Source organism: Saliterribacillus persicus, assembly GCF_003337485.1.
GTDB lineage: Bacteria > Bacillota > Bacilli > Bacillales > Amphibacillaceae > Saliterribacillus > Saliterribacillus persicus.
Map to the genome: position 1 here is coordinate 1 of NZ_QPJJ01000022.1, position 45,079 is coordinate 45,079.

At 34.3% G+C, this 45,079-nt stretch carries 45 protein-coding genes; 11 read left to right on the forward strand and 34 right to left on the reverse strand.

Features of this window, described 5'->3' with window-relative positions; translation table 11 throughout:
* Positions 1-112: 112 nt before the first annotated feature.
* From DFR57_RS17110 to mutY, 4 genes are all read right to left on the reverse strand, one after another.
* Positions 113-1,888 carry an ABC transporter ATP-binding protein gene (locus tag DFR57_RS17110; protein ID WP_114354439.1) on the reverse strand — a complete coding sequence of 592 codons (1,776 nt, stop codon included), beginning with the start codon at positions 1,886-1,888 and terminating at the stop codon, positions 113-115.
* A 39-nt stretch (positions 1,889-1,927) separates the two neighbouring features.
* The gene (gene ntdP, locus DFR57_RS17115; protein ID WP_114354440.1) at positions 1,928-2,458 is read right to left on the reverse strand and encodes a nucleoside tri-diphosphate phosphatase; all 531 of its coding nucleotides are present in this window, start codon (positions 2,456-2,458) and stop codon (positions 1,928-1,930) included.
* 329 nt (positions 2,459-2,787) lie between these two features.
* Positions 2,788-2,982, reverse strand: coding sequence for a gamma-type small acid-soluble spore protein (locus tag DFR57_RS17120; protein ID WP_114354441.1), 195 nt, complete (start codon positions 2,980-2,982; stop codon positions 2,788-2,790).
* Between the two features lie 149 nt (positions 2,983-3,131).
* On the reverse strand, positions 3,132-4,220 hold the full coding sequence (gene mutY, locus DFR57_RS17125) for an A/G-specific adenine glycosylase (RefSeq protein ID WP_114354442.1): 1,089 nt from the start codon (positions 4,218-4,220) through the stop codon (positions 3,132-3,134).
* Between the two features lie 61 nt (positions 4,221-4,281).
* On the opposite strand from mutY, the gene DFR57_RS17130 reads away from it, so the two are divergent.
* A complete protein-coding gene (locus DFR57_RS17130) occupies positions 4,282-5,271 on the forward strand; it encodes a metal-dependent hydrolase (RefSeq protein ID WP_114354443.1) in 990 nt (329 codons plus the stop codon).
* Positions 5,272-5,357: 86 nt separating this feature from the next.
* Here DFR57_RS17130 and DFR57_RS17135 read toward each other — a convergent pair whose 3' ends face one another.
* Entirely contained in the window at positions 5,358-5,627 is a 270-nt protein-coding gene (locus DFR57_RS17135; protein WP_114354444.1) for a YfhJ family protein, read from the reverse strand.
* Between the two features lie 90 nt (positions 5,628-5,717).
* Positions 5,718-6,053, reverse strand: coding sequence for a YfhH family protein (locus tag DFR57_RS17140; protein ID WP_114354481.1), 336 nt, complete (start codon positions 6,051-6,053; stop codon positions 5,718-5,720).
* A gap of 179 nt (positions 6,054-6,232) precedes the next feature.
* Here DFR57_RS17140 and DFR57_RS17145 point away from each other — a divergent pair, with 179 nt between their 5' ends.
* Positions 6,233-7,033: an HAD family hydrolase gene (locus DFR57_RS17145; RefSeq protein ID WP_114354445.1), complete on the forward strand. Its 801-nt coding sequence runs from the start codon at positions 6,233-6,235 to the stop codon at positions 7,031-7,033.
* Position 7,034: 1 nt separating this feature from the next.
* On the opposite strand, the gene recX is transcribed toward DFR57_RS17145, so the two are convergent.
* Positions 7,035-7,850 (reverse strand): recombination regulator RecX, encoded by an 816-nt coding sequence (gene recX / locus DFR57_RS17150; RefSeq protein WP_114354446.1) that lies wholly within the window; start codon positions 7,848-7,850, stop codon positions 7,035-7,037.
* A gap of 80 nt (positions 7,851-7,930) precedes the next feature.
* On the opposite strand from recX, the gene DFR57_RS17155 reads away from it, so the two are divergent.
* Together DFR57_RS17155 and DFR57_RS17160 are read left to right on the forward strand one after the other, a co-directional pair.
* Positions 7,931-8,833 carry a TIGR01777 family oxidoreductase gene (locus tag DFR57_RS17155; protein ID WP_114354447.1) on the forward strand — a complete coding sequence of 301 codons (903 nt, stop codon included), beginning with the start codon at positions 7,931-7,933 and terminating at the stop codon, positions 8,831-8,833.
* A gap of 446 nt (positions 8,834-9,279) precedes the next feature.
* Positions 9,280-9,837 carry a GNAT family N-acetyltransferase gene (locus DFR57_RS17160; protein WP_114354448.1) on the forward strand — a complete coding sequence of 186 codons (558 nt, stop codon included), beginning with the start codon at positions 9,280-9,282 and terminating at the stop codon, positions 9,835-9,837.
* Between the two features lie 290 nt (positions 9,838-10,127).
* Here DFR57_RS17160 and DFR57_RS17165 read toward each other — a convergent pair whose 3' ends face one another.
* Positions 10,128-10,319, reverse strand: coding sequence for a YwbE family protein (locus DFR57_RS17165; protein ID WP_114354449.1), 192 nt, complete (start codon positions 10,317-10,319; stop codon positions 10,128-10,130).
* Between the two features lie 163 nt (positions 10,320-10,482).
* On the opposite strand from DFR57_RS17165, the gene DFR57_RS17170 reads away from it, so the two are divergent.
* The gene (locus tag DFR57_RS17170; protein WP_114354450.1) at positions 10,483-10,848 is read left to right on the forward strand and encodes a CidA/LrgA family protein; all 366 of its coding nucleotides are present in this window, start codon (positions 10,483-10,485) and stop codon (positions 10,846-10,848) included.
* On the forward strand, positions 10,841-11,527 hold the full coding sequence (locus tag DFR57_RS17175) for an LrgB family protein (RefSeq protein ID WP_114354451.1): 687 nt from the start codon (positions 10,841-10,843) through the stop codon (positions 11,525-11,527). The genes DFR57_RS17170 and DFR57_RS17175 overlap by 8 nt, the downstream gene beginning before the upstream one ends.
* Before the next feature lie 13 nt (positions 11,528-11,540).
* Here the strand turns inward: DFR57_RS17175 and DFR57_RS17180 are convergent, their stop codons facing one another.
* Positions 11,541-11,981 carry a PH domain-containing protein gene (locus DFR57_RS17180; RefSeq protein WP_114354452.1) on the reverse strand — a complete coding sequence of 147 codons (441 nt, stop codon included), beginning with the start codon at positions 11,979-11,981 and terminating at the stop codon, positions 11,541-11,543.
* Positions 11,982-12,154: 173 nt separating this feature from the next.
* Here DFR57_RS17180 and DFR57_RS17185 point away from each other — a divergent pair, with 173 nt between their 5' ends.
* The gene (locus DFR57_RS17185) at positions 12,155-13,168 is read left to right on the forward strand and encodes a potassium channel family protein (RefSeq protein ID WP_114354453.1); all 1,014 of its coding nucleotides are present in this window, start codon (positions 12,155-12,157) and stop codon (positions 13,166-13,168) included.
* Positions 13,169-13,200: 32 nt separating this feature from the next.
* Here DFR57_RS17185 and DFR57_RS17190 read toward each other — a convergent pair whose 3' ends face one another.
* The 3 genes from DFR57_RS17190 to DFR57_RS17200 all read right to left on the reverse strand — a co-directional run bounded on the left by DFR57_RS17190 (position 13,201) and on the right by DFR57_RS17200 (position 14,949).
* Entirely contained in the window at positions 13,201-13,683 is a 483-nt protein-coding gene (locus DFR57_RS17190) for a GNAT family N-acetyltransferase (RefSeq protein WP_114354454.1), read from the reverse strand.
* Between the two features lie 4 nt (positions 13,684-13,687).
* Positions 13,688-14,044 (reverse strand): nuclear transport factor 2 family protein, encoded by a 357-nt coding sequence (locus tag DFR57_RS17195; protein WP_114354455.1) that lies wholly within the window; start codon positions 14,042-14,044, stop codon positions 13,688-13,690.
* A 251-nt stretch (positions 14,045-14,295) separates the two neighbouring features.
* Positions 14,296-14,949: a helix-turn-helix transcriptional regulator gene (locus tag DFR57_RS17200; protein WP_114354456.1), complete on the reverse strand. Its 654-nt coding sequence runs from the start codon at positions 14,947-14,949 to the stop codon at positions 14,296-14,298.
* Between the two features lie 175 nt (positions 14,950-15,124).
* Between DFR57_RS17200 and DFR57_RS17205 the strand changes: the two genes are divergently transcribed.
* Complete coding sequence (locus tag DFR57_RS17205) at positions 15,125-15,370, forward strand: YuzB family protein (RefSeq protein WP_114354482.1); 246 nt, start codon at positions 15,125-15,127, stop codon at positions 15,368-15,370.
* 237 nt (positions 15,371-15,607) lie between these two features.
* Here DFR57_RS17205 and DFR57_RS17210 read toward each other — a convergent pair whose 3' ends face one another.
* The 7 genes from DFR57_RS17210 to DFR57_RS17240 all read right to left on the reverse strand — a co-directional run bounded on the left by DFR57_RS17210 (position 15,608) and on the right by DFR57_RS17240 (position 22,697).
* Positions 15,608-17,185, reverse strand: coding sequence for a glycosyltransferase family 2 protein (locus DFR57_RS17210; protein ID WP_170133026.1), 1,578 nt, complete (start codon positions 17,183-17,185; stop codon positions 15,608-15,610).
* Positions 17,178-17,984: a glycosyltransferase family 2 protein gene (locus tag DFR57_RS17215; RefSeq protein ID WP_114354458.1), complete on the reverse strand. Its 807-nt coding sequence runs from the start codon at positions 17,982-17,984 to the stop codon at positions 17,178-17,180. Before DFR57_RS17215 ends, DFR57_RS17210 begins: the two co-directional genes overlap by 8 nt.
* Positions 17,985-17,998: 14 nt before the next feature.
* Positions 17,999-18,955 (reverse strand): glycosyltransferase family 2 protein, encoded by a 957-nt coding sequence (locus tag DFR57_RS17220; RefSeq protein WP_245937513.1) that lies wholly within the window; start codon positions 18,953-18,955, stop codon positions 17,999-18,001.
* Between the two features lie 617 nt (positions 18,956-19,572).
* Positions 19,573-20,478 carry an NAD-dependent epimerase/dehydratase family protein gene (locus tag DFR57_RS17225; RefSeq protein ID WP_114354460.1) on the reverse strand — a complete coding sequence of 302 codons (906 nt, stop codon included), beginning with the start codon at positions 20,476-20,478 and terminating at the stop codon, positions 19,573-19,575.
* 1 nt (position 20,479) lies between these two features.
* Positions 20,480-20,950 (reverse strand): hypothetical protein, encoded by a 471-nt coding sequence (locus DFR57_RS17230; RefSeq protein WP_114354461.1) that lies wholly within the window; start codon positions 20,948-20,950, stop codon positions 20,480-20,482.
* Complete coding sequence (locus DFR57_RS17235) at positions 20,943-22,178, reverse strand: glycosyltransferase family 4 protein (RefSeq protein WP_114354462.1); 1,236 nt, start codon at positions 22,176-22,178, stop codon at positions 20,943-20,945. Before DFR57_RS17235 ends, DFR57_RS17230 begins: the two co-directional genes overlap by 8 nt.
* A gap of 165 nt (positions 22,179-22,343) precedes the next feature.
* Positions 22,344-22,697, reverse strand: coding sequence for a DUF4183 domain-containing protein (locus DFR57_RS17240; protein ID WP_170133027.1), 354 nt, complete (start codon positions 22,695-22,697; stop codon positions 22,344-22,346).
* 177 nt (positions 22,698-22,874) lie between these two features.
* Between DFR57_RS17240 and DFR57_RS17245 the strand changes: the two genes are divergently transcribed.
* Positions 22,875-23,240 (forward strand): DUF4183 domain-containing protein, encoded by a 366-nt coding sequence (locus DFR57_RS17245; RefSeq protein WP_114354464.1) that lies wholly within the window; start codon positions 22,875-22,877, stop codon positions 23,238-23,240.
* Between the two features lie 60 nt (positions 23,241-23,300).
* Here the strand turns inward: DFR57_RS17245 and DFR57_RS17250 are convergent, their stop codons facing one another.
* From DFR57_RS17250 to DFR57_RS17285, 8 genes are all read right to left on the reverse strand, one after another.
* Complete coding sequence (locus tag DFR57_RS17250; protein WP_245937514.1) at positions 23,301-25,028, reverse strand: methyl-accepting chemotaxis protein; 1,728 nt, start codon at positions 25,026-25,028, stop codon at positions 23,301-23,303.
* Between the two features lie 185 nt (positions 25,029-25,213).
* The gene (locus DFR57_RS17255; RefSeq protein WP_114354466.1) at positions 25,214-26,185 is read right to left on the reverse strand and encodes an NAD-dependent epimerase/dehydratase family protein; all 972 of its coding nucleotides are present in this window, start codon (positions 26,183-26,185) and stop codon (positions 25,214-25,216) included.
* Entirely contained in the window at positions 26,182-27,432 is a 1,251-nt protein-coding gene (locus DFR57_RS17260) for a nucleotide sugar dehydrogenase (RefSeq protein ID WP_114354467.1), read from the reverse strand. Before DFR57_RS17260 ends, DFR57_RS17255 begins: the two co-directional genes overlap by 4 nt.
* 122 nt (positions 27,433-27,554) lie before the next feature.
* Positions 27,555-28,673, reverse strand: a complete 1,119-nt coding sequence (gene ald / locus DFR57_RS17265) for an alanine dehydrogenase (RefSeq protein ID WP_114354468.1) — start codon at positions 28,671-28,673, stop codon at positions 27,555-27,557.
* A 351-nt stretch (positions 28,674-29,024) separates the two neighbouring features.
* Positions 29,025-29,849 carry an ABC transporter permease gene (locus DFR57_RS17270; protein WP_114354469.1) on the reverse strand — a complete coding sequence of 275 codons (825 nt, stop codon included), beginning with the start codon at positions 29,847-29,849 and terminating at the stop codon, positions 29,025-29,027.
* Positions 29,839-30,831 (reverse strand): ATP-binding cassette domain-containing protein, encoded by a 993-nt coding sequence (locus DFR57_RS17275; protein WP_114354470.1) that lies wholly within the window; start codon positions 30,829-30,831, stop codon positions 29,839-29,841. Before DFR57_RS17275 ends, DFR57_RS17270 begins: the two co-directional genes overlap by 11 nt.
* A 199-nt stretch (positions 30,832-31,030) precedes the next feature.
* Positions 31,031-32,008, reverse strand: coding sequence for a hypothetical protein (locus tag DFR57_RS17280; protein ID WP_114354471.1), 978 nt, complete (start codon positions 32,006-32,008; stop codon positions 31,031-31,033).
* Positions 32,009-32,591: 583 nt separating this feature from the next.
* Positions 32,592-33,158: an NADPH-dependent FMN reductase gene (locus DFR57_RS17285; protein WP_114354472.1), complete on the reverse strand. Its 567-nt coding sequence runs from the start codon at positions 33,156-33,158 to the stop codon at positions 32,592-32,594.
* Positions 33,159-33,330: 172 nt separating this feature from the next.
* On the opposite strand from DFR57_RS17285, the gene DFR57_RS17290 reads away from it, so the two are divergent.
* Positions 33,331-33,957, forward strand: a complete 627-nt coding sequence (locus tag DFR57_RS17290; protein ID WP_114354473.1) for a TetR/AcrR family transcriptional regulator — start codon at positions 33,331-33,333, stop codon at positions 33,955-33,957.
* Positions 33,958-34,543: 586 nt separating this feature from the next.
* On the opposite strand, the gene DFR57_RS17295 is transcribed toward DFR57_RS17290, so the two are convergent.
* The 6 genes from DFR57_RS17295 to DFR57_RS17320 form a co-directional block, all read right to left on the reverse strand.
* Positions 34,544-36,367, reverse strand: coding sequence for an AAA family ATPase (locus tag DFR57_RS17295; protein ID WP_170133028.1), 1,824 nt, complete (start codon positions 36,365-36,367; stop codon positions 34,544-34,546).
* Between the two features lie 108 nt (positions 36,368-36,475).
* Positions 36,476-38,884, reverse strand: coding sequence for a S8 family peptidase (locus DFR57_RS17300; protein WP_114354475.1), 2,409 nt, complete (start codon positions 38,882-38,884; stop codon positions 36,476-36,478).
* Positions 38,885-38,901: 17 nt separating this feature from the next.
* A complete protein-coding gene (locus DFR57_RS17305; RefSeq protein WP_114354476.1) occupies positions 38,902-39,903 on the reverse strand; it encodes an AAA family ATPase in 1,002 nt (333 codons plus the stop codon).
* Between the two features lie 569 nt (positions 39,904-40,472).
* Entirely contained in the window at positions 40,473-41,312 is an 840-nt protein-coding gene (locus DFR57_RS17310) for a hypothetical protein (protein WP_114354477.1), read from the reverse strand.
* Positions 41,313-42,106: 794 nt separating this feature from the next.
* Complete coding sequence (locus tag DFR57_RS18510) at positions 42,107-42,340, reverse strand: UvrD-helicase domain-containing protein (RefSeq protein ID WP_245937515.1); 234 nt, start codon at positions 42,338-42,340, stop codon at positions 42,107-42,109.
* A 661-nt stretch (positions 42,341-43,001) separates the two neighbouring features.
* Complete coding sequence (locus DFR57_RS17320) at positions 43,002-43,352, reverse strand: helix-turn-helix domain-containing protein (RefSeq protein ID WP_114354478.1); 351 nt, start codon at positions 43,350-43,352, stop codon at positions 43,002-43,004.
* A 160-nt stretch (positions 43,353-43,512) separates the two neighbouring features.
* Between DFR57_RS17320 and DFR57_RS17325 the strand changes: the two genes are divergently transcribed.
* Positions 43,513-44,016 carry a hypothetical protein gene (locus tag DFR57_RS17325; protein ID WP_114354479.1) on the forward strand — a complete coding sequence of 168 codons (504 nt, stop codon included), beginning with the start codon at positions 43,513-43,515 and terminating at the stop codon, positions 44,014-44,016.
* 54 nt (positions 44,017-44,070) lie between these two features.
* Here DFR57_RS17325 and DFR57_RS17330 read toward each other — a convergent pair whose 3' ends face one another.
* Positions 44,071-44,907: a hypothetical protein gene (locus DFR57_RS17330; protein ID WP_114354480.1), complete on the reverse strand. Its 837-nt coding sequence runs from the start codon at positions 44,905-44,907 to the stop codon at positions 44,071-44,073.
* Between the last annotated feature and the right edge of the window lie 172 nt (positions 44,908-45,079).

Below are 45,079 nucleotides of genomic sequence, written 5' to 3' on the forward strand. Positions count from 1 at the left end.
AATCTAAAAAAGATGACTCCTGTACAATACAGGAATCACCTTTCCAGTGTAGCATAGTCTTTTTTTAAAAAGTCCTTTACAAAGGGTACACTTTATAAGGCAGGAGCTTTTTTTATAATAGCGATTTATCCGTATTCATATCTGCGGTTAATTCCTGCACTTGGTACAGGCGGTAATAACCACCTTTTTTAGCCATTAATGCTTGATGTGTACCTTCTTCCACAACGATACCATTTTCTATTAAAATAATGCGGTCTGCATGCGTAATGGTCGAAAGTCGATGCGCAACAATAAATGTTGTTCGCTCTGAAGCTAATTTTTCTAGTGCATCCTGTATTAAGCTTTCACTTTCTAAGTCTAATGCTGAAGTAGCCTCATCTAGTATTAATAGTGGTGGATTCTTTAAGAATATTCGTGCAATTGCAACGCGTTGCTTTTGACCACCCGATAGCTTCACACCCCGTTCGCCGACTAGGGTATCATAGCCCTTAGAAAGCTCAGAAATAAATCCATGAGCATTTGCAGCTTTTGCTGCTTGGATCACTTCTTCATCTGTAGCATCAGGATTTCCCATTCGAATATTGGCAGCGATAGATTCACTGAATAAAATATTGTCCTGTAAAACCATGCCTATTTTGTCACGTAACGACCTTGCTTTAACATCTCGGATATCCACTCCATCTATTAGGATGCTTCCATCTGTCACGTCATAAAAACGAGGTATTAAGCTTATAATAGTCGACTTACCTCCACCGCTCATTCCAACTAAAGCAATGGTTTCCCCTTCATTTACATGAAGATCGACATCTTTTAAGACAAGATCTTCTTCATCCTCGTACCGAAAACTAACATGGTTAAAAGTTACTTCACCAGCAACATCCTTTAGTTCCTTTGCATCTTCCTTATCCTTTACATCATACTTCTCATCCATAAATTCAAACATACGATCCATCGATGCGATCGATTGTACCAAAACGGTAGAAGAACTGATTAATCTACGTAATGGATTATAAACAAGATCCATATAACCGATAAAGGCAGCAATGGTACCAACAGTTAAGTCACCAGTAATGGCAAAATAACCTGCGAACCCTATGACAAGAAGCGGAGCTAAGTCAGTAATAGTATTCATAACTGCAAAGGTTTTCGCATTCCACGATGTATGATCAATTGCTCTTGTTAAAAAGTTATGATTTCTCTTATCAAATTGACCCTGTTCATAATCTTCTAATGCAAAGCTTCTAGTAACAGGTATACCTTGTACACGTTCGTGTAAATGTCCTTGAACTTCAGCCAATGCTTGTGAGCGATTTCTAGTTAAGTTTCTTAATTTACCATAAAAAATCTTGACCGCAATTCCGTATAACGGAAATAAGGAAATAGCGACAATAGTTAGCCAAAAGTCCATAAACATCATAATTCCGATTGCAATTAAGATAGTAATTAAATCTAACCAGATATTCATTAAGCCAGTCATGACAAAGTTCTTTGTTTGTTCCACGTCATGGACAACTCGAGAAATAATTTCACCTGTTTTTGTTCGAGAATAGAATTTCAAGCTTAGCTTCTGAATATGATCGAATAATTGCTCGCGAATATCAAATAAAATTTTATTGCCTGTCCATTGCGCTAAATACTGTCTGTAATACTCAACAGGCGGCCGAAGAACAACAAAAATAAGCATTGCTATTCCAATGAGCCAAAAAAGTTGTGTTAATTTTTCATCTGTCGCCATTTGCTCTGCATTGATAATATCATCAATTACATATTTAACGATTAACGGCATTAATAAAGGGATCCCAAACTTGATGATCCCAATTAAAATCGTTATGAGTATTTTCCATTTATAAGGATATACGAATTGTAAATATCGTTTGATACTGTCCACGACTTCTCACCTCTCTTATGTTGTTGTATCGATGAAGTTTTAAGAACGATAGGTTAGATACAGCTCGTACCATTGATCAACAAATTCTGGTGAAAAAGGGCCTTTTCTTTGTCTGATCCAGCGAAGTAAATATTCAACATTTCTCCACAAAATTCCATCTAATTCCTTTGGGTAATCCATTTCGTGCCTATGCACCTCATATTCATCTTCATCAAGTAAAATATAAGTCATGTCAGGAAATACTTTTACATCTAGGTCATAATCAATATATTTAACCGCACCTTTTTCAAAAACAAATGGGGAACTGATGTTACAGTAATAATAAATACCATCATCTCTTAGCATTCCAATGATATTAAACCAATATTCTGCATGAAAGTAACAGATCGCAGGTTCTCTCGTGACCCAATTTCGTCCGTCACTTTCTGTAACAATTGTTTTATCATTCGCTCCGATTACCACATTGCTTGTTCCCTTTAGTATGGTTGTTGTATCCCAGACACGATGGATGTTTCCATTGTGCTTATAACTTTTGATTTGGATTTTCGCGCCAGGTTCTACGCCATCCATTCGTATCTTCCTTTCTGCGATTATTTTTAAGTAATAGTAATATTATAACGGGAAAAAATGTGAAATGGAAACAATTCTGTTTACAAACTAAACATATTAATTTTATATTGTTCGATATGTACATCTTACCCGACCGTATCAAGAAAAAATTTTGTGGTTCACCATCTGCTTTTACTATTGATAAAATAGAAAGCATTAGAACAAAAGAAGAACCTTTCCAATACAAAAGGAAAGGTTCTTCTTTATTTGTTGTAGCTTTAAAACACTTTGTGAAGTACTGTGATAGCTATCAAAGCTATCTTAGTCGCAACCGGTGCAATTAAAACAGCTTAGCGATTTTGGTTTTGATTTTGGTTCTTTTTTTGATTTGCTTTTTGGTTTTGTTGTCTTACTTCTTGTGCATCAGTTTCGCTTGCAAATTCAGTTCCGAATTTACCTTGCCCTTGTGCAGCTTTTTGGTTTTGGCGTTTTACTTCTTGTGCATTTGTTTTGCTAGCTGGATTTTGGTTTTGGTTTTTAGCCATCTTATATCACCTCCACAAAAATTAATTTCTCCAAATGCTAAAAAAATATTCTTAATTTTTGCGAAGGGAATTATTGGATGTAAAGTTTTAACCTTATTCGATTATTTTTCATTAAACTACATATACTTTTACTAATGTTTTAACAGTTGCTATGTTATTTGGTTAAATATTTTTTGATGTGACACTGGTAAAGGTAGCTCTTTTATTTTTTCTTTTTTCATTAGACTTGCCTGTGCTTCTGTTTTAATCTCGCCTTCGAGCTCTACTTCAAGCACAGTTAAATGCCATGTTATATGAGAGAAAACATGTTTAACAGGACTTAGTTCTTTGATTCCTTTAATGGACCAACCATATTTTTCTCTTACATAAAGAGGTAATTGTTTCTTTTGCACTTCTGATTTATCAATCATGATAAACTGCCACATATTTGCAAGCAAGCCAGTCTCCGGACGTTTTTCTAATATATATTTTTCATTCTCATCCTTAAATACTAATGCAAAATATTCTAAGCTTTTTTGTTTCTTTGCTTTCGACTTCACAGGTAAGCTCTCTTGAATACCCTGTTCAAATGCCTGACAATGCTCTTGCACAGGGCAAAGTAAACAAGTTGGTTTTTTAGGAGTACAAACCGTTGCTCCAAGCTCCATTAACCCTTGATTAAAGGCAGATGGATCTTCATGCGAAATAAGATCCGTAACACAGCTTTCTATTTTTTTACGAGTCTGTTGATTTGCAATGTCATCATCCATTGCTAAGATTCTTGAAAATACGCGCATCACATTTCCATCTACAGCAGGCTCTGGTTTTTCATAGGCAATGCTCAAAATGGCACCTTTTGTATATGGACCAACACCTTTGAGTTCACCTAAAAGATCCGGTTGATCTGGGACTTTGCTTTCGTAAACTTCCACAACCTCCCGGACAGCTGCTTGCAAATTTCGTGCACGGGAATAATAGCCCAAACCTTCCCATGCTTTTAATACTTTTTCTTCTTCTGCTTCTGCTAAATCATTTAATGTTGGAAAACTGGTTATAAAATTTTGAAAATAGGGTATTACAGTATCAACCTTGGTTTGTTGAAGCATAATTTCTGAAACCCAAATTTTATATGGATCTTGATCTGCTCTCCAGGGTAAATCACGCTTTTCAGCGTCGTACCAATTAATTAAATCTTTTTGAAAGGCATGCTTTTCTATTTTGTTTGTATACTTTTTGCTATCAAATGTTTTCACAATCATTCATTCCTCATGCTACAATATAGTAAAGCGTCTCTTATTATTGAAAGGGGGACAACCATAGATGGATACAGGCACGCACATCGTTATGGGTGTGGCACTTAGTGGTATAGCCACGCTTGATCCAGTTGTACATCAGGATCCTACCCTTTTTAGTGCAGTTATGGTAGGAGCAATTGTCGGTTCACACGCTCCTGATTTTGATACGATTTTAAAATTACGAAATAATGCAGTATATATTAGACACCATCGTGGAGTGACACATTCAGTTCCAGCTGTTCTTTTTTGGGGTATTGCTCTAGCAGCTATTATTTATGCATTCGTCCCAAGTGTCGATTTTCTCCATCTCTATTTATGGACTGCTCTAGCCGTGATTTTACACGTTTTTGTGGACATATTTAATGCATATGGAACGCAAGCCTATCGGCCGTTTACAAGGCGGTGGGTCGCATATGGTTTTATAAATACGTTTGATCCTTACATCTTCATTTTACACATTATCGGTATTATCGCATGGGTGCTTGGAGCAAATCCAGGTACTACATGGTTAATGATTTATTTTATCATTTTCCTTTATTATATTAAACGCTACATTGATAAAAGGGAAATTGTCAGCATTATTAAAGATCATTTTGACGAGGTAGAGCAAATTGCTACATCACCAACAACACAGCAAAATATATGGCGTGTTGCTGTTACCTCCAAAGATAAATTTTTTGTAGGAAGAGTGGAGCATGGGCATATTGAAATCATTGACACCTTTGACAGACTAAAGTTACCAGATGATCCTTTGATAGACATCGCTTTAAAGGATAAAAATATTTCTGCATTTTTATCTTTTTCACCTGTATACAGATGGGAAATGAACGATTTTGAAGACTTTACAGAAGTTCGGTTGATTGATTTAAGATATCGTTCAGATGGTCACTATCCCTTTGTAGCAGTAGTACACATTGATGACAATATGCGGATCATGAATTCCTTTACGGGATGGGTTTTCTCTGAAGAAAAATTGCAAACTAAATTAACAACAGAGAATGAAGTAACTTCTTAATTAATAAAGATTGTCAAGATCAAGAAGTCATTATGACATCGATAAGCATAAAAAACCAACCTACCATTTTCGGCGGGTTGGTTTTTTTAATGTAAAGTTGGATCTTTTCCGTCCAACATTTTTTTATATCTTGGATAATTTTCTGCAAATTCATTTAATCTCGGTCCATAATTCGCGATCCAGTACTTTACAATACGTTCAGTTGTATGTGGACCTAAATACTCTCTACCAGCTTTAGCGGACGTTGCTTCAAAGTCTTCCCACAACAAGGTCACCCACGCCTCTGCTTCATCTGGTGATAACATCGGATTTGCACTATATAATTGTTCGGCTAGACGTTTTATCGATTGCTGCATGTTTGATCGTCCCTTCCTTTTGTCTTTACTCTATATCATTCGTAATGGGTGATTGGTTTCAGTCCGTTCCTTATCGAAGTCTCTTTCTCACTACTTCTCTTTCTTATCACCTAGTATAGAAATAGGAACTGCTTCTTCTTCCTCATATACTTGTCCCAATAGATTAATACGGTGTCCCCAAGCAAACACACCATTTTTATAAGTTATTCTAAACGTTTGACCAGGATCGCCAGCTAATTCATATTCTTTTCCCTTTTCAAAATCAGCAGGATTTAATAAATAAGCTGCTGCCATTTGCATTTTACGTTCTAGAATGGCATATTCACTAATATTGCCCCATTGCTCTGCTTTTTGAACCTGTTCCTTTAATGATGCAACTTCCTCTCGTAACTCTTCTACTGTGAAGTTACTATATCTTCTATCCATTAGTTTCACCGTCATTTCTTATAATTATGCTCTTCTTATATTTTAACAATCTTTACGATAATTTACATCTATTTTACAGCAGAAATCTTTTTATACGAGAGATAATTCGCTATACTTACAATATAATAGTCGATATTTCTATCTGTTGGCTAAAATAAGCATTGGGGGATACTCTTTAAATGATAAAAATGTTTGCAACAGATTTGGACGGAACGCTGCTCGGTCACGGTAATTACTTAAAGCCAAAAGATATCGAAGCAATTGCTAAGATAAAAAATGAAATGGAATTCACAGTAGCTACGGGCAGGTTAGATCGAGAAATTACAGAAATATTTAAAGCCTTAAAGACTACTGGACACCGCGTGAGCCAAAATGGAAGCTTTGTCTATTCAGAAGATAACAACATGATTCATAGTCATACGTTCGACCCCAAGCTTGGCAAAACACTGCATGAGGCTATAGTTGGCTACGAGCAATTATTTTGCATTATGACAGCTGATGATATTTATGTTTCTGAGCGAACTCCAGAAATTAAAGCAATGGAGCATCTTTTCTATTTTGATCTAAAAGAAGGTGTTGATTTTGTTGAGTCGTACGGAAAGGCCATTCACCCTAGTAAATATATGTTGTTAGGTGAGCCAGATGAAGTCAATCAATTGCAAGAGAAAATTCGTAGTGAAATTTTCCATGAGGAAATCGTAACCTATATGTCCGATAAAAGATGTCTTGATATTTTACCTAGAGGTATTAGCAAAGCATTTGGACTTGAAAAGCTAGCACTTGAGCGCGGAATTAACGTAGATGAGATCGCTGTTATTGGTGATTCCTTTAATGACATACCAATGTTTGAGATGACCCCACACAGCTACGTTATGTCTCAAGCACCGGCTGCCGTAAAGGAAAAAGCTAATTTTGTTGTGGATCATGTTCATGAAGCAGTTTCAGATGTACTTAAAAAAATGAATACCGTTAAAGCCTAGCTTATTCATTCTCAACATATTCTTCTATAAAACGATCGATAAGTTCTGCTGAAAATCGTTTGCGGTAAAGGGCACTTTTAACTTTATGTTTCAGCTCAAAACCTTGTGATTTTCGACTATATTTCTGTAAAGCTTTTTCACCTTGAAACACAACAGCTTGGTATTCCGCTTCATTATCTTTTTCAGGTGAAGCGGAAGCTAATGCTTCTTGAATTACGTCATTTGAAAATCCTTTTTGCATCAGGTTGAGCTTTAATCGGTCAAGCTGTTCTTTATAGGATTTTTTTTCGTTAAAATTAGATTTTTTTTCGATCAATTTCAAAACCTTTTCATATTGCTTATCAAAGGTATAAAGGGGGATGACTTCCTCAATAATGAGACGATCCACACCTTTTTCAATTAACTCTTTTTTTATGAGAAGCGGTCCTTTACTTGTCGTTAAAATCCTTGTATTAATTAGTGCAACAGCAAAAGCTTTATCATCAAGTAAACCTTCTTCCTTCAGTCGGTCCATCACTTCACTTACTGTTTCAAGCGGTACTTCTTTCTTCTTTAAATAATCAAGTAACTCTTTTTCTGAGCGCATGCGATAGCTTAAATAATGTAAAGATAGGGTATACAATTTATGTGTAGCATCTTTATCTTGCAGGCTATCGATCTTTGCTTGGTCAAGCTCCATCCCTTTATGGAGATGTTCTTTTATTAAAATATCTTCATCAACACTAAAACCGTAGAATTCTTTTTTGCCATCATTTAGAAAGATATTATAGCGATGTTTTGATTTCTTTTGTGTCGTAATTCGGCTGATCTGAACCATGCTCTTCACCTCTTCTGTTCATCTTATCACACAAACGTATGTTCCGTAAACAAAAATCATATTAAAAAGGTGGCTATTATATGCATATTGCAATTGCTGGCGGAACCGGTTATGTCGGAACCCAGCTAACCAAAGCACTTCTAAAAAGAGGCGACGATGTCTCCATTCTCACTCGTTCCCCGGAGAAATATCAGAACAAGCAAAATCTTACTTATGTAGGCTGGTTAAAAAGCGAACATGATCCTGCTAAAGAATTGGACGAAGTAGATGCCGTTATCAATCTTGCTGGAGATTCTTTATTTGGTTATTGGACGGATGAAAAAAAGAAGAAGATTGTTAAAAGTAGATATAAAGCTACAAATGCCATTGTCTCCCTTATTAATAAAATGGAAACAAAACCAGATGTGTTAGTAAATGTTTCTGCAGTAGGATATTTTGGTAACTCAGAGATGGATGTTTTCACTGAGGAAGAGCAGGTACCAGGTGATGATTTTTTAGCAAATGTAGCGAAAGCATGGGAAGAAGAAGCAAAAAAAGCGAATGCACTAGGGGTCAGAACTGTTTTAGCAAGACTTGGCGTCGTCCTAGGAAAGGAAGGTGCCCTTCCACTTATGGCTATGCCATTTAAACTTTTTATTGGTGGAAAAATTGGTAGTGGAAAGCAGTGGATTTCATGGATTCATATAGAGGATGTCGTTGGGATGATTTTATTTGCTATTGATAATGACGGAGTAGATGGACCGCTCCATGTAACAGCCCCGGAGCCAATGCAAAATGATCAATTCAGCCAAATACTTGCTACTGTTTTAGATCGTCCAAACTGGCTTCCTGTTCCTTCTATTGCCATTAAATTATTATTAGGAGAAATGAGCACATTAGTAATCGATGGCCAACACGTTTTACCAGAAAAAGCAGAAAAAAATGGCTATCACTTTGCGTATCCGAAGCTAGCTTCAGCCCTCAAAAATATTTACAAAAAATAAATATTATTTTTTGTAAAATTCGCTTGTATTTAACTGTATTTCGTGATATTTTATTATTTGTGTGATTTAAACAGCTTTATAAGGTTGTTTTATACTTATATCGTAAATATACATGCATTTACTCGAAAAATTATCTAAATTTTTGTTTTCAAATCAATCTAATTCGAGTATGATATAAAGTACAAAAAGGTTTTAAATTAAGTCAGTTTGAAAGGAAAGATTTTTCTAAAGTCCACTGCTATCGTGGATATTCAAATCATTCACACTAGTTATTCATATATAGGGAAGGCAAATGGTGCGCCACCAACGAAATCGTTGGTTCTAGTGGGTTCGATTCCCACCCCGAATTTTTGTAATTAACAAGATAAAAATTCGAGGGTGGAAGGGAACAACTAGGGGCATATCTGCCTCTCTTTTTCACCCTCCCTAAAAAGGAGGGGTTTTTTATGCTTAAAAAGCGTGAATTACATGAAGCACCACAGCTGTTTGATTTAATGCAGCACCCAGAAGTATTTCCATTTGTACGGCATAAAGCATACTCAAGTGATGAATTCTATTTTTTAACTAAAAAAACTATCGAAGCAGAAGAAAATGGAGAGTTAATTTCTAGAACAATTCTTGATGATTATAATCAGCCGATTGGAACCATTAATTTATTTGATGTTGAAAATGGTGCTGGCTTTTTAGCTACATGGATTGGAGAACCGTATTTTGGAAAGGGCTATAACAAGTTAGCAAAAGATGCATTTTTTGATGAGTTATTTTATGACCTTAATATTCAAGCAATCTTTATTAAAATAAGAAGAAGTAATTTACGCTCTTTAAAAGCTATTCTAAAAGTCCCCTTCGTTACTTTCGCCAATGATACGTATACAGATGTATTTGAAAAAATTAATGAAAATAGTCAAGCTGATCCTATTTATGATCTGTTTGTGATCTCAAGAGACCATTATATCCTTCATCAACAAACAGCAACAACTGAAGAAGAAGCTGTTGTATCATAATAATTAAGCCCAAGTTATCCACAAAATTGTGAATAACTTGGGCTTTTGTTTATTTATCGCTTTTTAACTTGTGTATAAAGTTGTGCACAATTTTTCGTGTTTTTCTGTGGATAGTGTGGATAAGTTTGTTCATCTTTGTGGATAATGCGATGCGTCTGTGGATAACTAAGTGGATAAGTTACCCTATTAAATTTTACCCTGAGGATTACTATTTAGTGAAAAATGCAAATGAGAAATATGAAAAAAAGTATATCTTATCTATTAGATCGAAGACTCTTTTCTTAGTCTTCTTACATTATCTCTTTCACTCTTCCTACCACACCACTTTCTAACTTCACTTTAATCCCATGCGGATGGGTTGCTGAATTTGTTAATATTCTATCCACTACTCCTTCTGTTAATTTACCAGAACGCTGATCCTGTTTTTGTACTACTTTTACTTTTGATCCTTGTTTAATGTCTTGTCGATTTGTTCCAGCCATTACGTTTAATTCCCTTCTAATTGCTTTATTTTATAATCTAAGTTTATCATACACTCCCTTCTATTCTTAAAAACAAGAATATCTGGTATCTAAAATTATTTCGTGCGCTTTACATTCTTTAGTTGTACAATAGGAAAATATGAATTTTAATGAGGGATTGTACATGAAGTTAATTAAAATTTTATTTCAAATTGCTATTTTATTTGCTTTTTATTATATCGGAACCTGGATCCAAGAAGCTTTTTCTTTATTTATACCAGGAAGTATTATTGGAATGCTGTTGTTATTTTCGCTTTTATTATCCAATTTGGTGAAACTTCACTGGATCAACGAGGGAATTGATATTCTGCTCAAGGACATGCCGTTATTATTTATTCCAGTTACAGTAGGTGTATTAGAGTATATCGATTTTTTCATAGGAAAAGGAATTATTCTTTTATTCATTGTACTATTTAGTACTGCAATGGTGATCATCACTAGCGGATTTACAGCTAAGCTTTTATTAAAAGGAGAACAGACTGATGAGTAATTTTCTAATTGGTACGGCTTTTCTTTCTGCGACTGTCTTTATATTTTTTCTAACTAAATGGATTTATGCACGCTTTCCATCTCCTTTTTCATTACCAATATTTCTAAGTACTATAGCGATAGTGGGTTTTCTATCTATTTCTAACATTAGCTATGATACGTATATGATTGGTGGACAGTGGATTAATCAACTCCTAGGCCCTGTAGTCGTGGCGCTTGCACTTCCTCTTTATAGACAAAGAAAATTATTGTTAAAATATATGAAACCTATTATTATTGGCACCTTTATGGGGTCAGCAATTGGAATTTTAAGTGGTTTTTCATTAGTGAAATTATTTGATTTTAATAAAGATATTGCTCTATCTGTTTCTGCAAAGTCGGTAACCACACCAGTGGCTCTTAGCATTACAGAGCAATTAGAGGGTATTATCTCTCTTGCAGCGGTATTTGTCATGATTGCTGGTATTGGTGGTGCTGTAATGGGGCCAAGTCTTCTTCGTCTCGTCAATCTTCATCATCCTGTCGTTAGAGGTATCGGAATAGGGACCGCCTCTCACGCAATAGGAACTGCTAGAATTATGGATGACAGTGAGTTAGCAGGTGCTGTTAGTGCTGTATCTATGACGATTAGTGCTTTGTTTGTGGCAATACTAGCGCCATTTTTAATTAATTTGTTCTAGGGCTTTTCCTATTTCAAAGACTTATTTCTATTTGAGGGGCCCGTTCTTTTAATTCATCGATGAATTTTTCTTTATTTTGAGGTGAGATTATCACACTCCCCATGATTCCTCCGTGATAGCTTATTTCTAAAGCATCTTTAGATGAAAGAGCACGGTATCCCGAAAGCATTCCATTAGTTGAAGATATTCGAATGATTTTTTCATAAGGAATTCGACTTCTAAACAATCCTGCCTTTATAAATAGATGAGTGTCACAAAAAATATAAGCAACTCCATATCCAGTCATCAACAATAGTACAATACATAAGCTACAAATAATTACTGAAATTACTATATCAGACATCTTTATATCATCAATTATAATTAACGGCCAAATGAACGTTATCAATATTAGACCGATAGAAAAGGCAATCAAACGACCAAAATATTTATCCTTTTTCGAGGTGAACTTCATTGATTTAGTCTCCTATTCCATAATGGTTATAATCGTATTTACGCAATAGCTATGTAGTAGGTTTCTCATTCTATAATTTTTTTTAATAGATTAAATCTGAAGGAGAAAAAATTTTCAATAATATGGTAAGCTAATAACATAGAATATTTAAAGCTTGAAGGAGAAGAGTAGACATGCAGTTTTTTTTAAAGCTTGGCTTAAATCTAATTAAAATGAGAAATTTAACTTTAATTCTATCGACTGGAATATTTATTCTACTGTGTACTGTCATTATCTACACACTAGAACCAGAAACTTTTGAGAGTTTACTAAACTCCTTTTACTTCGTTATGACCACCTTCTCAACTGTAGGCTATGGAGATTATTCACCAGTTACGATGACGGGTAAATTATTTGCCGTAGTTATGTATCTTATTGGGATTGGGCTACTTGGGGTAGTTATTGGAAAGATAGTAGATGCATTTAGTATTTTCAAACGGAAAAAGGAGGAAGGTAAATTGAATTATTTAAAGAAGAATCACATTATTATTGTCGGCTGGAGTAAAAAAACAGAAGCCGCTATCGATGAAATCGTGAGTACTAATCAAAATGTTGGCATTGTTATCATTGATACTTTACCACACTCTCCAATAGATGTTGGAGACGAACAACTTCATTATATTCAGGGTGATCCTAATGAGGAAGAAACTTTCTTAAGAGCGAATATTGAACATGCTGCATCTGTCATTATTTTTGCTGATAATACCCTTCCAGATGCAGGTTTAAAGGATGCGAAAACTTTAGCATTATCCATAATCATCGAACGATTAGCTCCACACGTACATACGACAGTAGAAATCTTAGTGGAGAAAAATACAGCTAACTTTGCTCATGTAAAAGTCGATGAATATATTTTGTCAGAAAATACAATTTCAAGATTAGCTGTTCGCTCTTCTATTTATAAGGGTGTAAGTAAAATATATAGACAATTAATCAGTCGTCAGCATGGTGAAGATCTTTACCAGATTACAAGCAAAAAAAATTGGGTTACCTATCGCGATGCATTTGATGAGTTATTAGAAAGTGGTGCCACTTTAATTGCAGATGGTGAAAAATTAGATATTAATCGACGCTTAGAGGAACAGATTCCAGAGAATGCTGAGTTATATGTGATCTGCGACCATGAAACATACCAATCTATCATGTAAAAGTAAGGCTTCCTAACCAACTAGGAAGCCTTTTATCGTTTATTTACTTTCACCATCATAATAAATGCTGCCATATCAGTATCAAATCTACTCTTTTTGGTAAAACCTAATGATTGATAAAGATGAATTGCTCTTTTATTAAATGTAGCAACTGTCAGTCGAATATTTTGAAGTGGATTATTTTTCTCTATTTCTTCTAGGATAAAAGCCACAAACGAATACCCGCGTCCTTGTCCGACGAATCTCGGATTCATACCTAACCCTACATCAACAAGATCTTCTGCATAGACTCCATATTGATTACCTTTAGGTACTTGAGCTGATTCACCTGTACAATAAAACCCAAGAATATCCTCTTCTGTCTGATCCAAAATTATAAAATAGCTACCATTTAGTTTTTCTTCTATTGCTTCATTTGATTTTTCACTGTTATAGAAATCATATGGTTTTTCATATTGCCAGCTGCTAATTTCTAAGGCATATGGATAGCTCATTTCTTTTATAATATATTTCATTTAGTTACTCCTTTTCTTCTGTAATCGTCCCTTGATGAAAGTACAATTGCCATCTATTATCTATGTATTTCCATATAGAACTTCGAAGTGTATTGCGATTCCTAGTTGTATTTATTAATAAATAGGTGGTAAGCGTGAGATCTTCAGATAGTGGATAGACTTCAAAATCATGAACCGTCATTTCAAACAAACCAACCCCTTCATTTAAACAATCTGACTTAGTGTACATCTTTCCTGAACTTCCAATCTCCTTAAATTCATCTGCTAATATGTGTGCCAGCTTCTCTTTAGACTTTCTAACATCTATATCCAAGTGACTTTCTTCTAGCGATTTAAAGTATGCTTTAGTACTGTCATTCATCTATATATCCACCTCAGTCTTAAAGATTATGTGCCTTCTTTAAATACATAGTTTTCTATCTTCCTACTATATACAGTCTATTTTTAATGGAGTAAAAAGTGTAGCTGTATTTTTTCTTTTATTTTACAGTATCTTATAATATATTCCATAATTTTGTTCAAATACCATTCCGCTTCTCTTCATTCAAAAACATATATCACATTTCTTGCAAAAAAAAGAAAACTTAGTTATCACCAAGTTTTCGGCATTCCTTAAATATTCGTTGTTGTGACGTTTGCTGCTTTTTTGACAACATACTTACACGCATTTCCACCTTTAGCAAGGCATTCTACACGTTCTACTTCATCTGTTCCAAGAACATTTTTAAACAAGTTCAGCTCGCATTCACACGGCTTATCATATTTATTCGCAATTGCAACGATTGGACAATTATACTGGGAAAAAGACAATTCTTCTTCATTTTCTTCTTGGAATTCCGACATATAGCCACTTTCTTCTTGAACCTGAACAAGTGCCTTAACCTTCTCTGATAATTCGTCTTCTGCAAAAATTCGTCTGGCATATTTTTTGTACATTCTTTTCTCTCTTTTTAGAAATAAATTATCAATTGCTTCTGGCCCCATAGTTTCTTCAATGTCATTTAAGAATTCCATTGTTATGGTATCATACTTGGTAGGAAATAAATTTTCTCCGGCACTGGTTAACGAATAAAAAATTACAGGGCGACCCATTGGCTGTCTTACTGTTTTAGAAGAAATTAATTGCTCCCCTTCTAACTTCACCAAATGTTTCCGCACGGCCATTTCAGTAATGTCTAGATGCTTTTTCAAGCCACTAACAGATAATTGCTTCTGTTTCTTTAACAATTCTAGAATCGATTCTCTTGTGGTCATTTCCTTTGTCATATTCAGTCACCTACCTTTAATTCTATTTTATGCCAAAAAGTTTGTGAAGTAAATAACAAACTTTGTTTTGGTACTTAAATGTTGACAAAGTTGTGAATAAAAGTTTATTTTAAAGGTCAGCCTCATTAATCGCAGTGAAGTAGGTCACAGTATAAGCGAGTGGAAGGTGATATCTATCGGTATTGTTGTAGTAGAATTATGTGAAAGTAACGAGATAAATAACGTTGAAATAGAAGCAATTATTGAGTCAGAATATCCGGAGGTTGCCGTTTTAGTAAACGAATGTCTTAGTTTTTGTGGATTTTGTCGCTTTAAGCCCTATGCAATGGTGAATGGTAAAAGAGTTAGTGGCAAAACAACAGACGAATGCCTAGTGAGGATTCGCGCTGCAATTGAAGAAGAACTGTCCTTTTATCAATAAATCTTTTCCTTATGAAATTCCTTGGTGGGAGAAGACAGCAGAATTTTAGCCATAGGGAATCATAAAGCAATATGTTATCTATAGTTTTTAAGATCCTTTTTCGATATAAAAGGATCTTTTTTTGTGGTAAGCTGTGGAACTTCAGAATTCCTCATATTAAAGACATTTTTTACATGTTCATATTTTCAAATCCTGATCCATCAAAAAAAGCAGCACTCAATCAAAAGAGTACTACAGTTATATTTTTTCAAGCCTTTCCAATACGATTCGCCCCGTTGAAGCCATTTTCCAAACGGCTTTATAATGATTGCCCCATTCGAGTAACATTTTTTCGTAAAAGTCTTTTCGAAGGCTATTGTAATATTTAATTTTATCTCCAGATGAGCGTGGATTAACTCGAACGTTATGCAGGAATTCATTAACATGAACCCATTTATACGTTGAAATTAATCGTAAAATCATTCTCGCATCTTCAAAATATCTACCTTGCCAAGGATCATTCGTTATCCAGCCCCCGACCTTTTTTACAGCACTTGTTCGATAACAGCGCGGGTTCACCATATATCCTAATTTCAATAACCAATCGTATTTAGTAGAGAAGGAGGGCTGCTCTATTGTGTCGACCTTTTGCCACTTTAGCTCATTGTCTTCCTTCCATAAAGCATGATTACCATAAGCAAATGCAGCATCCTTTTGCTTTGATAAAGGTATAACAAGTCGTTGTGCGGTTTGTGGATTCAGCCAGTCATCACTGTCAAGCTGCAAAAAGTAGGGTGTTTTAATATGTGTAAGTGCATGATTGAGTAAATGAGAGATGCCTTCGTTTTTCTTAAGAGGAATAACTTTTAGTTTGCTACTTTTAATGCTTGCTAATTTTTTTAAAGAGTTATCTGTTGAGGCGTCATCAATCACTAAAATTTCCTCAGGTTCTAAGGTTTGAGTTAAAGCACTCTTAACTGCGGAAAGAATCGTATCGGCATGATTATAATTCGGTATCACAATGGTATAACGGGTGTCTGTTTGTTTCTGTGAATTTGGCACAAGCCCTTTTAGATAATAATGATCATTAACCTGTTGCCAATCAGCAACATACTCATCTCCCCATTCCAGAAGCACTTGGTTAAATAAATGATAGCGATAGGCGACACGCAGGGATTTTGTTGTATCAAATTTTTGCTGATTTGCTGTATATTTTCGGCGATGATACAAAAAGTCATTAATCCATACACAAGGATAAAGTCGTGCAAGTCTTAATGTAATTTGTACATCCTCGACAATCATATCTCCCTTAGTTTGGGCCATCCATCCGCCGACCTCTTTTAATTTTTCCGTCCAATAAAAGCGTGGCGCCATTGCCTCGTTTATCTTCTCTAATAACTGATAACGATCTTTAAATTGCTCTAACATTATTTCTTTTTCTTCGATCAACTGATCCTGTTCGTCATACGTATAACAAATATGGTTAGCATACAACATTCCTGCGTCAGAATGTTTTTTTGCTGCCTCCATTAGCTTTTTTAATGCATGATTCGGTAACCAGTCATCGGCATCTAGTTGTAAAAAATATGGTGTCTCTACAAGCGTGAGTGCATAATTCAAAAGATTTGTTTGTCCTAGATTCTGTTTTAATTGAATTAGCGTGATATTTTTATGCTTTAAAAAAGGCTCTACTTTTTTAACCGATTGGTCTGTAGATGCATCATCTAATATCAGTAAATGCCAATTCTTAACGTTTTGTGCTAAGACGCTTTTAATCGCATCTTCAATGAATTTTTCTTTGTTGTAGAGTGTAATAACCACTGTTACCTCAGTCATCATTCTCACTCCCCTCAGTAATTGGGATTAACTCGATGGATTGCCATAAATTTTCTGGACCAACCATGTGGACTTTATAGGCATTTCCCCACCTTTTTATTGCCTGTTCTGTTAAATGCTTTCTTACTTGATTATAAATCCATGCATTTTTATCAAGGCTTAGATTGTTCTGATGATAGCGAAAGTGATAGAGATATTGATCCACATGCGCCATTTGATAAACATCATATAATTTAAGCAGCATCCGCCGATCCTCCATATACCGCCCTTTAGTGAGTTCATCAATTTCCCAGCCACCCACAGATTGAATTGCTTGTGTTCTATAGAATCGTGGCTGCACCATCGGATCATACGTCGCAAAATCATAACGATCCCGAAATGGTCGATGAGCAACTCTTTTTTCTAATTGAAGAAAGCCATTACGCTCATGCCAATGAATCGTGTTCGCATATAATAGAGCAACATCCTTAGGTAGTTGTACCATTTTTTCATACATGACTTCGAGTGTATGGGGTTCTATCCAGTCGTCTCCATCCACCTGGATGAAATAGGGTGTATCAATGTGCTTTAAAGCAATATTTAGCACATCACAAATGCCTGTATTCACTTTCTTTTCGATAAGTTTCGTGCGATTATCTTTTTTATATTTATTTAAAAGGGAAACCGTGTGATCAGTAGAAGCATCATCAATCAAAAGGAGTTTAAAATCTGGAAACGTCTGAGCAAAAATAGACTCTAATGCTTTGTTAATATAATTTGCCTTATTATAGGTTGGCACTACTACCGTAACCTCACACATCCTATCCTCCTCCTTCACGTTCCCGGACCTGTTCCAGGGCCAGTTCCAGGACCCGAACCGGGCTTTGTTCCAAGTGTCGCTTCCTCATTTAAAGATGGGGGTTCTGCCACTGTAACTTGTTTCGGCACTTCTTCTTTTAACACTGGTTCGGTGATTGGTGGTTGTTCTTCTAGTACAGCTGAGCCATCCTTTTTCTCCAAATAACTCAACTTTTTCCACCCTAAACCATACGTTATAATGTGAGGCGTATAAGCATCCCCCCATCTTTTCAAGGAATTTCTGATTGTCCATTCTTCTGTTTCAGCATATTTTTGTATTTGATTAGTATGGTTATTGGCATGGCGGCGGTGGTTATAAAGCATTTGATCGATCCAATGGAAGCGATACTTTTCAATTAATCGGTGTAAGACTCTTTTATCTTCTAGATATCTTCCTTCATACGGATCATCAGTCGGCCACCCTCCGATATCCTTTAAAGCTTTAGTCCGGTAAAAGCGTGGCCAAACAGAAGTATTGGCCAAGATAAAGTCATATTTATCCTGAAAGCTTCGACCTTTATAAACCTCTGTCATCATTCTTTCTCCTTGTTCATTCTCATGAACAATATGAATATTCCCAGAAATAACTCCGACATCATCAGGTACCTTTTTCGACTCTTTCACAAGCACTTCTAGCGTATGAGGATAAAACCAGTCATCACTATCTAATTGAATAAAATATGAGCTAGTTACCTTTTCTAATGCTTTATTCAGCGCTTTGGATTGCCCTACATTGTTATCGAGTTTAAGCAATTCCACACGTGGATCAGCTAAATATTTTTGAATACCTTCCTCGTATGCTTCCGTTGAACCATCGTCCACTAATAATAGCTGCCAATCCTCATAAACTTGCTCAAACACACTCTTTATTGCAGTATCAAAATATCTCCCTGGATTGTAAAATGGAATCACAACCGTAACTTCATTCGACACTTTGGCACCTCTTTTCTTTTCCTTTTTAAATAAATTCCTCCAACTGCGTTTTATTTTCATGCTCTCAAACCTTTCTGAAGGTTGATCATATTCATTCTCTCCAATCTATTTTTGGAAGATATACATTTACTGTATTAAGCTGAGCGCTTTTTTGTATAGTAAAGATGCAGGGGGACAAGGATGGAATTTATTCTCAAGATTGTGGATTTATTCTCGACTTCGCGCATTTGTTCTCGACTTTGCGCATTTGTTCTCGACTTTGCGTATTTGTTCTCGACTTTGCGTATTTATTCTCGACTTCACGATTTCCTTGCAACTTTCACGATTTCCTTGCAACTTTCACGATTTCCTTGCAACTTCCGTGATTTGCTTGCAGCTTTCACGATTTCCTTGCAACTTTCACGATTTCCTTGCAACTTCCGTGATTTGCTTGCAGCTTTCACGATTTGCTTGCAACTTCCGCGATTTGCTTGCAACTTCCGCGATTTGCTTGCAACTTCCGCTATTTGCTCGCAACTTCAACGATTTATTCTCGACCTTCGTACTCCCTTCTAGAATCCCTGTAAAAAAATAAAGAAGCTTGGCGTCCGCCAAGCATTTCCTTATCAAAAATTCCTTTATAATTCTTTGAGTGTTTTTTCTAGACCTTGTTTGATGTGATGGGCTGGTTTCCACTTTAATATTTGTTTTGCTTTTTCATTAGAAAGGCAGCTGTCTTTTATTTCTCCATTTTTCCGTGGGAGATATAGTCGCTTTATTTTTTTGTTTTCCATTTTTTCAAGTAATTCAACTAAATCGTTCACAGATGTTTTCTTCATCGTACTTACATTTAATATTTCATTCTTTCCGTGCTTAATCGCTTGTAAATTTGCCTGAACTACATCATCGACAAAAATAAAATCCCTTGTCTGCTCACCATCTCCAAATATTCTTACTCCTTGATTCTCTTTTAGCTTGGAGGCAAAAATTGCGATCACACCACCTTCGCCCTTTGCTACCTGGCGAGGACCATAGACATTTGCATAGCGCAAAATTGTATAAGGAAGTCCATAAGATTGTTGGTATAATTTAATGTAAAATTCCGCTACCATTTTGGATAATCCATAAAAAGCGAGAGGACCTAAGGGAGTGGATTCTGTAATAGGAATATGTTCAGTTTCGCCGTACACAGCTGATGTAGATGCAAAAATGAATTTTTCCAGACTTACTTCTTTACTTGCTTCTAATAAGCGAAGCGTCCCAAAAAGATTCACCTCAGCATCAAAAGTAGGATCTTCCATCGAGGTTGTTACATCTGCTTGTGCGGCCATATGGAAAACATATGCAGGTTTTATTTTTCGAAAAAGGCCCTTTACATCATCCCTGCATATATCCAGCTCATAAAATGTTGCTTTAGGATTTATATATTCCTTTTTCCCACTCGTTAAAGAATCCAAAATATGAACCTCGTGTCCTTCTTGAATAAGAGCATCTACTAAATGTGATCCAATAAAGCCAGCGCCTCCTGTTACCACCGTGATCATATTAACTCACTCCTCTGATGTGACTAGCTTCATCATTTGATAAAAGTGGCTCGGGAAAAGCATAATTCGAAGGAAGCTTAGCCTGAATATCTTCGGCTATTTGTTCCTCGTTCATGTTTTCGGTGTCTTTTACAGGAGTAACTGCCTCTTCCTTTTCCGTCGCTTTTGGAAGGCTCGCAGCGTCAGATATCACTTCTAAAGTTGTTTCGCTAGGTAGATGATAATTGAAGGGTAATTCTTTTATAATATTTTCTGCGATCTGTCGATTCATAAAAATTTCAGGTTCTATAAACCCATCCGTAAAAATTCTTGAATAAACATCACGTTCAATCGGTGTCACTTTACTGCTAAGCTCTGGGTGAGGTCCAGTAGGAATAGTGCTCTTTCTTGTAGTCACTTTTTTCCAAACTTTTTTTAGTTTCCAAAACCAAATAATGATCATGAGCTTCAAATTTTCAATAAAATCATGCATGAGAATCACCTTGCTTTTTTGCCTCAATTTCGGCTATATATATCTTCAATAACTCTCGCATACCTTTATCTATAGACCAATTTGTCATCCCCCACTTTTTGGCATTACTTCCTAACATTTTTCGATATTTTTTGTTCGCTAATAGCATTTCAATATTTTTGCATAGCATGATTTCATCCTCTGCGGGGGTTAATATCCCTGTTACACCATGTTCAATAATCTCTGGAATACCTCCTACTTCACTTGCAATGACAGGTTTTCCAGCAACTTGAGCTTCAATAACAGATAACGGTTGGTTTTCTATTAAGGTAGGAAGAACAAAGATTGTAGATTGCCCTAATAAGCTTGGAATATCTTCTCTTTTGCCTAAAAATAAGACATCATTTTCCAGACCTAATTCTCGCACCTGTTTTTTTAATTCTGCTTCCTTTTCCCCCGTTCCAGCTATCCAGCATACCCAATCCTGACGTTCCTTCTTTAATTCGGCAAGGGCTGAAATTAAATAATTTATACCTTTTAATTCTACTAATCTCCCTGCATATAAAATGACAGATTTATCCTTCGGTGCAAGCATGGTAGGTTTTTTCTTTAATTTTTTGATGAATTTGTGTGTATCAAACCCATAATGCAGAATTTCTAGCTGACTAGCATTAACATTGAATTCATTTCTTAAAATACCATCTAACCAGTTATTTGCTACAATCGTTTTTCCAGCAGAGGTCGCACCTAATGATTCAATCTTGTCATAATAAGCTCGTGCGATATGGGACGTTTCTGATTTATGAATCGTTTTTAACTGTTTTCTAATTTCATGTGCAACTGATCCATGTAAGGTAGCAATTAGTGGGGTATGTTCCTCTTTTATTCGACTGAGTGCAATGGTAGAAATAACATCTTGGGTATGAATAAGGTCATACTTTTTTACGCCAAAATAAGCTACACTAAGTTCATATACATATCGCTGTATCTCTGTCCATTTCACTAAAAAGTTGGAGTATAAATCTGGATAGTTTTCTGGTTTTAAATGTGCATTCACTAATGGAATCACTTTATCGCGGGCAAGAACTCTTTTTTCTGTATAAAGCTGAACCGAGTTATTTTCTTCATCATAACCAATTACATCGACCTCATGACCAAATTCTTCTAGCTTTTCTCTCAATTGTTCCATATATGTCCATACGCCACCAACATGGGGGATTGGCCAATAGGTAGCTAACAATATTTTCATGCCTCATCTCTCCTAATTTAAATGTCATTTATCCTAACTATATTGTGATTACTGCAATACGGTGCAGACACATATCTTGAGTTTTTAAAAAAGGCGATTGTTCGAATATCATGTAACTTGAATTTAAGGCGTTTCCAATACTGTGTTGTACGTTAATAAATGAGGTTAATAGAATATGATCATTTGAAGGACAATCGAAGCATGTTTAATCGGTACATCATCTGTTAAAAAAATTAGCTTTCCATCTGCTAATTTGTAATGAAGCTTTGGTTGAAGCATGCCATTGACAAAAAGATTCGTATAGGATACTTCGTCAGCATTTAATAACCTAGATAATGGGTATGATTTGATTGCATCACCTGCAACGTATGTGTGACGTCTGCCATCTGAAGTGGCAACAAATTCATATACACGTACTTTTCTAGGAATACTGGTTCGTTTTACTTGAACAGCTGTATATTTTGGAATCGACAAATATGGTTTAGGAAGATTTGCTGGTATGTTCTTTTCTTTTTTCACCCTATACTCACCCCCACGCAGGAAATACGCCATTTCTCTATTAGTATATTGATTTAACTGTGATTCGTGACCTATGGGTATCAGACTTATTTTGAAAAAAATCCGCTTTAATATGGCTCTACTTTTATTCTTTTGCATATGGTGTAATACAGATTGTCTTTGAAGGAGGAAAATAGAATGGGGTTAAAAATAATAAAACCTACGTACGAAATAGGGACGCGGGTCGTTACTTGCCCGCTTGTAAATCGCTTTTTTTATCAAACAAAAGAAAATATAACAGAGGAAGACACTTTTAAAATTGATGCCGCAGAGTTTTTCGATGATGATGGTGAAGTTGCAGAGGCACTGCCGAAGCTTAATATGAATAACAGTTATTTTAATGTGTTTATTAACGGCATCCTGCAAATGGAGGAAAACTTCGCTTATACAGCTGGACCTGCTGGAATTGGTAATTTGATGGTGTCTGTGCCGGAGGGTTCTGAAATAAAGAGTGGCACACCAGTCATTCTTGAGGTTATTAATTTTGAACCAAAATTAATTTAATAATTTTTAAAAATAGAAAAAGCTCGTATTCTACTAAGAAAACGAGCCCTTCTTTTCTATTTATTTTAAACGGAATTGATCTACTATCTTTTTTAATCCATTGGACAACTTATCAAGCTGCGAAGCATGATTTGCAACCTCTTCCATCGATGTACTAGATTCTTCAGCTGATGCAGAGGTTTCTTCAATACCAGCTGCTGATTCTTCCGCTGTAGATGCTATTTCTTGAAGAGAATTGTTCATTTCAGTTGTTCGATTCGAAACATTATCCAAATTACCTGTAATGTGTTTAATTTGTTCTACCATATTTTTTACCGCTTCATTAATGCCGGCAAAGGTTTCTTTTGTTTCCTGAATTTGTGCAGAACCTTGTTCTACCTCTTCATAACCCTCTTCTAATGCAGAAGTGGCGTTACTTGATTCAGATTGAATTCGTGACACAATGCCTGTGATATCACTAATCGAATCTGACACCTGCTCGGATAATTTTCTAACTTCATCCGCAACAACAGCAAAGCCTTTTCCATGCTCTCCTGCTCTTGCTGCTTCAATCGCGGCATTCAGTGCTAACAAATTGGTTTGTTCAGAAATATCTTTAATAACGGCTACAAGTCGACTTATTTCTTGAGACTCTGTATCAAGGTTTTTCACATTATCAACCGCAGCTTTTACAATTTGATCGATTTTACTCATTTGAGCTGCAGATGCCTCCATCAAATTGCTTCCCGTTGTGGTTTTTTCTAATACTTCAATCGAAGCCTCTCCAACCTGTGTTCCTTCTTGAGTGGTTTGTGACACAATTCCTTTAAAGTCTTCCATCATCTGTGATAACGTACTAACATGATCCGCTTGAATTTCTGCTCCAGAAGCCAGTTCTTCCATTGTGGTAGTAACCTGCTCTGCTCCTAGTTTCACTTCACTTGAAGATTTATTTAGCACATCACTTTGCTCGTTTAAGGAAGTAGATGCTTGCAAAATATCTGTCATCATCTCGCTAAGACGGCTTTGCATGCCATTCATCTCATCAGCAAGCGTTTTTAGCTCATCCTTTGTCTTTACTTCAATGGGCTCGTTCGATAAATTTCCGGCGGACAGTTCACGCATCCGATTCATAACAAGATGAAGCGGTTTAGTGATACTATTTGAGAAAAACCAAACAACTAAAATGCCTATAATAATAAATGTAATAATAATAACTAAAATTTGATATAAGATCTGATTAGCAGGTTCATTATAATCCATCAAATAGGTACTAGAACTTACCACCCAGCCCCAATTTTCATCGTATAATGAATAAATAACCTTCTCCTCAATTGCATTTTCATCATTTGGTAACGGCCAGTCGTAATACGTATAACCCCCACCATTTAACGCTTTTTCTGTAAACTCTTGTGTAAACAGATTACCTGAAGAATCTGTTGTTTCCCATAAGCTCTCCCCTTCTAAGCGTGGGTGAGCTAACAGTAATCCATTTTCATCTGTAATATACAGATAACCATTTTCACCTAGATCTATCAAAGGATTTATTGGTCTCGTGCCATCTGTATCAATTTCACCTAGTAAAGATTCTTTTACTTGTTCTTGCGCATCTTCTAGAGCTATATTTCCATTTTCTACTTCTTCATTTAAAGAATCTATCATTTCCATTGTTAACATGACGCTATTTTTTAAATTGCTTTCTCCAATTTCATTTAATGCTTCACGACTTTGAGTAAATGTTAAATATCCCAGTATTAGTAACGGAATAATTAAAAGTAATAAAGAAGTGGTCATTAACTTAAATCTCACTGTAACTTTTCTCCCCATGCTTGCTTTTTTCATATTTTCCCCTTTCACCCTACTTGATTTTCTTTCCCCTTATCCTATTATTCGACATTTTTTTTAAATAGTTAAGTAATTTTTGAAAATTAATGAGTAAATAGTTATAAAAAAAACGATCGGAATAATCCTGATCGTTCTTTTTACCTACTTATTTAATTTTCTAGTCGGCTTTTATACCATTCTATCGTTTCTAATAAACCGGCATCTAACGCTGTTTTTGGTACGTAATTCAATAACTCTTTTGCTTTTTCTAAGGAAGGTAAGCGTGAGGGGATATCCTCATACCCTTTACCATATGCTTTTTCATACGGGATAAAAGAAAATGGAGCTTCATTTTTGGTAAGGTATTGAATACGTTTTGCTAATTCCTCTATACTAACTTGCTCTGTTGCTCCGATATTAATTGCTTGATGATTCGTTTTTTCATCTATTGCTTTTTCGAGTCCCTTCACAACATCCTTCACATAACCAAAGCTTCGCAGCTGCTTGCCGTCACCGAAAATTGGAAGTGATTCTCCTTTTAAAGCCTTTGTGATAAAAATTGGTACTACCCCACCATAATCAGAATTTGTTTGACGGGGACCATACGTATTAAAAAAGCGAATGACAGTGACAGGCAATCCTTTTTCAGCGTACGCAAAACAAAGGTGCTCATCAAGCGCTTTTGCGGTAGCATAACACCAGCGATTGATAGACGGATCCCCAAGAACTCGATCTGAATCCTCTCGATATGGCAGTGTGTCATTTTTTCCATAAATTTCAGAGGTGGAAGCAAAAATTACTTTTTTATTAAATTGAGCAGCACTTTCTAATACAACTCTCGTTCCTAGAATATTTCCATCAATGACCTTAAGTGGATCATCTACTGTGTTCTTAACTCCAAGTACCGCCGCTAAATGATACACAACATCATTTGCCTCGATTAGTTGATCAATTACTTGTTTATTTAAAACAGATGCTTCGTGAAAGGTGAAATTCGCATGTTCAAAAGCTTCTGTTAAATGTTCTGTGCTTCCATTAGAAAGGTCATCAATCACTGTAATTTTGTAGCCTTTTTTTAGTAAATGATCCACTAAATGTGAACCAATAAAACCTGCTCCACCTGTTATTAGTATTTTTTTCATTTTCCATCCCCTTCTTTCTTTGGAGATGGAGATAAAAATAAACTTTCCGGGGTTATGACATGTTCAGCTATCTTTTCTAGCTCTTCATAAGAAGTATTGGTATGGGCAGTTAAAACAATTGCAAGCTTATATTTACCTTCTTTTAATGCATTTTCTGTTATAGAAGCTTTTCTTTCATTTGCAAGGTTAACCTCTTTTACAAAGGGATCAAAATAGTCAAATGAAATATCATCTGCGTCTAATCTATCCATAATTGCTAATGCACTCGATTCCCTCACATCACCAATATCTGGTTTATAGGCAACACCTACAACTAGGGCACGATCGTTCTCATCTTCCAAAGATGCTTTTATTTTTTCAGCCACATAGGTGACCATATATTTATTCACTTTATCTGAGATCGTGATAAATGCAGGGTCATGTTCAAATTCTTTTACTTTAAAAGCAAGATAGTGTGGATCAATTGGAATACAATGTCCACCTATCCCCGGTCCAGGATAATACTTGGTGAACCCATACGGTTTAGTTGCAGCAGCATCAATAATCTCATGCACATTTAAATTCATTTTTTCACATAGAATAGCGAAATCATTAATAAAGGAAATATTGATAAAACGTTGTGTGTTTTCTAAAATTTTCGTCATCTCAGCGGCTTTCGTTGAGGAAACAGGGTGAACACTAGTAAAAACATGACTATATAGCTCAATCGCTATTTCTAAACATCTTTGTGTGGTCCCCCCGACAACCTTAGGTATTGATGAAATAGGAACATCACTACCTGGATTAATTCGTTCTGGTGAATAAGCTAAGAAGCAATTTTCACCAATGGTAAAGCCTCTTTTTTCAAGCTTTGGCTGTAAAAGTTCTTCCGTTGTCCCTGGATAGGTAGTGCTCTCTAAACATACTAGTTGGTCTTGAGTGACATATGGAACAAGTGAATCCATTGCTTGATTCACAAAGGTTAAATCAGGTTCATCCTTTTCTGTGAGCGGAGTGGGTACACAAATAATCACCGCTTCTGTTCCTGTAATACCTTTTGATGATTTATATAGCTTTAATTGTTCTGATTCGATCTTTTTTACTAAATACAAATCATCGACATCAGGATTTTGCGTTTCTTTATTGGTAATTTGTGTTATGCGTTCGGGATTTATATCAATCCCATGCACAATAAAATCTTTTTTCAAAAACTGCTCTGCTAGTGGGAGTCCCACATACCCCAGGCCAATGATTGCGATTGATCGCATAAAAAAATCCTCCTTATCATTACGTGATAGAGTAATGTATGAAGGATTTAAATCTTCGTATGGTCACCTGCATGTCTTTTTGTTAAAATGTGTCATTACCTTAGGACAAGTGAGGGCTGTTTTTATTTATCAAAAAATGTATGAAGCTCAGTAAATCTTCTATCTAATCCCTTTGCAACGGCATCATGAACTACCTTTCCTTGATAGGTATTCACACCTTTAGCAAAAGCTCGATCATAATTTATCATTTCCTTTAGACCTTTATCTGCCAATTGTAAAGCATAAGGTGCTGTTACATTGGTTAAAGCATAGGTAGAGGTTTTTGAAACGGCTCCAGGAATATTAGCAACGGCATAATGAAGTACACCATGTTTTAGATATACTGGATCATCGTGGGTTGTGACGCGATCAATGGTTTCAATCGAGCCACCTTGGTCTACTGCAACATCAACTACGACAGACCCAGGCTCCATCTGTTTAATCATATCTTCTGTCACAAGTGTTGGCGCCTTTGCACCAGGAATTAATACCGCTCCAACTACTAAATCTGCTTGTTTTAACTCCTCTTGAATATTATAGCTGTTAGAAGCAAGTGTGCGAATTTTTCCTGGATATAAATCCTCTAATTCACGCAGACGGTCAATGTTAATATCAAGGATGGTAACATCAGCACCTAAGCCAATCGCTATTTTTGCTGCATTGGCTCCAACAACTCCAGCCCCAATAATGACTACATTTGCAGGCTTTACCCCAGGAACTCCTCCTAAAAGGATTCCTTTTCCGCCATGTGCTTTTTCCAAAAAGTGTACGCCTGCCTGCACGGCCATTCGACCTGCAACTTCACTCATTGGTGTTAGTAAAGGTAGTGCGCCATTATCTAGTTGAATCGTTTCATAGCCTATTGCTGTTGTTTTTTTCTCAAGTAAAGCATCAGCTAGTGCAGGTTCAGCTGCTAAATGTAAATACGTAAATATTAAGAGATCTTCACGAAAATAAATGAACTCTTCAGGTTGTGGCTCTTTTACTTTTAATACAAGCTCAGCTGCCCAAGCATGCTCAGGGCTTGAAACTATCTCAGCACCTGCTTCTTCGAATTGCAGATCAGATATTCCACTTCCAGTGCCTGCTCCTGTTTCAATAAATACTTGATGTCCTGCTTTTTCTAGCATCATCACACCCGCTGGCGTAATGGCTACTCGGTTTTCATTCATTTTTATCTCTTTCGGGATACCAACTCTCATGATCAGACACCTACCTTTTCTGTAGTACGTGCTATAGTTTACATTTCCCTAATTCAGCTTATTTTAATACATATTCTATGATATATTTGGCAAAATAGGGAATGTTTTTATAATCGCGCTCATGAAGGGAAGTAGTTTTTGTGATTTAGTATGTGAAAGTGTTTAATAAAATGAACTTTAATCGATCCAGTGGATTATGTAGCACCCTTTATGCCATTGGCTTAGATTAAATGATTCATCGGGAGTTAATCCTGAATATAAAAACGATACCCAAAACGAGAGCAATCATTACAATTAGGCGCTCTTTGGGTATCGTTTCAATTGAACAATTATTTTTAAAAAAATTTAATGTCAGCTGTGATTTCTGTAAAAGTACATAGTCAGTGGTGCAAAAATAACAATAAGTCCTAGCGATATGAGTGAAACCACTAAAATGAGATCACTAGTGACCGTGCCGTGAATAAATCCTCTTACTGTATCAACGACATACGTAATCGGATTAATATCGACTAGCTTTTGTAACCAGCCTGGCATTGTCGCTGTATCGACAAATACACTACTCAAAAATGTTAATGGAAATAGAATCATCATACTAATACCCATTAAAGCTTTCTCAGAGCGCACAATCAAACTTAAAAAGGTCCAAATCCATGACAAGCTAAACGAAAATAGCAGTAAAATTAAAATGCCCAATATAATTCCTGTAATTCCCGCTTCTGGTCTAAATCCTAATATATACCCTAAGGAGATCATAATAGTAGATGCAACCGTATAGCGAAGCATATCTACTAATAGTGCACCCACTAAAGCAGCTGGTCTCCATATTGGCAATGTTTTAAAACGATCGAAAATTCCCTTTTCAATATCCTTATTTAAATCTAGTCCTGTATACATCGTGATCATCGATACGGTCATCACGAGTATTCCAGGTAACACAAAATTCAAATACTCTCCTGTTGAACCTGAAATTGCTCCACCAAAAAGATAGGTAAACATTAATAAGAAAATGATCGGAAAAGCAGTGACATCAAAAAGTTGTTCTGGCACATATTTAATTTTCAGTAACGCCCTCCACCCGAAAGTAAGACTCGCAGTAATAGCACTTGGGCGTTTGGGATGTTCCGATAAATTTAATACTTTCTGTAGATCAATTGCTTGTTCATCTTTATTCGTCATGCTTTATCCCTCCTTCTTCAGCTTGCTTCGTCGTCTTTCCTGTTAAGGTAAGGAAAACCTCATCCAAGCTCGGTTGTCCCATCTGAAAATCACTTACTTGTATTTGTTCATTTACCAACTTGCTTATTGCATTCGCTGCATCACTATGGTCCTTTATTGGAACAGTTAACAGCATTCCTTTTTCATTCACTTCAATTGGTTCATCAGTTAAACTTTTTAATATCTGATGTGCTTTTTCCAAATCTTCCTGTGTATGAAAATGAACCGATAATCTACCAGCACCTACAGAAGCTTTTAACTCTTTACTTGTACCTTCAGCAATTAATACTCCTTGATCAATCACACCAATCCTATCGGCAAGTTGATCGGCTTCTTCTAAATATTGTGTAGTTAGAAAAATAGTGGTTCCATTATCTGAAAGTGCTCGAATGATATCCCAGACTTGGTTTCTGCTCCTTGGATCTAAACCAGTTGTAGGTTCATCTAAAAACAATAAATCTGGGGAGGTTAAAATACTCACAGCGATATCAATTCGACGCCTCATTCCACCAGAATATTTTTTTACTTGGCGTTTTCCTGCCTCTTCTAATTGGAAAGCTTTTAATAAATCATGTGCACGATTTTTAGCACCTTTTTTAGAAAATCCAACTAATCTAGCAATTAGAATTAAATTTTCAAAACCAGTAAGGTCTTCATCCACTGAAGCAAATTGACCCGTAAGACTGATACTTCTTCTTACTTGATTTGCTTCTTTTTGTAAATCATAGCCCATCACTTTTGCAGAACCACCGTCAGGCTTTAATAGCGTTGCAAGCATTTTTATCGTAGTGGTTTTGCCTGCTCCATTTGGACCCAGAAACCCGTAAATCATTCCTTTTTCTACTTGTAAAGAAATACCATCTACTACGCGCTCATTGTTAAAAATTTTAACTAATTGATCTGCTTCTACTGCATATTGTAAAGAATTGTCTTCTTTGTTCATCCCCGCATCCCCTTCCGTCCTATGTAACTACTTTTTATTGTATCATTAAAATTTATAAATAATGCGTGTATTTTTTGTTTGAAATCTTAATATTTTTTCATAAATTCTTCAAAGAAAGTAAAAACAGATACTCGAAAAAGATGTAACTTCTCGAGTATCTGCATTAGATGATTCATATTTGATTCGTTCTCAGGTTGGATTAATAGCTATAATACAAGTCTTGAATGATTTCGTAAGACTGTTTAAGCCTTTCCTCTGATTCTGGTAGATTCCAATTTTCCCATGTATAAGCCTTCAGCTTGCCAAGAGCATTTTGCGCCACCTCAGGAAAGGAATCGATGATCTCTCCACTACTATTTTCATAGAGGACACCAATATTTAATTCCTCAATCACTTTACTAGCAGTAATACCATCCTCGTAAATATTCCCGATAAATTCTTTCTGACTGGGATCTTTTGCTTGAATTAAAAGCCATGGTATCCTTAGCTCAAGAACGCCACTGTCACTAACCGAATAATCCACTAATGAATCGTATTCTTTAGAAGTTGGATTTCCATCTCCTTTTTTCAGCTTACCTGTTACATAAAAACTAAAAGGAATGGTTTTATCCTGATCTGGTATATAATATGCTTTATTTAGCGCCAATCGAATCGGGTTAAATTCACCACTATTTTTGGTTGGTACAGGTGGTTTTGGCTCTAACAACTCTAATTGATGCCCATATTGGTAGGTGTAAAAATCATAATAAGCATCTACCTTCATTCGTGACTCTTCTTCATTTAGATCGATGAGAAAATCAATACCATTTTCAAAACTGATATTATCTTTACCTTCAATAGAAAGATTCCCTTGTTCAGGTAAAATATCTAACAGCAATACGGGTGAGCCTTCCTTTTTTTCGTCTAAATCCTCACGAAGATATAGATATCTTTCATCATGATCAACAAACATCGCTTTTAATGGCCCTGTTTCTTTTTCATAAAGGGACGGCTTTTCCCATTCAGATGGATCCCCATCTACTTTGATTTTATGACGATCAAAACTTAGCAATCCAAATTGCTGCTCATTCGTCTGTGCATTTGACCAAAAAGGTCGTCTGTCAGGATTATCATAATCCATCGTATTCCATGTCCGTTTAAACCACTCGTCCTGCCAGGTGAAAATTAATCCACCCATTAAATCTTCTTCGATAATGTCTTCATAAAGATGGCTAATGATTTCTCCTTGTTCTGTTTCTGATAAGAAGCCTTGATTCCAGCCAAAAGGATTTTCGTGTGTTAAACCACGTGAACCAGGAACACCAAACTCCGCTACTAAAAATAGTCAATCAGATTACAGAAACTGAGCACACTCTGCTCTTTCCAGATAACAAGCAATTCTTATTTAATTTTGTATATGAAGTAGTAGACCCTATCTTAATTATCGTCAAAGAAAGCTTTTAGCTAACTTAAGTATAAAAATATTTTATACAGGCTGCTACTGAAGCGCCAAGAGTATATTCATGGCCAAATTAGAAGGGTTCATGACAAATTTATCAACTTTCATGACCAAAATTTTGAATTGCTTGGCCAACAAAAGGAGTCTGCAAGTTTATACGCACAGTTAATAGTATTTACAAAAATCAAACCATAATTTTTCCCAAAGTAATCTGTTATGAACAAAGGTAGGTAGTCTGAGGAACCCATTGTATTCCAAAAAAAGACACAATTCCTCTCATATCGAGAAATTATGTCGTTATTTAGATTCATTTATGATACTATTACACTCTTGCGACGGGTTTTCTAATGGTATATAATGCTCCGCTCCATGCATCAATTTGGGAAAGCATTGCTTCTATATTCTGTTGTTGATAGTCAGCTGGTTTAAATTCACTACCATTCACAAAATCTGTAAAAAGGGATAAAGTAGGATGAACACGAACGTCAGCAACCATTAGTTCGCCAAGGATTCCTCTTAAATGTTCAGCAGCACGTGTACCTCCTGCTCCTCCATAACTGACGATTCCTGCAGCCTTATTGTTCCACTCTGCACGTGCGTGATCGAGGGCATTCTTAAGTGCTGCTGTAATACTGTGATTATACTCCTGTACAATAAATACAAATCCATCCAAGCTATCGATTTTCTCTCTCCAATTAACAATCCCAGCCTCATTTTCAGTTTCTTCACCTAAGAATGGTAACTTATATTCCGCGATATCTACAATTTCAAATATACCTTCTCCCTGACTATCGGCAATTCCTTTAACCCATTCCCCTACCTGAGGACTAACTCGCCCTTGACGTGTGCTACCTAATATAATTCCGATTTTCAAATTTGTATTGCTCATGATTTCCTCCTATGATTCATATTTTATTTTTCTCTCTTCAATTAAAAGTGTAACCTGAGTAACATTTGTTAGTAAAGTATATTTTTTATTGTTTTTTTAATTTAATTATTGTATGATCATAGAAACACGTATGCAGATAAAAATAGACAATATAAAGGCAAGGGTGAAATAAATGAACAATAAGCTTTCTTTAAGAGAAAGAAAAAAATATCAAACAATGTCCAATATTTTAGATGAATTTCTAAATTCACTTCAAGATTATAATTTTCATGACATTCATATCGAGGATATATGTGACAGAGTCAACATTTCAAAAGTAACTTTTTTTCGGTATTTTAATTCCAAAGAAGAGGTATTAGAATATTTTGTACTGCGCTGGTGCTATCAAAGAAGTCTTGAAATAAACAGAAATGACTATAAGGGGCTTGAAGGAATTCATCATGTCTTTCAATCTGTAGCAAACCTTCCAAACGCGGAGAAAATAATAATTTCTCTCATTCATTTTTATACCAGAATAAAGGTTCAAGAAATTGAGTTTAAGGAATTAAGCGAATATGAGCGGTATGTCATCTCGAACAGCTTAACGGAAGGACTTCAAGTTGATATTCTTAATTTACCGGAAATTCTGCTTCATTATCTTGATCAAATTGAAGGAATAGAGAAGATGAAATCTTATTATGTGGAGCAATTAATTATGTTGTTTTACGGCATTCCTCTCCAAAGGCATATTCAGGTGGTGGAATCTAAACCTTTAGATGTAGTATACAGAGAGTATGTTGAAAATTGTTTTTCACACTAAGTAATTATTCATATAATATAGAGACTAAAAATAACCATTTCAGCTTGATAAAAGAGAATTTGGCTGCGTTGTGGTTGGCTAAAAAAGATTTATATATGCTCATTCGGTATCCCCTGCATGTTAGTTGAACGCCTAGAATACAAAAAACCGCAACCTCAATTGGTTACGGTTTTTAACTATGGAGCATAGCGGGATCGAACCGCTGACCTCTTGTCTGCCAGTCTAAAAAGATAGTGTCCGTCAGTGTTCGTCAAGGTTGGGTAGTGTCCTTTAACCTTTTAATACGTGACCTTCTGTGAACTGTAGTGTTTTTTAGATTCCGAACGAAACTTTATATTTGATGACCAAAATTATGACCACGGCACTGACCATTTTAATTAGGTGTAGCGTTGTTTGCCAAAAAACAAATCCAAGTCTGTTTAACAATTTATTATGTAATTATAGAATATGACTTTGAGTCGGCTTTTTAGCCCAAAAAAAATTATAGTAAATATCAAGAAAGGAGATTGAACTCATTTTTTCTTTTATTTTTTTTATCATTAATATTCTTTTTATTTTGTTCAGTATAAGCTCACTTACTATAATTTCATTCATAGAGAATTTGATGGATTAATTCAAATACTTGTCTGAAAGTTTCAAAACCTATGTTATTGAAAGGTTCCTCATTGATAAGTATATTTTGTGCAAATTGACTTTTAGATAAAGCCTTATTACTTTGTTGGTCACTTATTTCAAACACCTCAGTATCAATTATTTGAATTGAGTTTTCACCGCACTTATTTCGATTCCTACATATTAGTTTATTTTCTTTATCGATACCAAAAAGTTGATTAAACTCATTTCCTAAAAATAATCTTCTTGAATCCTGATCAATAGTTTTTATTTCTTCATCTGTATAATAATGTTCAATTGAGATTAAAGATGCATCCTGTCTATGTGGAGGTATTGGAAGCGTAAATGAGTAGACATTATTCCCCCATTCTTTAATTTTATCACCACTTTCCAAAGATACTTTGTTGACTATCTTGGGTTCATCTCTATCAAACACCGCTATTATTTTTGAAGTATTATTTAACTTACTTAAAGATGAACACAATGAAACAAGATTCGAACTCCCCATTTCTTCGTCTTCAAATTCTAAAAACACAAAATTTTCTTGAAGAAATTCTCCATTCTCTCTAAATTTACTTAATGCTCTTTTAAGGTGTTTCCAATCAGTTTTTCCTTCCGTAATAACTAAATGCTTATCATTTGCATCTATCTTATCTTTGAATACATTTATTTTAAAAGCCTCGTTCACAATTTTTTCATCGGTCCAATTATAAAATTCCCCTGAAGACGGAATGAAAACTTTACCATCTCTATCTTTTTTCAGAATGATCACTTTATCATTTATTCTATTTTCATTATGAATTATAAATGGAGAATGTGTTGATATGAATATTTGCGAGCCTTGTTCATCATTTGGGTTTGTAAAAAGTTGCTGAAAAAAATTTAAGACCTTTTTCTGCCAGTCAGGATGCAGACTGATTTCAGGCTCATCTATCAAGATTAAAGCTCCATTTGTACTTTGTCTATCTTTTAATAAAAATCCACCTCTAAAAACTATCTGTTTTTCCCCTGAACTAAGGTTTTCTATAGACATTTCTCTTTCAAATTCTTTAAAATAAACTTTTAGGCTTCCATTTTCAGCACGTACTTCACTAATTTTCTTGTTAGGAAACATTGTTTCAAATGCTCTAATAAACCTATTTAGCCTTATCCCCTTTACAGTAACAGGTGGTGCTTGACCTGGATTTTCATCTACCCATTTCCTTAATTCATCATTATCTTGCGAATTTATATCAATAAACAATTGTGTAATATCATTAGCTAATTGACTATTAGATTTAATACTTTGATTTACTTCTTCATCAATTATCTTAGCTGTTATTGACTGAATATTATTTGGATTAAAGTTAATTTCAGTAGTAGAATACAAACTTTTAACAATTTTTCTATATTGGGGTCTATTTAAAAAATGATCTTGAATTCTTATAGAATCTCCTTCTTCATTCATAAAAGAAAGACTATGATTATGGTGGCTTGTAAAATCGAAAATAACTTTGGCTTCTTGTTTAATATAATCATGAGCGCTTAGTTCATGTGCAAACTCTTGTTTTAATAATTCAATTTCTTCTTCGTTAAATATCACAGTAAAAATTCTTGATTCACTACTTAATGGTAATCGGTTATGATGTGAATTTGCTGTAGTAAATTCAAAAATTAAATTTAACAAAGTCGTCTTACCCGTTCCATTTTCCCCCGCTAAAATAATCGTATCAACAACTTCACCAACTTCATTAGTAAAATCAAAAGTGATATTACGAAGTATATTATTATTTTCCAAATCTATTTTTTTGATTTTCATACATGTAATTCCTTTCGTATTTCTAATCATCAATATTAAAAAATTATAAGTTGATATAAATGGAAGGGGAAACCGAATAGAGATTAAGAAAGAGAATAATGTTTAACTCTATTTAATTCTAACCCTTTGTTGTACTGCAGTTCTAATTTCAGAATATACCTTTATATCTTGCGAATGTTCAACCAAAACTGATACACAGTAGTTTTGTTCATGATTTTCATCAGCTATCCATTTGTTTGAATTAATGATCACTAAAGTAAGAGGTGCATTTGGCATTGTTTTCGGTTCTCTTTTATATTCTTTAACTCCTTTTTGGTGACAACCACTATTTCTTATATTTGGACCTGGAGTTAATTTAATTTCGTGACTATCTAACTCTTCCATAACCGCTTCATCATCAGAAAAATCGTATTCAGCAAATTTTTCAGCAACAATGTTAGGATTAATAGAATGATAGAGTTTGAATTGCATACGATTACCTAAGTAACTATCACCCCTTGTCATTCTCGTAATTGGATCAAAGGTTAATGCAACAGATATTCTCTTATATCCTTTTGTTTCAAAAAAAGTTTGGGGAAAATCAAAAGAATAAACTTGTACCTTATTTAATGAAATAACTCCCTCATCAAGTAATACAACTCTATTATCAAATGAAGAGATTGCCTTATCATAATTTGGTAGTCCATAGCCATTAATTTTCAACAAGGAATTTTGCTTTTCCCTATCACTACCGCTAAACCCATCAATTTTAGTTGTTTCAGTTGATTGTAACAAAAGGTTCTTTAAAAAGTTTGCTGATTTGTCTGGATACTTATTTGCTATCTTACCTAATACATGGGTAATCATAGGTGCAGAAAAACTTGTGCCATAGTTAAAATTAAACAGTTTTTCCGTTGGTTTATTTGATAGCAAAGGAAGTTTGCCACCCAAATCTTCATTAATTCTTCCAAAATTCTTTTTTAATATTAAATTTCCACCATAGTGTACTACTTCTGGCTTTATCATCCCGTTTATTCCAAATCCTGTACGGGTAAATGGAGAGGCTTCACCATATTTAGCAATGGGTGTAAGTAAATTGGATTTATGTCCATCCAATGATTGTTCAGAAATTGAAACTTCTTGGGCAATTGAACCAACAGTTATAGATAATGCAGAAGTAGCAGGATTAATAAGCCTAAAAAACTCACTTTTGACCAAGTAGTTGGGATAATGTTCGATAATTTCTTCAAGTTCATCAAAAATATATCTTGGATCAGAATTTCCTGCTGAAACAACAAACACCACTTCTCTATATTCATATGCTAACTCGTCTAATAAGGCCGCTAGCGGGAATTGTCTATTATTTTTAGCCCGTAGTGCTTCATTTGCATTTCCGAAGGAAATATTGACTACTTTAATCCTGTAATCTTCATTATTAAGAAAACTTCGAATTGCTGTATCTAACTGGTTTTCAAAGAGTTTCTCTTCATCATATACAGGTGTGAAATTTCCTTGTATATCTTCTTGTCCATACATAACCTTTCCAGAAAAAAGCCAATTCGAAGGAGGAAACATTTTTTCATTAATCCTTTGTTTTATATCCCCATATAAAGAAACTCCTGCTACAGCAGTTCCATGCCCCACTTTATCTTGTAATTCCTTTTCAACTTCTTGAAAATTTTCTTCATCACCAACAGCCTTTTCCAATAAAGGGTGATTAGAAGTTATTCCTGAATCGATAACTAATACACCCACCGATTCTTCATCTGGTGATGAAACTTCAAAATCATCGACATCCTGTCCATAAAAATCACTTACTTTAAATGTTGGAATGAACGGTCTATCTACTCTTGCAACCTCTTTGAGTTCTATTATTTCTTTAAGAATTTCATTTGAGATTTTCACTCTAAATAGGGCAAATGAATTTGTAATTAAACTGTCGCATATACGAAACCTATTCCAATCATTATATGTATTTTTAATTTCTTGTATAAAATCCTCAATATGTTCGTTATCCATTCTCCATAGTTCAATATCTAAATATTCTACTTCTTCATCTTTTAAAGGATTCATCATAAGGCTTTTACCAATCTTGTCTTCAACTGGTATATCTTCAATTGAATCTATTACATTAAAAAAATCATATTTATTACCAACTTTTATCCCTGAATACTGTGACAATTTATCTTTAAATGATTCTAACTCTGTGTCATTAGAAAAAACAACCCAATAACCTTTGCGATTTTCAGCCACAGACAAAACAGTGATTCCACCCATAGAGTTAAGCGTTTTCGAAAATGAATTGTAGTCAACGCTTTGATTAATAGAAATTCTATAGACTAAATTAGGATTCACTTTACCATTATATTTTTCTTTTAGTTCAGTAAAAGATTTTGTAATCTGCTCTGCTTTATCATTAACTTCCTGATAATAATTCCTTTTAATTCTACCTTCTGGTAAAGAAAAGCCTCCACCACCCTTTCTTTTTCTTCTTTCGAGTCCTCCTATATATTGTGGTAAAGAAAGATGTTCATACATTTTTATCACCCTTTTCCTTAGCTATTGGTTCTTAAATCTAATCGCTCCCTAAATCGATCCAATGAATATATTAAATCATTATTGGAAATAGAGTCTCTCTCATTTATAATTGCATGAGTAATTGCATCTCTACACATAGACTTTAAATCAGATGGAGAAAAGCCTTCTGTCCTCTCACTTATAAAATTAATATTTATGTCTTTACCTTTTTTAATTGGTTTTAAATACAGCTTTATAAGACTAAGTCTTTCCGATTGATCTGGTAATTCAAAATTGATTACTTCATCAAATCTTCGCCAAATAGCAGGATCAAGGATATGTGGATGATTAGTTGAAGCTAAAATTAAACTGTCGCCTTCAAAGTTATCTATCATTTGAAGAAAATTATTCACTACTCTCTTTATTTCTCCAGTTTCATGCTGATCATCCCGATTTTTTCCAATAATATCGACTTCATCAAATAAAACAACCCAAATACCATTAGTAATAAATTCAAATACCCTCTTTAAATTCGATGCTGTTTCACCAAGATACGAAGAAATAATTGCGTCGAAGTTAATATATACAAGTGGAAGACCTAAATAAGCACTTATCACTTGTGCGGAAAATGTTTTACCTGTACCAGGCATTCCGCAAAATAAAACCTTGTTTTTTGGTTTTAGGTTGTAAGTAGCAAGAACTTCATAAGACTTAAACCCCAATACAATCTGCTTCAAGGCATAATTAGTTTTATCCGTAAGAATTAATTGTTTCCAATCAAGTTCATATTGTTTAATTTCTAATAAAGGGAATCCTGTGTCATTATCCCGTGGAATAGGCATATTTGTTTTAAACCTTTTATTCGAATTAATTCGGCTGTGACTCTTAGAATACAATGCCTCTTTTAACTCTTTAGCGACTAAATTATGTTTCTTCCGTTTTTCCAAATTAATGAGTTCTTCACCGAGTTTATAAAATTCCTCTTCATCGTTTTTCGTAAATGCTATAAACAGCTTTTTTATTAGCTCGTTTGTAGTCATGATTGTTCACCTCCCCCAATTTATTCTTTGCAAATATCATTTTTTTCATTATACGCTTTTAAATTAGTATTGTTAATTATTATCTGACCAATATATGATTTAAATAAAAAGCAAATATAACTCTAAATAAATTTGCTATGCTTAATTTTGTGGTTTAAAAATTACATTAACAAACTTTTATCTATTTCTCTTTTTTTAAGTTGTTAAAATGAGAGGTTTTTAAACCTATTATTGCTCTAAACTTTTTTGTATCATTTCACTACTAATGTTGCGAATGAATTGAGTCAATCATTCGCGATAATAAAGAAAACTACTCTTCGTAATATAGAGCTAAGTTTCTTACTAATTAATTGTAGGCTTAAATTTTTATCTTTAATTTTGTATGAAGGGTCTATAGTTCGTCCGTAAATGCTTAGAATTGTTTGTCTTTGTTATCATGTCGGAGTAGGCATGCCTCTTACGCATATTATATTTTATTAATTAACTCTCTAATATTATATAAAATCCGTATTACTATTGAATCAATTGCGAGATTCCAATTTTTCATTTCTTTCCCAGCTTCTATTTTCTTACTCATGTTCAGATTTCAACCTATAATATGTCAAAATAACGCTTGTATAATACTGCATCATCCATTCATACCAAATCGGTTTACTATAAAGAGTAAATTGGTTTTTATCGTTATGGCGTATATTGAAAGAATTAACTATATCGAAAATTAATTTATCATGCTTTTTTTTATTTATATCAAACTCTGAATTTAATATATCTTGTAAATCTCTTCGTAAAGGTTCCAAGATATCTGCCAATATATTAATAGCCTTCTTTTTTTCTTCTTCATTTGAATTAAATCTATAGTACATTTTTAAAGATGTTTTTAATTGATTAGAGACTTCATTGCTCATATAATTTGGTATATCTGAATTTAGTAATTCCTTAATGGAATCATTAGGTTGTTCCATTATATACCCGTACTTTTCATTTAAATAATAACCATTGTTATATTTTTTTAATAAGTTATTTATATCTATAGCAAATTCACATTTATATTCATCTACTATAAATATATCCTTAGTATGATCAAAAGTTCCAATGTTATCATAAAGAATTTCAATAACAGTAAACAAATCCCCTTCACTATAGGAAGCATAGTATTCCCATATAGGATAGACTTTCCTTTTATTTAGATGTGTAATAAAGTAAACTTCTGGTGATGGAGCCATTTTAGGCGGGTGCAGCTGATATTCTTCATTATAATTTCTTACTTTCCATACACCATTACTTGCCATATCAAATAATTTTCTATCATCGTAATACCTATACACTTGAATAAAATACTCTTTAAAGTCTTTTAAATTGATAGAGAATTCTTTTTCAAATAAATTGTTTCTTTCCGAATAATACTTCATATTTAATTACTCACTTTCTTTCTATATAATTTTCAAAAGGTAGTAGAAAACTTGTTAGGAAAGAGCAACATCAAACAACCTCATTGTAGTGAATTGAGGAACTTTCTCTAATGGCTCATTATCTCTTTTAACTATGGGTCTAACAATTTCTTCTGTTCGTGGAATCCCTCTATTTTTTCACCAGTATTTCCAAGAATAACGCACAAAAATTCTAATCCTTTCAATTGATAAATAGTTAAGTACGGCACATGAACTTTTGGGAACGGTTTCTCTTTGTTTTGAACTTCTGATTCCCCAACTCTAAATAGACCGTAAACGTATCTGCAAAAACTCATTTGTAAAGTGGTTCTCAATCAGTCTTGAATCTTTTGTTACTGAACCTCACTCCTCAATTTAGCGAGCAAGATATTATTGATAGATTACATATCGGACCTTCATCTATGGCATTCTCGGCTTATTTAAACATCTGAGAAAAATACGGAAATCTACTTATTCGGTAAAGTAAGACTAAATGGTTTCATCTAGTTTTAGTTCAGCATGATTCTTAATTGTATCTACTGACAAGTTTTCTTCAGAAAATCGATTAAAAATAAAAAAATTGATAATGCCGTTGCATGACGTGATTTAGAGCGATTGCCAAAATACTCCTTTATCTCTGCTCTCCATTCATCTTCATTAACTTGAAGCAATTTCTCAGTAATAGTCCAGAATGAACGTGAACTAATGTAAAAATATTGATCCAACTCACCCATTAAAATAGGCGTTTTTACCCTTGTTCTATTTTTTATAAATCGTCAATCACCTATTATATTTTTACATAATGTATGAACCATTCCTACATACATTCTTGATATATAAAAAGGCGTTCCTGTAATATTTGTAACTCTTCCTAATATTGTCTGTAACTCATCTTTTAGTTGCTTAGCTGCTTTTACCGTAAAGGTAGTTAAATAGATTCTATCTGGCGGGGTATTTTGGAAAATAATAGCATTCACAGTTGTACTTGAAAGAACCCTTGTCTTACCCAACCCAGGACCTACCATAAGAAAAATAGTCCATCTAAAGAAAGTATCGCATATTTTTGTTTTTTATTAGGCTGAGACCCATGGATTTCAAATAAAATATTTAACGTAAGTTCACTATTTGCAATCAATAGTCATTCCTCCCAACATTAGGGTTTTCTACCATTATTCTATCATAATTTAATACTAATGACTTTTGAAGTTACCATTACCAATGGTATACTATTAATAGTAAGAGTTAATTTTTCAGGAATACAAAGATTTTAATAAAGAAGGGCACAACGTATGATAGGGAAATATTTCTTTGGAGAACTTAAAATACTTATACTTATACATAAATCTAAACACTTGTAGATCAATAGTCTACAAGTGTTTTTTCTTTTTTATTGACTATAGTCAATGGTAAAATGTTGATTTTTCCAGATTTTACAACTAAGGGAGGTGATATTTCCTCAATTGTTTGTAAATGATAAGTAAATTTTGAGTTGCTGAATTATTCCTGAGGAGGTGATTTATATGGCTTTGTGGGCGTTGATTTTATCTATTTTATCCATCGCAATTTCATTTACAGCACTGTTTTTACAAAGAAAATCGTAATAAATTCTGAAAAAATTTAGAAAGCCGTTGATTAATCTCAACGGCTTCAAATTCTTCACCAGTATTCAATTTATCTACTATCCTTATTTTCTTGGTACTCTGCAACTACTTGAAGAAACCTAACAACGTCTTTCAAATTATTAACATCAACTGAATTAGCAGACTCTAATAGACTTCCTGTATTATAGTCCACGTCTGAAATATCTCTATTGTAATTCATCAATTCTTCTTCACTTAATTCAAAATAGTCAATGATGTTTCGCATTACATTTTCTGATGGCACTTTACGAGCCCCTTTTTCTACACGAAAGAGATACGAAGTACTACAACCAACTCTCCTGGCAACTTGATCATAAGTCAGTCCTCTTTTATTCCTCTCTTCTCTCAGCAACCTTTTGATATCCAATTTTTTCATGTCCATATATATTCTCCTTTTAGAATGGACTGGAATCTACCAGACCTAATTTTTTGTACAATTTATTATAGATAATATCTTAGGTTCTATAACTACCCTTTTTAGTTATAAGTTTATGCAAACTATCTATCATATAAATATAAGAAAAATTAAAGGGGGAATCAGCATGCACTCACAAGATTTCTTGAAATTGTCATCAGAAAAAAAAGTAAAATTAGTGAATGATCTATTAAAAAAAGAAAGTTCTAATCACTTGCAAAATGTAGCGAAAAAATTAGAAGTGTCACCATCAACTTTCAGTAAAATAATGAGAAATAACGACAACTATCAGTACATCCAGTCTAAAAAGCAGTATTACAAATTAATGAATATTGAAGAGTACAAACAAATGGCAGTCCACATTAAAAGAGATGATCATGACGAGGTCATTGAGTTTTTACAAGAAAATATTGATGACCTTAAAAGCCTATTGCAAAAAGCGGAGAAAGAACTCATACTTGAACCCGAAATTTACGCAACAAATTCAAAAACAATTACAAAAAGCATTCAGGTAAATGCAGATATCTATGATCGGTTTTCAAATTTAGTTTCATCTAAGTATCCGCACCTTCGTTTAAGAGAAGTGTTTAGCAAATGCTTATTAGATTTCGTCAATAACTATCAAGATTAATCCTTCCTAATACTTAGGAGGGGTTTTTAATTGGACTTTTATAAATAGGCAATTCTATGGACTTAAAATTTCATCTTTTGTAGGAACAATTTCAAACGCCTTTTCTCTAATTTTAAGAATCTCATCAAAGAAAATTTTTGCGAGTACACTTGTTTTTGGGTAGTCTTCTTCTGGTATGAATTTTTCTAAAAAATGTTTATCGTCAACGAATTCACTTCCATATTCGATACACTTATTGATGAAATAATCCATTAATAATTTTATATTATTATCTCTAATTGACTCCCAACTAGCAGCATGAATAGACAAATCAATCAAAGCATAAATTTCATTTGTCGAGTACACATTTTGATATACATTCATTAAATGCTTAAACCTTTCAGGAATTTCTTTATAACATCTAAGGCTCATTAACTGTATTTTCGCATGCAAAAGAATATGATCAAATGCAATATGCTTCCACATCCTCTCACAGTATTCTCTATCTCTGAGAAATACCGATGGTGTTGGAAATTTCAATTCATTTAGGGTATCTTCACCACTTAAATCAATATTTAGAGAAAAGTTTTCAATGTTTTTTGAAAAGCTGAAATTTTCTTCATCATCACTCATTATTATCTCTTTTATAGCATTTTTACTTAGGAAAACTAATTGAGCATTTAAAAATATATCTTTAAAAACATTATTAAAATACAATGTGTGTACAGGAAAATCTTCTCCAAATAAAATGAAGGAATCATCTTTTTGCCATGAGGAAGTTCTTAAAATTGCTGACAAAAACAATTTATGATCCAATGTTAAATCATTTAAAAGATAAGATTTTAATTCGAATTTAGAATACAGTTTTTTTAACATCTTATTGTCTTCTGAAGTGCTTTTCATACTATACATATATTTGTTCTCCTTTTCATGTTAATTATCATTGACTATAGTCAATGGGATCAAAAAAAACACCTGTACTCTAATAGTGATATGCTCCCCTTAAGGTAGACAGATTAAAAAATAAAAATCTGACTACAAAGGGGAGTATTTTTTGTGTCCAAAAGATCTTTTTCTGCAGACT

What these genes read in the sequence shown, in the direction of transcription:
- DFR57_RS17235 (WP_114354462.1), bottom strand. Translation starts at nt 22,178, where the DNA reads ATGAAAATATTGTTAGCTACCTATTGGCCAATCCCCCATGTTGGTGGC.
- DFR57_RS17200 (WP_114354456.1), bottom strand. Translation starts at nt 14,949, where the DNA reads ATGACAAAGGAAATGACCACAAGAGAATCGATTCTAGAATTGTTAAAG.
- mutY (WP_114354442.1), bottom strand. Translation starts at nt 4,220, where the DNA reads ATGATTGTGAAAACATTTGATAGCAAAAAGTATACAAACAAAATAGAA.
- DFR57_RS17290 (WP_114354473.1), top strand. Translation starts at nt 33,331, where the DNA reads ATGAACAATAAGCTTTCTTTAAGAGAAAGAAAAAAATATCAAACAATG.
- DFR57_RS17175 (WP_114354451.1), top strand. Translation starts at nt 10,841, where the DNA reads ATGAGTAATTTTCTAATTGGTACGGCTTTTCTTTCTGCGACTGTCTTT.
- DFR57_RS17145 (WP_114354445.1), top strand. Translation starts at nt 6,233, where the DNA reads ATGATAAAAATGTTTGCAACAGATTTGGACGGAACGCTGCTCGGTCAC.
- DFR57_RS17135 (WP_114354444.1), bottom strand. Translation starts at nt 5,627, where the DNA reads ATGCAGCAATCGATAAAACGTCTAGCCGAACAATTATATAGTGCAAAT.
- DFR57_RS17280 (WP_114354471.1), bottom strand. Translation starts at nt 32,008, where the DNA reads ATGGGTGGATTAATTTTCACCTGGCAGGACGAGTGGTTTAAACGGACA.
- DFR57_RS17190 (WP_114354454.1), bottom strand. Translation starts at nt 13,683, where the DNA reads ATGAAATATATTATAAAAGAAATGAGCTATCCATATGCCTTAGAAATT.
- DFR57_RS17155 (WP_114354447.1), top strand. Translation starts at nt 7,931, where the DNA reads ATGCATATTGCAATTGCTGGCGGAACCGGTTATGTCGGAACCCAGCTA.
- DFR57_RS17210 (WP_170133026.1), bottom strand. Translation starts at nt 17,185, where the DNA reads ATGACTGAGGTAACAGTGGTTATTACACTCTACAACAAAGAAAAATTC.
- DFR57_RS17275 (WP_114354470.1), bottom strand. Translation starts at nt 30,831, where the DNA reads ATGAACAAAGAAGACAATTCTTTACAATATGCAGTAGAAGCAGATCAA.
- DFR57_RS17230 (WP_114354461.1), bottom strand. Translation starts at nt 20,950, where the DNA reads ATGCATGATTTTATTGAAAATTTGAAGCTCATGATCATTATTTGGTTT.
- DFR57_RS17255 (WP_114354466.1), bottom strand. Translation starts at nt 26,185, where the DNA reads ATGAAAAAAATACTAATAACAGGTGGAGCAGGTTTTATTGGTTCACAT.
- DFR57_RS17140 (WP_114354481.1), bottom strand. Translation starts at nt 6,053, where the DNA reads ATGGATAGAAGATATAGTAACTTCACAGTAGAAGAGTTACGAGAGGAA.
- recX (WP_114354446.1), bottom strand. Translation starts at nt 7,850, where the DNA reads ATGGTTCAGATCAGCCGAATTACGACACAAAAGAAATCAAAACATCGC.
- DFR57_RS17260 (WP_114354467.1), bottom strand. Translation starts at nt 27,432, where the DNA reads ATGCGATCAATCGCAATCATTGGCCTGGGGTATGTGGGACTCCCACTA.
- DFR57_RS17165 (WP_114354449.1), bottom strand. Translation starts at nt 10,319, where the DNA reads ATGGCTGGAACAAATCGACAAGACATTAAACAAGGATCAAAAGTAAAA.
- ntdP (WP_114354440.1), bottom strand. Translation starts at nt 2,458, where the DNA reads ATGGATGGCGTAGAACCTGGCGCGAAAATCCAAATCAAAAGTTATAAG.
- DFR57_RS17310 (WP_114354477.1), bottom strand. Translation starts at nt 41,312, where the DNA reads ATGAAGTATTATTCGGAAAGAAACAATTTATTTGAAAAAGAATTCTCT.
- DFR57_RS17225 (WP_114354460.1), bottom strand. Translation starts at nt 20,478, where the DNA reads ATGATCACGGTGGTAACAGGAGGCGCTGGCTTTATTGGATCACATTTA.
- DFR57_RS17160 (WP_114354448.1), top strand. Translation starts at nt 9,280, where the DNA reads ATGCTTAAAAAGCGTGAATTACATGAAGCACCACAGCTGTTTGATTTA.
- DFR57_RS17295 (WP_170133028.1), bottom strand. Translation starts at nt 36,367, where the DNA reads ATGAAAATCAAAAAAATAGATTTGGAAAATAATAATATACTTCGTAAT.
- DFR57_RS17305 (WP_114354476.1), bottom strand. Translation starts at nt 39,903, where the DNA reads ATGACTACAAACGAGCTAATAAAAAAGCTGTTTATAGCATTTACGAAA.
- ald (WP_114354468.1), bottom strand. Translation starts at nt 28,673, where the DNA reads ATGAGAGTTGGTATCCCGAAAGAGATAAAAATGAATGAAAACCGAGTA.
- DFR57_RS17180 (WP_114354452.1), bottom strand. Translation starts at nt 11,981, where the DNA reads ATGAAGTTCACCTCGAAAAAGGATAAATATTTTGGTCGTTTGATTGCC.
- DFR57_RS17285 (WP_114354472.1), bottom strand. Translation starts at nt 33,158, where the DNA reads ATGAGCAATACAAATTTGAAAATCGGAATTATATTAGGTAGCACACGT.
- DFR57_RS17215 (WP_114354458.1), bottom strand. Translation starts at nt 17,984, where the DNA reads ATGTGTGAGGTTACGGTAGTAGTGCCAACCTATAATAAGGCAAATTAT.
- DFR57_RS17270 (WP_114354469.1), bottom strand. Translation starts at nt 29,849, where the DNA reads ATGACGAATAAAGATGAACAAGCAATTGATCTACAGAAAGTATTAAAT.
- DFR57_RS17185 (WP_114354453.1), top strand. Translation starts at nt 12,155, where the DNA reads ATGCAGTTTTTTTTAAAGCTTGGCTTAAATCTAATTAAAATGAGAAAT.
- DFR57_RS17120 (WP_114354441.1), bottom strand. Translation starts at nt 2,982, where the DNA reads ATGGCTAAAAACCAAAACCAAAATCCAGCTAGCAAAACAAATGCACAA.
- DFR57_RS17325 (WP_114354479.1), top strand. Translation starts at nt 43,513, where the DNA reads ATGCACTCACAAGATTTCTTGAAATTGTCATCAGAAAAAAAAGTAAAA.
- DFR57_RS17245 (WP_114354464.1), top strand. Translation starts at nt 22,875, where the DNA reads ATGGGGTTAAAAATAATAAAACCTACGTACGAAATAGGGACGCGGGTC.
- DFR57_RS17320 (WP_114354478.1), bottom strand. Translation starts at nt 43,352, where the DNA reads ATGGACATGAAAAAATTGGATATCAAAAGGTTGCTGAGAGAAGAGAGG.
- DFR57_RS17300 (WP_114354475.1), bottom strand. Translation starts at nt 38,884, where the DNA reads ATGTATGAACATCTTTCTTTACCACAATATATAGGAGGACTCGAAAGA.
- DFR57_RS17130 (WP_114354443.1), top strand. Translation starts at nt 4,282, where the DNA reads ATGGATACAGGCACGCACATCGTTATGGGTGTGGCACTTAGTGGTATA.
- DFR57_RS17195 (WP_114354455.1), bottom strand. Translation starts at nt 14,044, where the DNA reads ATGAATGACAGTACTAAAGCATACTTTAAATCGCTAGAAGAAAGTCAC.
- DFR57_RS17170 (WP_114354450.1), top strand. Translation starts at nt 10,483, where the DNA reads ATGAAGTTAATTAAAATTTTATTTCAAATTGCTATTTTATTTGCTTTT.
- DFR57_RS17330 (WP_114354480.1), bottom strand. Translation starts at nt 44,907, where the DNA reads ATGTATAGTATGAAAAGCACTTCAGAAGACAATAAGATGTTAAAAAAA.